Origin of the sequence: Kitasatospora phosalacinea, from assembly GCF_000717185.1 — a bacterium.
Taxonomy (GTDB): Bacteria; Actinomycetota; Actinomycetes; order Streptomycetales; family Streptomycetaceae; genus Kitasatospora; species Kitasatospora phosalacinea_A.
This window is the reverse complement of record NZ_JNYE01000018.1, coordinates 1-56,680: the sequence shown is the minus strand read 5'-3', so window position 1 is coordinate 56,680 and position 56,680 is coordinate 1. Positions and strand designations below refer to the sequence as shown.

At 73.8% G+C, this 56,680-nt stretch carries 56 protein-coding genes and 1 riboswitch (1 of these 57 cut by a window edge); of the genes, 49 read left to right on the top strand and 7 right to left on the bottom strand.

Annotated elements, in window-relative coordinates; genetic code table 11:
* From OO57_RS10400 to OO57_RS10385, 4 genes are all read left to right on the top strand, one after another.
* Positions 1-299, top strand: the final stretch of a protein-coding gene (locus OO57_RS10400; RefSeq protein ID WP_033252064.1) for an MBL fold metallo-hydrolase. Its footprint begins 409 nt before the window's first position; the window shows 299 of its 708 coding nt (coding positions 410-708); its start codon lies beyond the left edge, outside the window; the stop codon is at positions 297-299.
* Between the two features lie 11 nt (positions 300-310).
* Positions 311-1,582 carry a histidine--tRNA ligase gene (hisS, locus tag OO57_RS10395; protein WP_033252063.1) on the top strand — a complete coding sequence of 424 codons (1,272 nt, stop codon included), beginning with the start codon at positions 311-313 and terminating at the stop codon, positions 1,580-1,582.
* Positions 1,579-3,369 (top strand): aspartate--tRNA ligase, encoded by a 1,791-nt coding sequence (aspS, locus tag OO57_RS10390; protein ID WP_033252062.1) that lies wholly within the window; start codon positions 1,579-1,581, stop codon positions 3,367-3,369. The genes hisS and aspS overlap by 4 nt, the downstream gene beginning before the upstream one ends.
* A 154-nt stretch (positions 3,370-3,523) precedes the next feature.
* The gene (locus tag OO57_RS10385) at positions 3,524-4,030 is read left to right on the top strand and encodes a GNAT family N-acetyltransferase (protein WP_033252061.1); all 507 of its coding nucleotides are present in this window, start codon (positions 3,524-3,526) and stop codon (positions 4,028-4,030) included.
* On the opposite strand, the gene OO57_RS10380 is transcribed toward OO57_RS10385, so the two are convergent.
* On the bottom strand, positions 4,003-4,968 hold the full coding sequence (locus OO57_RS10380; protein ID WP_081973584.1) for a LysR family transcriptional regulator: 966 nt from the start codon (positions 4,966-4,968) through the stop codon (positions 4,003-4,005). The two genes, OO57_RS10385 and OO57_RS10380, sit on opposite strands and share 28 nt — an antisense overlap.
* A 250-nt stretch (positions 4,969-5,218) precedes the next feature.
* Between OO57_RS10380 and ppk2 the strand changes: the two genes are divergently transcribed.
* The 4 genes from ppk2 (at position 5,219) to rpsD (ending at position 8,967) form a co-directional block, all read left to right on the top strand.
* A complete protein-coding gene (gene ppk2, locus OO57_RS10375) occupies positions 5,219-6,016 on the top strand; it encodes a polyphosphate kinase 2 (RefSeq protein WP_033252100.1) in 798 nt (265 codons plus the stop codon).
* 9 nt (positions 6,017-6,025) lie between these two features.
* Positions 6,026-6,646, top strand: coding sequence for an L-threonylcarbamoyladenylate synthase (locus tag OO57_RS10370; RefSeq protein WP_033252060.1), 621 nt, complete (start codon positions 6,026-6,028; stop codon positions 6,644-6,646).
* 49 nt (positions 6,647-6,695) lie between these two features.
* The gene (locus tag OO57_RS10365; RefSeq protein ID WP_033252059.1) at positions 6,696-8,045 is read left to right on the top strand and encodes a replication-associated recombination protein A; all 1,350 of its coding nucleotides are present in this window, start codon (positions 6,696-6,698) and stop codon (positions 8,043-8,045) included.
* Positions 8,046-8,352: 307 nt separating this feature from the next.
* A complete protein-coding gene (rpsD, locus tag OO57_RS10360; RefSeq protein ID WP_033211599.1) occupies positions 8,353-8,967 on the top strand; it encodes a 30S ribosomal protein S4 in 615 nt (204 codons plus the stop codon).
* Here rpsD and OO57_RS10355 read toward each other — a convergent pair.
* Positions 8,955-11,123, bottom strand: coding sequence for an ATP-binding protein (locus tag OO57_RS10355; protein WP_033252058.1), 2,169 nt, complete (start codon positions 11,121-11,123; stop codon positions 8,955-8,957). The genes rpsD and OO57_RS10355 overlap by 13 nt on opposite strands.
* 228 nt (positions 11,124-11,351) lie before the next feature.
* Here OO57_RS10355 and OO57_RS10350 point away from each other — a divergent pair, with 228 nt between their 5' ends.
* The 14 genes from OO57_RS10350 (at position 11,352) to OO57_RS10285 (ending at position 25,282) form a co-directional block, all read left to right on the top strand.
* Complete coding sequence (locus OO57_RS10350; RefSeq protein WP_033252057.1) at positions 11,352-11,831, top strand: DUF948 domain-containing protein; 480 nt, start codon at positions 11,352-11,354, stop codon at positions 11,829-11,831.
* Positions 11,832-11,836: 5 nt separating this feature from the next.
* Complete coding sequence (locus tag OO57_RS39295) at positions 11,837-12,274, top strand: DUF6167 family protein (RefSeq protein ID WP_158715076.1); 438 nt, start codon at positions 11,837-11,839, stop codon at positions 12,272-12,274.
* On the top strand, positions 12,274-14,940 hold the full coding sequence (alaS, locus tag OO57_RS10340) for an alanine--tRNA ligase (RefSeq protein WP_033252056.1): 2,667 nt from the start codon (positions 12,274-12,276) through the stop codon (positions 14,938-14,940). Before OO57_RS39295 ends, alaS begins: the two co-directional genes overlap by 1 nt.
* Positions 14,937-15,431, top strand: a complete 495-nt coding sequence (ruvX, locus tag OO57_RS10335) for a Holliday junction resolvase RuvX (RefSeq protein WP_234337295.1) — start codon at positions 14,937-14,939, stop codon at positions 15,429-15,431. Before alaS ends, ruvX begins: the two co-directional genes overlap by 4 nt.
* Positions 15,432-15,522: 91 nt before the next feature.
* The gene (gene mltG, locus OO57_RS10330; RefSeq protein ID WP_234337294.1) at positions 15,523-16,710 is read left to right on the top strand and encodes an endolytic transglycosylase MltG; all 1,188 of its coding nucleotides are present in this window, start codon (positions 15,523-15,525) and stop codon (positions 16,708-16,710) included.
* A 118-nt stretch (positions 16,711-16,828) separates the two neighbouring features.
* Positions 16,829-18,676, top strand: coding sequence for an endolytic transglycosylase MltG (gene mltG, locus OO57_RS10325; protein ID WP_051777093.1), 1,848 nt, complete (start codon positions 16,829-16,831; stop codon positions 18,674-18,676).
* A 78-nt stretch (positions 18,677-18,754) separates the two neighbouring features.
* Positions 18,755-19,579, top strand: coding sequence for an ABC transporter ATP-binding protein (locus OO57_RS10320; RefSeq protein WP_033252095.1), 825 nt, complete (start codon positions 18,755-18,757; stop codon positions 19,577-19,579).
* Positions 19,576-20,070 (top strand): GNAT family N-acetyltransferase, encoded by a 495-nt coding sequence (locus OO57_RS10315; protein ID WP_033252055.1) that lies wholly within the window; start codon positions 19,576-19,578, stop codon positions 20,068-20,070. Before OO57_RS10320 ends, OO57_RS10315 begins: the two co-directional genes overlap by 4 nt.
* A complete protein-coding gene (locus OO57_RS10310) occupies positions 20,067-20,894 on the top strand; it encodes a shikimate dehydrogenase (protein ID WP_033252054.1) in 828 nt (275 codons plus the stop codon). The genes OO57_RS10315 and OO57_RS10310 overlap by 4 nt, the downstream gene beginning before the upstream one ends.
* Before the next feature lie 214 nt (positions 20,895-21,108).
* Positions 21,109-22,293 (top strand): chorismate synthase, encoded by a 1,185-nt coding sequence (aroC, locus tag OO57_RS10305; RefSeq protein ID WP_081973586.1) that lies wholly within the window; start codon positions 21,109-21,111, stop codon positions 22,291-22,293.
* The gene (locus OO57_RS10300) at positions 22,290-22,820 is read left to right on the top strand and encodes a shikimate kinase (RefSeq protein ID WP_033252052.1); all 531 of its coding nucleotides are present in this window, start codon (positions 22,290-22,292) and stop codon (positions 22,818-22,820) included. Before aroC ends, OO57_RS10300 begins: the two co-directional genes overlap by 4 nt.
* Positions 22,813-23,919: a 3-dehydroquinate synthase gene (aroB, locus tag OO57_RS10295; RefSeq protein WP_033252051.1), complete on the top strand. Its 1,107-nt coding sequence runs from the start codon at positions 22,813-22,815 to the stop codon at positions 23,917-23,919. Before OO57_RS10300 ends, aroB begins: the two co-directional genes overlap by 8 nt.
* Positions 23,916-24,359 (top strand): type II 3-dehydroquinate dehydratase, encoded by a 444-nt coding sequence (gene aroQ, locus OO57_RS10290; protein WP_033252050.1) that lies wholly within the window; start codon positions 23,916-23,918, stop codon positions 24,357-24,359. The genes aroB and aroQ overlap by 4 nt, the downstream gene beginning before the upstream one ends.
* Positions 24,360-24,433: 74 nt before the next feature.
* Positions 24,434-25,282 (top strand): AAA family ATPase, encoded by an 849-nt coding sequence (locus tag OO57_RS10285; RefSeq protein WP_418909876.1) that lies wholly within the window; start codon positions 24,434-24,436, stop codon positions 25,280-25,282.
* 199 nt (positions 25,283-25,481) lie between these two features.
* On the opposite strand, the gene OO57_RS10280 is transcribed toward OO57_RS10285, so the two are convergent.
* Positions 25,482-26,384: an SDR family oxidoreductase gene (locus tag OO57_RS10280; protein WP_033252049.1), complete on the bottom strand. Its 903-nt coding sequence runs from the start codon at positions 26,382-26,384 to the stop codon at positions 25,482-25,484.
* Positions 26,385-26,478: 94 nt separating this feature from the next.
* Here OO57_RS10280 and OO57_RS10275 point away from each other — a divergent pair, with 94 nt between their 5' ends.
* The 5 genes from OO57_RS10275 to OO57_RS10255 all read left to right on the top strand — a co-directional run bounded on the left by OO57_RS10275 (position 26,479) and on the right by OO57_RS10255 (position 30,601).
* Positions 26,479-27,096, top strand: a complete 618-nt coding sequence (locus OO57_RS10275; protein WP_051777089.1) for a helix-turn-helix domain-containing protein — start codon at positions 26,479-26,481, stop codon at positions 27,094-27,096.
* Positions 27,054-27,509, top strand: coding sequence for a DUF6924 domain-containing protein (locus tag OO57_RS10270; protein ID WP_081973583.1), 456 nt, complete (start codon positions 27,054-27,056; stop codon positions 27,507-27,509). Before OO57_RS10275 ends, OO57_RS10270 begins: the two co-directional genes overlap by 43 nt.
* A 67-nt stretch (positions 27,510-27,576) precedes the next feature.
* Complete coding sequence (locus OO57_RS10265; protein ID WP_033252091.1) at positions 27,577-28,383, top strand: Fpg/Nei family DNA glycosylase; 807 nt, start codon at positions 27,577-27,579, stop codon at positions 28,381-28,383.
* 84 nt (positions 28,384-28,467) lie between these two features.
* Entirely contained in the window at positions 28,468-29,160 is a 693-nt protein-coding gene (locus OO57_RS10260; protein WP_033252048.1) for a DUF6445 family protein, read from the top strand.
* A gap of 83 nt (positions 29,161-29,243) precedes the next feature.
* Positions 29,244-29,456, top strand: a riboswitch (cobalamin riboswitch).
* 29 nt (positions 29,457-29,485) lie between these two features.
* Entirely contained in the window at positions 29,486-30,601 is a 1,116-nt protein-coding gene (locus tag OO57_RS10255) for a HoxN/HupN/NixA family nickel/cobalt transporter (protein ID WP_033252047.1), read from the top strand.
* Between the two features lie 49 nt (positions 30,602-30,650).
* Here OO57_RS10255 and OO57_RS10250 read toward each other — a convergent pair whose 3' ends face one another.
* Entirely contained in the window at positions 30,651-31,496 is an 846-nt protein-coding gene (locus OO57_RS10250; protein WP_033252046.1) for a DMT family transporter, read from the bottom strand.
* Between the two features lie 119 nt (positions 31,497-31,615).
* Between OO57_RS10250 and OO57_RS10245 the strand changes: the two genes are divergently transcribed.
* The gene (locus OO57_RS10245) at positions 31,616-32,191 is read left to right on the top strand and encodes a helix-turn-helix domain-containing protein (RefSeq protein ID WP_033252045.1); all 576 of its coding nucleotides are present in this window, start codon (positions 31,616-31,618) and stop codon (positions 32,189-32,191) included.
* A gap of 43 nt (positions 32,192-32,234) precedes the next feature.
* Here OO57_RS10245 and OO57_RS10240 read toward each other — a convergent pair whose 3' ends face one another.
* Positions 32,235-32,477, bottom strand: a complete 243-nt coding sequence (locus OO57_RS10240; RefSeq protein ID WP_033252044.1) for a type B 50S ribosomal protein L31 — start codon at positions 32,475-32,477, stop codon at positions 32,235-32,237.
* A gap of 57 nt (positions 32,478-32,534) precedes the next feature.
* Positions 32,535-32,699, bottom strand: a complete 165-nt coding sequence (gene rpmG / locus OO57_RS10235) for a 50S ribosomal protein L33 (RefSeq protein ID WP_033252043.1) — start codon at positions 32,697-32,699, stop codon at positions 32,535-32,537.
* Positions 32,700-32,831: 132 nt separating this feature from the next.
* Here rpmG and OO57_RS10230 point away from each other — a divergent pair, with 132 nt between their 5' ends.
* The 5 genes from OO57_RS10230 (at position 32,832) to OO57_RS10210 (ending at position 36,924) form a co-directional block, all read left to right on the top strand.
* The gene (locus OO57_RS10230; protein ID WP_033252042.1) at positions 32,832-33,938 is read left to right on the top strand and encodes an aminopeptidase P family protein; all 1,107 of its coding nucleotides are present in this window, start codon (positions 32,832-32,834) and stop codon (positions 33,936-33,938) included.
* Between the two features lie 75 nt (positions 33,939-34,013).
* Positions 34,014-34,577 (top strand): elongation factor P, encoded by a 564-nt coding sequence (gene efp / locus OO57_RS10225; RefSeq protein ID WP_033252041.1) that lies wholly within the window; start codon positions 34,014-34,016, stop codon positions 34,575-34,577.
* A gap of 2 nt (positions 34,578-34,579) precedes the next feature.
* Positions 34,580-35,017, top strand: coding sequence for a transcription antitermination factor NusB (gene nusB, locus OO57_RS10220; protein WP_033252040.1), 438 nt, complete (start codon positions 34,580-34,582; stop codon positions 35,015-35,017).
* A 106-nt stretch (positions 35,018-35,123) separates the two neighbouring features.
* Positions 35,124-35,951 (top strand): thioesterase family protein, encoded by an 828-nt coding sequence (locus OO57_RS10215; RefSeq protein WP_033252039.1) that lies wholly within the window; start codon positions 35,124-35,126, stop codon positions 35,949-35,951.
* A 184-nt stretch (positions 35,952-36,135) separates the two neighbouring features.
* Positions 36,136-36,924 carry a hypothetical protein gene (locus OO57_RS10210; protein WP_033252038.1) on the top strand — a complete coding sequence of 263 codons (789 nt, stop codon included), beginning with the start codon at positions 36,136-36,138 and terminating at the stop codon, positions 36,922-36,924.
* Between the two features lie 84 nt (positions 36,925-37,008).
* Here the strand turns inward: OO57_RS10210 and OO57_RS10205 are convergent, their stop codons facing one another.
* A complete protein-coding gene (locus tag OO57_RS10205; RefSeq protein WP_033211647.1) occupies positions 37,009-37,512 on the bottom strand; it encodes a transcriptional regulator in 504 nt (167 codons plus the stop codon).
* Between the two features lie 262 nt (positions 37,513-37,774).
* Between OO57_RS10205 and pyrR the strand changes: the two genes are divergently transcribed.
* The 16 genes from pyrR (at position 37,775) to OO57_RS10125 (ending at position 56,629) form a co-directional block, all read left to right on the top strand.
* A complete protein-coding gene (gene pyrR / locus OO57_RS10200; protein WP_033252037.1) occupies positions 37,775-38,386 on the top strand; it encodes a bifunctional pyr operon transcriptional regulator/uracil phosphoribosyltransferase PyrR in 612 nt (203 codons plus the stop codon).
* Positions 38,387-38,392: 6 nt separating this feature from the next.
* Positions 38,393-39,385, top strand: a complete 993-nt coding sequence (locus tag OO57_RS10195) for an aspartate carbamoyltransferase catalytic subunit (protein WP_033252036.1) — start codon at positions 38,393-38,395, stop codon at positions 39,383-39,385.
* Entirely contained in the window at positions 39,382-40,674 is a 1,293-nt protein-coding gene (locus tag OO57_RS10190; protein ID WP_033252035.1) for a dihydroorotase, read from the top strand. The genes OO57_RS10195 and OO57_RS10190 overlap by 4 nt, the downstream gene beginning before the upstream one ends.
* Positions 40,674-41,228: a hypothetical protein gene (locus OO57_RS10185; protein ID WP_033252034.1), complete on the top strand. Its 555-nt coding sequence runs from the start codon at positions 40,674-40,676 to the stop codon at positions 41,226-41,228. The genes OO57_RS10190 and OO57_RS10185 overlap by 1 nt, the downstream gene beginning before the upstream one ends.
* Positions 41,225-42,382: a glutamine-hydrolyzing carbamoyl-phosphate synthase small subunit gene (gene carA, locus OO57_RS10180; RefSeq protein ID WP_033252033.1), complete on the top strand. Its 1,158-nt coding sequence runs from the start codon at positions 41,225-41,227 to the stop codon at positions 42,380-42,382. Before OO57_RS10185 ends, carA begins: the two co-directional genes overlap by 4 nt.
* The gene (gene carB / locus OO57_RS10175; RefSeq protein ID WP_033252032.1) at positions 42,375-45,683 is read left to right on the top strand and encodes a carbamoyl-phosphate synthase large subunit; all 3,309 of its coding nucleotides are present in this window, start codon (positions 42,375-42,377) and stop codon (positions 45,681-45,683) included. Before carA ends, carB begins: the two co-directional genes overlap by 8 nt.
* An 87-nt stretch (positions 45,684-45,770) precedes the next feature.
* Entirely contained in the window at positions 45,771-46,868 is a 1,098-nt protein-coding gene (locus OO57_RS10170) for a quinone-dependent dihydroorotate dehydrogenase (protein ID WP_033252031.1), read from the top strand.
* 216 nt (positions 46,869-47,084) lie between these two features.
* Positions 47,085-47,888 carry a hypothetical protein gene (locus OO57_RS10165; protein ID WP_033252030.1) on the top strand — a complete coding sequence of 268 codons (804 nt, stop codon included), beginning with the start codon at positions 47,085-47,087 and terminating at the stop codon, positions 47,886-47,888.
* Positions 47,889-48,273: 385 nt separating this feature from the next.
* Positions 48,274-49,245: a dihydroorotate dehydrogenase gene (locus OO57_RS10160; RefSeq protein ID WP_033252029.1), complete on the top strand. Its 972-nt coding sequence runs from the start codon at positions 48,274-48,276 to the stop codon at positions 49,243-49,245.
* Positions 49,246-50,085, top strand: a complete 840-nt coding sequence (gene pyrF, locus OO57_RS10155; RefSeq protein WP_033252028.1) for an orotidine-5'-phosphate decarboxylase — start codon at positions 49,246-49,248, stop codon at positions 50,083-50,085. It begins immediately after the preceding gene.
* 229 nt (positions 50,086-50,314) lie between these two features.
* The gene (gene mihF, locus OO57_RS10150) at positions 50,315-50,641 is read left to right on the top strand and encodes an integration host factor, actinobacterial type (RefSeq protein ID WP_030459182.1); all 327 of its coding nucleotides are present in this window, start codon (positions 50,315-50,317) and stop codon (positions 50,639-50,641) included.
* 48 nt (positions 50,642-50,689) lie between these two features.
* Positions 50,690-51,247: a guanylate kinase gene (gene gmk, locus OO57_RS10145; protein WP_081973581.1), complete on the top strand. Its 558-nt coding sequence runs from the start codon at positions 50,690-50,692 to the stop codon at positions 51,245-51,247.
* Between the two features lie 66 nt (positions 51,248-51,313).
* Entirely contained in the window at positions 51,314-51,580 is a 267-nt protein-coding gene (rpoZ, locus tag OO57_RS10140) for a DNA-directed RNA polymerase subunit omega (protein WP_030459184.1), read from the top strand.
* Positions 51,581-51,738: 158 nt separating this feature from the next.
* Positions 51,739-52,965 carry a bifunctional phosphopantothenoylcysteine decarboxylase/phosphopantothenate--cysteine ligase CoaBC gene (gene coaBC, locus OO57_RS10135; protein ID WP_033252026.1) on the top strand — a complete coding sequence of 409 codons (1,227 nt, stop codon included), beginning with the start codon at positions 51,739-51,741 and terminating at the stop codon, positions 52,963-52,965.
* A gap of 247 nt (positions 52,966-53,212) precedes the next feature.
* Positions 53,213-54,424 carry a methionine adenosyltransferase gene (gene metK / locus OO57_RS10130; protein WP_033252025.1) on the top strand — a complete coding sequence of 404 codons (1,212 nt, stop codon included), beginning with the start codon at positions 53,213-53,215 and terminating at the stop codon, positions 54,422-54,424.
* Between the two features lie 120 nt (positions 54,425-54,544).
* Positions 54,545-56,629, top strand: coding sequence for a primosomal protein N' (locus OO57_RS10125; protein ID WP_033252024.1), 2,085 nt, complete (start codon positions 54,545-54,547; stop codon positions 56,627-56,629).
* The last annotated feature ends 51 nt before the right edge of the window (positions 56,630-56,680 follow it).

Here is a 56,680-nt window from a genome sequence, read left to right as displayed (position 1 = left end):
GCCATACCGAGGGGTCGGTGACGTTCAGGACGCCCGCATCGGCAGAGGTTCCGCCGGTCCTGTTCTCGGGCGACCTGCTGTTCGCCGGCTCCATCGGGCGTACCGACCTCCCGGGCGGAGACAGCGCGGCGATCATGCGCTCGCTGGCCCGGGTGTGCCTGCCCCTCGACGACGCGACCGTGGTGCTCTCCGGCCACGGCTCCCAGACCACCATCGGCCGAGAGCGCGCCACCAACCCCTACCTCCAGCAGGCGGGCGGTGCGCAGGGCGCACCGGCCTTCCCGCGACGAGGAATGTGACGGAAGAGAAGTTGAGCACCTTCACCGCCCCCAAGGGCACCTACGACCTGCTCCCGACGGTCAACTCGGCCGCCTACCTGGCGGTCCGCGAGCGCCTCTCCGCGCCGCTGCGCCGGGCCGGCTACGGCTACGTCGAGACCCCGGTGTTCGAGGACGTCAAGCTGTTCTCCCGCGGCGTCGGCGAGTCCACCGACATCGTCACCAAGGAGATGTTCACCCTCGTCCAGCGCCCGGAGAGCAGCGAGTCGCTCGCGCTGCGCCCCGAGGGCACCGCCTCGGTGGTGCGCGCCGTGCTGGAGTCCAACCTGCACAAGCTCGGCAACCTGCCGGTCAAGCTCTGGTACTCCGGCAACTTCTACCGCTACGAGCGCCCGCAGAAGGGCCGCTACCGGCAGTTCTCGCAGGTCGGCGCCGAGGCGATCGGCGCCGAGGACCCGGCGCTGGACGCCGAGCTGATCATCCTGGCCGACGACGCCTTCCGCTCGCTCGGGCTGCGCGACTACCGCCTGCTGCTCAACTCGCTCGGCGACAAGCAGTGCCGCCCGGTCTACCGCGCCGCGCTGGTCGAGTTCCTGGCCGGCCTCGACCTGGACGAGGAGACCCGCCGCCGCGCGGAGATCAACCCGCTGCGCGTCCTGGACGACAAGCGCGAGGCCGTCCAGGCCCAGCTGGTGGACGCGCCCAAGCTGCGCGACCACCTCTGCGAGGAGTGCAAGGCGTACGACGAGAAGGTCCGCGAGCTGCTCACCGCCGCGGGCGTCGACTTCGTCGACGACCCCAAGCTGGTGCGCGGCCTGGACTACTACACCCGCACCACCTTCGAGTTCGTGCACGGCGGCCTGGGCGCGCAGTCCGCGATCGGCGGCGGCGGCCGCTACGACGGCCTGTCCGAGATGCTCGGCGGCCCGGCGCTGCCCTCGGTCGGCTGGGGCCTGGGCGTGGACCGCACCTTCCTCGCGCTGGAGGCCGAGGGCGTCGTCCTCGACCTGCCCGCCACCACCGAGGTGTACGCGGTGGCGCTCGGCGAGGAGGCCAAGAGCGTGCTGTTCGCCAAGGCCGTCGAGCTGCGCCGGGCCGGCGTCGCCACCGACCTGGCCTTCGGCGTGAAGAGCATCAAGAACGCCATGAAGTCCGCCAACCGGTCGGGTGCGCGCTACGCCCTGATCGCGGGCGACCGGGACCTCGCCGAGGGCGTGGTCCAGCTCAAGGACATGGAGTCCGGCGAGCAGACCCCCGTCGCCCTTGAGGCGCTCGTCACCACCCTGAAGGAGAAGCAGCTGTGATCCGCACGCACGACGCGGGCACGCTCCGCGCGGAGCACGCCGGCACCACCGTCACCCTGGCCGGCTGGGTGGCCCGCCGCCGCGACCACGGCGGCGTGGCCTTCATCGACCTGCGGGACGCCTCGGGCACCGTGCAGGTCGTGGTCCGCGACCTGGAGTCGGTGCACGGGCTGCGCTCCGAGTACTGCGTGAAGGTGGTCGGCGAGGTCCGGGTCCGTCCCGAGGGCAACGAGAACCCGGACATCCCGACCGGCTCGGTCGAGGTCGTCGTCGAGTCCATCGAGGTGCTGTCCGAGGCCGCGCCGCTGCCGTTCCAGGTCGCCGAGTACGAGCCCGGTTCGGTCAACGAGGAGGTGCGGCTGCGCTACCGCTACCTCGACCTGCGCCGCGAGGGCCCGGCCCGCGCGCTGCGGCTGCGCTCGAAGGTCAACCACATCATCCGCACGGTGATGGAGGAGAACGACTACCTCGACATCGAGACCCCGTACCTGACCCGCTCCACCCCCGAGGGCGCCCGCGACTTCCTCGTCCCGGTCCGCCTCCAGCCGGGCCACTGGTACGCGCTGCCGCAGTCCCCGCAGCTGTTCAAGCAGCTGCTGATGGTGGCCGGCATGGAGCGGTACTACCAGATCGCCCGCTGCTTCCGCGACGAGGACTTCCGCGCCGACCGTCAGCCGGAGTTCACCCAGCTCGACATCGAGGCGTCCTTCGTCGACCAGGAGGACGTCCTGGCCCTCGGCGAGAAGATCGTCGGCCGGATCTGGAAGGAGGTGCACGGGTACGAGATCCCCAACCCGCTGCCCCGCCTCTCCTACGCCGACGCCATGTCGCGCTACGGCTCCGACAAGCCGGACGTCCGCTTCGGGCAGGAGCTCACCGACCTCACCGAGTACTTCAAGGGCACCGAGTTCCGGGTCTTCCAGGCCCCGTACGTCGGCGCGGTCGTGATGCCCGGCGGCGCCTCGCAGCCCCGCAAGCAGCTCGACGCCTGGCAGGACTGGGCGAAGGCCCGCGGCGCCCGCGGCCTCGCGTACGTCCTGGTGGACGCCGAGACCGGCGAGCTGCGCGGCCCGGTGGCCAAGAACCTGTCCGAGGAGCACCTGTCCGGCCTGGCCGCCGCCGCGGGCGCCAAGCCCGGCGACGCGGTGTTCTTCGCCGCGGGCAAGAAGACCGCCTCGCAGGAGCTGCTGGGCGCCGCCCGCCTGGAGATCGGCCGCCGCTGCGAGCTGATCGACGAGTCCCAGTGGGCCTTCCTCTGGGTCGTGGACTTCCCGATGTTCGAGCCGATCGAGGACGACAAGGGCGAGTTCCAGGGCTGGCACGCCGTGCACCACCCCTTCACCGCGCCGACCGCCGAGTCGCTCGCCACCTTCGACACCGACCCGGGCAGCGCGCTCTCCAACGCGTACGACCTGGTGCTCAACGGCTCGGAGCTGGGCGGCGGTTCGATCCGCATCCACCAGCGCGAGGTGCAGAAGCGGGCGTTCGACGCGATCGGCCTGTCCGAGGAGGAGGCCGCCGCGCAGTTCGGCTTCCTGCTGGACGCCTTCAACTACGGCCCGCCGCCGCACGGCGGCATCGCGCTCGGCCTGGACCGCGTGGTCACCCTGCTGGGCGGCTACGACACCATCCGGGACGTCATCGCCTTCCCGAAGACCTCCACCGGCGGCGACCCGCTGACCGGCGCCCCCACCGCCATCACCCCGGCCCAGCGCCGCGAGGCGGGCGTGGACGCCCAGCCCAAGGCCAAGGAGAGCGCCAAGTCGGAGGCCGAGCCCACCGCCTGACGCCCCGTCAGGTGCCCCGTCGCAGTCTGACGGGGCATCCGGAAGATCACGATTTGTTCCGGCCCCGGCCGGTGCGCGCCCACCAGGAGTAGGCTGCCACCGCCCGGGGCCGGAATGCTGCACGACGGGGTGCGGCGCGCAAGAAGGGTCAAGGATGACCGTACGGACCAGAGTTGAACTCCCCGCCGACACCGCCGAGACCCGGCGGGTGCACATGGCGGCCTTCCCAGGCCCCGAAGAGGCGGACCTGGTGGACGCGCTGCGCCGCGACGCCGCCTGGCTGCCCGCCCTGTCCCTGGTCGCGGTGGACGAGCGCGAGGTCGTCATCGGCCACGCCCTGCTCACCCGGCTGCGGATCGGCAACGGCAAGGGCCTCGCGCTCGCGCCCGTCGCGGTCGCCCCCGAGTGGCAGCGCAAGGGCGTCGGCACCGCCGTGGTGCGGGCCGCCCTGGCGGCCGCCGACGAGGCCGGCGAGCGCGTCGTGGTGGTGCTCGGCGACCCGGGCTACTACGGCCGGTTCGGCTTCACCCCCGCCTCCGGGCACCGGATCACCGGGCCGTTCGACGTCCCCGACGGGTACTTCCAGGCCCTGCGGCTGCCCGGCGCCGACGGCGCCCCGCACGGGGTGTGCCGCTACCCCGCGCCGTTCGCCGAGGTCTGAGGCCCCGTTCCCGAGGGTGACCGGCCGCCACCGGTCGCCCGGAACTGCACCTCCAGGTGCAGCCGGCAGGACTCCGTGAACGCCGCCATGGCCGGCGTCGCCGCCCGCCCCGGCAGCCGGAACAGCCCCACCAGGCTCGGGCTCAGCCCGCGCACCGGCAGGCAGCGCACGTCCGGACGGCCCGCCCAGCGGCCCACCGAGCGCGGTGCGAACCCCACGCCCTGCCCGCAGGCCACCGCGGCCATCCACTCGTCCGAGTTGTGCGCCACCGCCCCGATCCGGGCCGGCCGCCCGTCGCGGTCCGGCGCGCCCAGCCAGTAGTCCCGCCACACCCCGGCCTGCTCCGGGACGGCCACGAACGGCTCGTCCCACAGCTCCGCCGCGTCCACCGCGGACCGGGCCGCCAGCCGGTGGTCGGCCGCCAGCACCACCCAGCGCTCCTCGGTGCCCAGCAGCACGTGCGCGTACCGCTCGGTCATCGACGCCGGGGCGTGCCACAGCGCCAGGTCCAGCTCGCCCGAGGCCAGGCCGGACGACTCGTCGAACCAGTTGTTCTGCCGCATCCGCACCCGCCAGCCCGGCATCCGGCGGGCGAAGTCCTCCACCGCGGCCCGGCCCAGCAGGTTGATCGTCGACCCCTCGAAACCGACCCGCAGCTCCCCGCCCGCCTCGGCCGCCGCCCGCCGGGTCGCCCGCAGCGCCTCCTCCCAGCCCGCCAGCAGCGGTGCGGCGTGCGCCAGCAGCTCCGCGCCCGCCGCCGTCGGCGCCACCCCCGCCCGCGAGCGCCGGAACAGCTCCACCCCCAACTCCCGCTCCAGCGCCCGCACCTGCTTGGTCAGCGTCGGCTGGCTCACCCCCAGCCGGGACGCCGCCGCGGTCAGCTGGCCCTCCTCGCCGACCACCGCCAGGTAACGCAACATCCGGGTGTCCACATCCATGCCACCAGGTTATGGACCAATGCATTGGACCCGGCCCCCGGGGGTGTCGCACAGTTGTCCGGCCTTCCCCGGCGCGACCGGCACCGGCGGTACGGGGGACCGCCGGTGCCGGTCGGGGAAGGCGCTCGACCTGCGCGGACACCCACCGCGGCCTAGCCTGGGGGATCGTCGACGGCGCGGTGAGCGGAGGCACGCAGTGACGGGAACCAAGGGCGGGAAGACGGGGAAGAAGCCCGGCCGGGCCGAGCGGATGCCCAAGAAGCTCTACGAGGACGAACTGCTCCGCCTCCAGGGCGAACTGGTCAAGCTGCAGGAGTGGGTCCGCACCGAGGGCGTCCGGATGGTCGTCGTCTTCGAGGGCCGCGACGCGGCGGGCAAGGGCGGCGCCATCAAGCGCGTCACCGAGTACCTCAACCCCCGCGTCGCCCGGATCGCCGCCCTCCCCGCCCCCACCGAACGCCAGCGCGGCCAGTGGTACTTCCAGCGCTACGTCGAGCAGCTCCCGGCGGCCGGCGAGATGGTCCTGTTCGACCGCTCCTGGTACAACCGGGCCGGCGTCGAGAAGGTCATGGGCTTCTGCACCGACGAGGAGTACTGGCAGTTCCTGCACCAGTGCCCCACCTTCGAGCGGATGCTGGTCGAAGCGGGCATCCTGCTGCGCAAGTACTGGTTCTCGGTCAGCGACGTCGAGCAGGAGCGCCGCTTCCGCGGCCGGCTCGACGACCCGATGCGGCAGTGGAAGCTCTCCCCGATGGACGTCGAGTCCCTCACCCGTTGGGAGGACTACTCGCGCGCCAAGGACGAGATGTTCGTCTACACCGACATCCCCGACTCGCCCTGGAACGTCGTCGAGAGCGACGACAAGCGCCGCGCCCGGATCAACATGATCGCCCACCTGCTCTCCACCGTCCCGTACCGCGAGGTGGTCAAGCCCGCCGTCGCCCTGCCGCCCCGCCCCGGGCCCCGCGGCTACCAGCGGCCCCCGCGCGACCTCCAGAAGTACGTCTTCGACCACGCCGCGGCGGTGCTGGCGCAGGCGGGGCAGTAGGGTCGAGCAATGGCGAAGTACTTCGACGTGCACCCCGAGACGCCCCAGCCGCGCACCATCTCCACCGTGGTCGCGAGCATCCGGGACGGCGCCCTCATCGCGTACCCCACCGACTCCTGTTTCGCCCTCGGCTGCCGCCTGGACAACCGCGAGGCACTGGACCGGATCCGCACCATCCGGCGGCTCGACGAGCGCCACCACTTCACCCTGATGTGCGAGGACTTCGCCCAGCTCGGGAAGTTCGTCCAGCTCGACAACAACGTCTTCCGCGCGGTCAAGGCCGCCACCCCCGGCAGCTACACCTTCATCCTCCCCGCGACCAAGGAGGTGCCGCGCCGGCTCCTCCACCCCAAGAAGAAGACCGTCGGCGTCCGCATCCCCGACCACCCCGTCACCCGGGCCCTGCTCGCCGAGCTCGGCGAACCCCTGGTCTCCAGCACGCTGCTGCTGCCCGGCGAGGAGGAGCCGATGACCCAGGGGTGGGAGATCAAGGAGAGCCTCGACCACGTGCTCGACGCGGTCGTCGACTCCGGCGACTGCGGGACGGTGCCGACCACGGTCGTCGACTTCTCGGACGGCACGGCGGAGATCGTCCGCTACGGCGCCGGGGACCCGGAGCGCTTCGAGTAGGCCGCACCTCCTGCGGAGGGCTGTCAGCGCCGTCGCATACGCTCGTGGCGTGGACGAGCCCGACCTTTTCACGCACGCTGCCGAGGAACGCCAGAGCGCCGAGCCGGGGCGCGCCCCGCTCGCGGTGCGGATGCGGCCGCGGACGCTGGAGGAGGTGGCCGGGCAGCAGCAGCTGCTGCGGGACGGCTCCCCGCTGCGGCGGCTGGTCGCCGGGGCGAAGGGGCCCGCGGCGACCAGCTCGGTGATCCTGTGGGGGCCGCCGGGGACGGGCAAGACCACGCTGGCGCACGTGATCAGCCAGGCGGTGGAGGGCCGCTTCGTCGAGCTCTCCGCGATCACGCACGGCGTCAAGGAGGTCCGGGCCGTGATCGACGGGGCCCGGCGGGCGGTCGGGATGAGCGGCCGGGAGACGGTGCTGTTCCTGGACGAGATCCACCGCTTCTCCAAGGCCCAGCAGGACTCGCTGCTGCCCGCCGTGGAGAACCGCTGGGTCACCCTGATCGCCGCGACCACCGAGAACCCGTACTTCTCGGTCATCTCGCCGCTGCTCTCGCGCAGCCTGCTGCTGACCCTGGAGTCCCTCACCGACGAGGACGTCCGCACCCTGCTGCGCCGCGCCACCGCGGACGAGCGGGGCCTGGGCGGCAGCGTGGAGCTGAGCCCGGAGGCGGAGGACCACCTGGTGCGCCTCGCCGGGGGCGACGCCCGGCGGGCGCTGACCACGCTGGAGGCGGCGGCGGGGGCGGCGCTGGAGCAGGGCGAGAAGGTGCTGACCCTGGCGGCGACCGAGACGGCGGTGAACCAGGCCGCGGTGCGCTACGACCGGGACGGCGACCAGCACTACGACGTGGCGAGCGCGCTGATCAAGTCGATCCGCGGCAGCGACGTGGACGCCACGCTGCACTACCTGGCCCGGATGATCGAGGCCGGGGAGGACCCGCGCTTCATCGCCCGCCGCCTGATGATCTCCGCCAGCGAGGACGTCGGCCTGGCCGACCCGACCGCGCTGCCCACCGCCGTCGCCGCCGCCCAGGCGGTCGCGCTGATCGGCTTCCCGGAGGCGCGGATCATCCTGTCCCAGGCGGCGATCGCGCTGGCCCTGGCGCCCAAGTCGAACGCCGCGTACCTGGCCATCGACGCCGCCCTGGCGGACGTCCGGCAGGGCCTGGCCGGGGCGGTGCCGCCGCACCTGCGGGACGCGCACTACGGCGGGGCGAAGAAGCTCGGGCACGGCAAGGGGTACCAGTACCCGCACGACCTGCCGGAGGGCATCGCCGCGCAGCAGTACGCGCCGGACGAGGTGCACGGCAAGGAGTACTACCGGCCGACCAGGCGGGGCGGCGAGGCCCGGTACGCGGAGATCGCCGAGTGGACCAGGGCCCGGCTCAAGGGGGAGTAGGCCGTCCCGTATAGTAGGGGGGTGTGTCCCGGGTCCGGGGTTCCGCGAGGAGCGACCGGCCGCACCAGCGGGGCACCGAACCGGGGCCTCCCGCAAGGGAGCTCCCCCAGGAGCGGCGCGCACCGGCCTTCGGTGTCGCGGGCAGCCCACCACCCTTCCCGGTCGGTGGGCCACTCGTGTGCAAGCACATAGTGCCCGGTCGCGGAGAGCGGCTGACCGTCCGGCAACGGGCGGTTTTTCTCCGGACCGCGAGGAGCGTCCTCCGTCAACACCTGGTGACAGCCGTATCTGAACAGGAAAAGGAAACATGGCGAACCAGAAGCGCCCCAAGGTCAAGATCGCCCGTGCTCTCGGCGTTCCGCTGACCCCGAAGTCCGTCAAGTACTTCGAGGCCCGCCCGTACCCGCCCGGCCAGCACGGCCGCGGCCGCAAGCAGAACTCTGACTACAAGGTCCGTCTGACCGAGAAGCAGCGTCTGCGCGCGCAGTACGACCTCAGCGAGAAGCAGATGGCGCGTGCCTTCGAGGCCGCCAAGAAGGTCGAGGGCAAGACCGGTGAGGCGCTCGTCGCCCTGCTGGAGGTCCGCCTCGACTCCCTGGTCCTGCGTTCGGGCATCGCCCGCACCATCTACCAGGCCCGCCAGATGGTCGTGCACGGTCACATCGAGGTCAACGGCTCGAAGGTCAACAAGCCGTCGTTCCAGATGAAGCCGGGCTACGTCGTCACGGTGAAGGAAAAGTCCAAGGAGAAGGTCCCCTTCCAGGTGGCTCGCGAGGGCGGCAACGCCGGCGAGGGCCAGACCCCGAAGTACCTCGAGGTCAACCTGAAGGCCCTGGCCTTCCGCCTGGACCGCGCGCCGCAGCGCCGCGAGGTTCCGGTCGTCTGCGACGAGCAGCTCGTCGTCGAGTACTACTCGCGCTGACCCGCGAGCGGAACGCCCCCACGGTCCTCGGACCGCGGGGGCGTTTCCCGTTCCCGGCGGGGGGCGCCGCCGAGGGCGCGGCGGACGGCGGCGTCCAGGTCGAGCCGGGAGCCCAGCCGGAAGGCGGTCGCGTGCTCCTGCTCGGTCAGGCCGTCGCGGGCGCGCTGCTCGCACTCCAGGTGCGGGCCGTTGAAGGAGCGGGAGCCGAAGAACGGGGTGCCGACGGCCCGCCAGAGCCGGTGCGCGGCGCCCTGCAGCACCCGGGCCTCGTGCAGGTCGGCGTCCGGGCCCTCGGTGGCCAGCAGCGCCAGCAGGTCCATCGCCAGCACGATGCCCAGCAGGTCGCGGAACAGGTGGTTGAGCCGCATCGACTCGCGGGCGAAGGCCCGGGCCAGGCGCAGGTCGCCGGCCTGCCGCCGGGCGAAGGCCATCGCGTACAGGCAGTACCCGTACGCCCACTGCTCGCCGTGCTCCTCGCAGGTCTCGCGGACCCGCTCGACCCAGGCCCGCCCCTTCTCCTCGTCGCCCTGGAAGAGGTGGGCGAGGGCCAGCTCGAACATGGCCATCAGGACGTTCGAGTTGAGCTCGCCGAGCGCCTCGTAGTGCCACAGCGCCTCCTCGAACAGCTCGGCGGCGCGGGCCGGCTCGTCGCCGATCAGGGCGGCGCAGCCCTGCCGGTGGACGGCGTAGGCCAGGGCCCGGTCGTCGCCGGTCTCCAGGGCCTGGCGGCGGCACTCCTCCAGGGCGGGGCGGGCCCGGTTCAGGTCGCCCTGGAGGGTGGCGAGGTAGCCGGTGACCCAGAGCGCCTTGGCCCGGGCGTCGGTGGGTTCGGGGGCGAGCGCGAGGGCGCGGTCGAGCCAGTGCCGGCCCTCGCCGAGGTGGCCGGTGCCGACCCAGAAGTACCAGAGCGTCCCGGCCAGGACGAGGGCGAACTGCTCCTCGCCGGGCTCGGCGAGCGAGAACTCCAGGGCGGCGCGGAGGTTGGCGTGGGCGAGCCGGGTGCGTTCGGCGGTCTCGGCCTGCCGGGGGCCGAACCACTCGACCTCGCCCCAGGTGGCGACGCCCAGGTACCAGTCGCGGTGGCGGCGCAGCAGCCGCTGCTCGTCGCCGCCCGCCCGCAGCCAGTGGGTGCCGTACTCGCGCAGGGTGTCGAGCATCCGGAAGCGGACGGCGCCGTCGTCGTCGAGGCGGTCCAGGACGGACTTGTCGACCAGCGAGTCGACGAGCTCCAGGACGTCGTCGGCGTCCAGGCCGCGGCCCGCGCAGACGTACTCGGCGGCGTCCAGGTCGAAGCCGCCCGCGAAGACCGAGAGGCGGGCCCAGAGTAAACGTTCCTGCATGGTGCAGAGTTCGTGGCTCCAGCCGATCGCGGTGCGCAGCGTCCGGTGCCGGTCCGGGGCCGTCCGGTCGCCGCCGGTGAGCAGCCGGAAGCGGTCCTCCAGGCGGGCCGCCAACTGCTCGACGGAGAGCGCCCGCAGCCGGCCGGCCGCCAGCTCCAGGGCCAGCGGGATGCCGTCCAGCCGACGGCACAGCAGCGCCACGCCGTCCCGGTTGCCGGGCTCCAGCCGGAAGCCGGGCCGGACGGCGGCGGCCCGGTCGGCGAACAGCAGCACCGCCTCGGCCTCCGCGCCGTCCCGGTCGCCGGCCGGTTCGCAGGGCAGCGGGGCGAGCGGCAGCAGGTGCTCGCCCGCGGTGCGCAGCGACTGCCGGGAGGTGGCGAGCACCCGCAGGCCGGGGGCGGCGCGCAGCAGTGCGTCCACCAGCTCGGCGCAGGCGTCGACCAGGTGCTCGCAGCCGTCCAGCACCAGCAGGGCCTCGCGGTCGGCGAGTTGCTCGACCAGCACGTCCAGCGGCGGGCGGGCGGTGTGGTCGGTCAGCCGCAGCGCCTCCAGCACGGCGTGGCCCAGCAGCAGCGGGTCCTGCACGGCGGCGACCTCGGCCAGGTGCGCGCCGTCCGGGAAGCCGTCGGCGAGCTGCGCGGCGGCGCGCAGGGCGAGCCGGGACTTGCCGACGCCGCCCGGGCCGGTCACCGTGACCAGCCGGGACCTGCCCACCAGGGCGGTCAGCGCGGCGAGTTCGGCGCCCCGGCCGACGAAGCTGGTGACCTCGGCGGGGAGCCGCCCCGGGCCCCCGGGCGCCGCCGACCTGCTGACCATGGACGCCCCCGTGGCGTAGGAAACCCGGAACCTGCCGACCCGCGCTCCGCGAGCCAAACCCCCAACGAGGTGACCTGACGGTAGGTTACGCGCGGTGTCCGCGCCCCCGGCCGGTCCGGGGGCGGGCCCACCGGCGGATATACCGGTCGGGGAACGGGCCGCCGGCGCGATAGGGTTTAGCGGAAGTTGTCTAATTTCCGCTAACACAGCCGTAGGGAGCGCGCGAAGGTGTCCGTGGGAGAGCTGGCCGGGCTGCTGGTCGCCGTCTTCTGGGCGGTCCTGGTCACCCTGCTCGCGGTGGTGCTGGTGCGGCTGTCCAAGGTGCTGCGGGAGGCGACCGTGCTGGTCGCCGCCGTCACCGAGCAGGCCGTGCCGCTGCTGCAGGACGCGAACGCCGCCGTCCGCAGCGCGCACGAGCAGCTGGAGCGGGTCGACGAGATCACCGCCAACGTGCAGGACGCGGCGGCCGACGCCAAGGCGCTGTCCTCCACCGTGGCCGCGACGCTGGGCGGCCCGCTGGTGAAGGTGGCCGCGTTCAGCTACGGGGTGCGCAAGGCCGTCGCCCGGCAGCGGGACGGCTCGCTCGCGGTGCCCCAGCAGGCCGGTGAGCGCGAGGAGTTGGCCCGGATGATCCGGGCCGAGGTGCGGGCCCAGGCGGCCCCGCGCGGCGGGCTGCTGGCCCGGGTCCGCCGGGCCGTGAGGGGCTGACGGCGATGGTGCGCAGGATCTTCTGGATGGCCGTCGGCGCGGGCGCCACGGTCTGGGCGATGAACAAGGCCAACGAGGCGGTGCACCGCCTCACCCCGGACTCGCTGTCCGGCACCGCGGCCCGCGGCGCCCTGCAGCTCGGCGACGCCGCCAGGCGCTTCGCCCGGGACGTCCGCTCCGGCATGGACGAGCGCGAGCGCGAGCTGCGCGCCGACCTCGGCCTGGACGGCACCGCGGTCGTCGAGCCGCCGCGCCGCCGGGCGCTGGGCGGCGCGGCCGCGGACGACGGGGCCCGAGCTATCTCGGCGGCCCCGGGCTCCCCGGCCGCCGCCCTGCCCCCGTCCCCGCGCGCCCCGCGCCGCACCACCCCCCAGACCATCGTTGCCAAGCCCCGACAGCGCGAGCTGCCGGGCCGCACGACCGACCGGAAGGACCCCCACTGATGGAGTCGGCAGAGATCCGCCGCCGCTGGCTGCGCTTCTTCGAGGAGCGCGGCCACACCGTCGTACCGTCGGCCTCGCTGGTCGCCGACGACCCCACCCTGCTGCTGGTCAACGCCGGCATGGTGCCCTTCAAGCCGTACTTCCTGGGCGAGATCAAGCCGCAGTTCTCGCGCGCCACCAGCGTGCAGAAGTGCGTGCGCACCCTGGACATCGAGGAGGTCGGGAAGACCACCCGGCACGGCTCCTTCTTCCAGATGTGCGGCAACTTCTCGTTCGGCGACTACTTCAAGGAAGGCGCCATCACGTTCGCCTGGGAGCTGCTGACCGGCTCCGTCGCGGACGGCGGCTACGGCCTGGAGCCGGAGAAGCTCTGGATCACCGTCTACCAGGACGACGACGAGGCCGAGCAGATCTGGCGTGACAAGATCGGCGTCCCGGCCGAGCGGATCCAGCGCCTGGGCATGAAGGACAACTTCTGGTCGATGGGCGTCCCCGGCCCGTGCGGCCCGTGCTCGGAGATCAACTACGACCGCGGCCCCGCGTACGGCGAGGAGGGCGGCCCGGCGGTCAACGGCGAGCGCTACCTGGAGATCTGGAACCTGGTCTTCATGCAGTACGAGCGCGGCCACGGCGACGGCAAGGACGGGTTCGAGATCCTCGGCGACCTGCCGAGCAAGAACATCGACACCGGCCTCGGCCTGGAGCGCCTCGCCGCCGTCCTGCAGGGCGTCGACAACCTCTTCGAGATCGACACCTCGCGGATGATCCTCGACCGCGCCGCCGAGCTCACCGGCCACACCTACGGCGCCGACACCAGGTCGGACGTGTCGCTGCGGGTGGTCACCGACCACTTCCGCACCGCGCTGATGCTGGTCGGCGACGGCGTCACCCCGGGCAACGAGGGCCGCGGCTACGTGCTGCGCCGCATCCTGCGCCGGGCGATCCGCAACATGCGGCTGCTGGGCGCCACCGAGCCGGTCGCCAAGGACCTGATCGACGTCTCGATCAAGGCGATGGCCCCGCAGTACCCGGAGCTGGAGACCGACCGCAAGCGGATCGAGACGGTCGTCGTCGCCGAGGAGAACGCCTTCCTGCAGACGCTGCGCTCCGGCACCACCCTGCTGGACGCCGCGGTCACCGAGACCAAGCAGTCCGGCGGCGCGGTGCTCTCCGGCGAGCAGGCGTTCAAGCTGCACGACACCTTCGGCTTCCCGATCGACCTGACCCTGGAGATGGCCGAGGAGCAGGGCCTGCAGGTCGACGAGGCCGGGTTCCGCCGCCTGATGCAGCAGCAGCGCGACCGCGCCAAGGCCGACGCCAAGGCGAAGAAGACGGGCCACGCCGACGTCGCCGCGTACCGCGAGGTCGCCGACCGGGCCGGGGCGTCCGTCTTCACCGGCTACGCCCACACCGAGGGCGAGGCCACCGTGGTCGGCCTGCTGGTGGACGGCGTCCCGTCGCCCGCCGCGACCGAGGGCGACGAGGTCGAGCTGATCCTCGACCGCACCCCGTTCTACGCCGAGGGCGGCGGCCAGCTCGCCGACCACGGCCGGATCCGGCTGGACTCCGGCGCGGTCGTCGAGGTCCGGGACGTGCAGCAGCCGGTGCCGGGCGTGATCGTGCACTCCGGCGGGGTGCTGTTCGGCGAGGTGGTGCTCGGCGCGTCCGCGTACGCGACCATCGACACCGACCGCCGCCGGGCCGTCTCGCGCGCCCACTCGGCGACCCACCTGACCCACCAGGCGCTGCGCGACGCGCTCGGCCCGACCGCCGCCCAGGCCGGTTCGGAGAACGCGCCGGGCCGCTTCCGCTTCGACTTCGGCTCGCCCGCGGCCGTCCCCGGCTCGGTGCTGACCGACGTCGAGCAGAAGATCAACGAGGTGCTGGTCCGCGAGCTCGACGTCACCGCCGAGGTGATGACGATGGACCAGGCCCGCAAGCAGGGCGCCATCGCGATGTTCGGCGAGAAGTACGGCGACTCGGTGCGCGTGGTCACCATCGGCGACTTCTCCAAGGAGCTGTGCGGCGGCACGCACGTCGGCAACACCGCCCAGCTGGGCCTGGTGAAGCTGCTCGGCGAGTCCTCGATCGGCTCCGGCGTGCGCCGCGTGGAGGCGCTGGTCGGCGTCGACGCGTACAAGTTCCTGGCCCGCGAGCACACCGTGGTCTCCCAGCTGACCGAGCTGGTCAAGGGCCGCCCGGAGGAGCTGCCGGAGAAGATCTCCGGGATGCTCGCCAAGCTCAAGGACGCCGAGAAGGAGATCGAGAAGTTCCGCGCGGAGAAGGTCCTCGCGGCCGCCGCGGGCCTCGCCGAGGGCGCGGAGGACGTCCGGGGCGTGGCCCTGGTCGCCGCCCGGGTCGGTGACGGCACCGGCGCGGACGAGCTGCGCAAGCTGGTGCTGGACGTCCGGGCCCGGCTCGGCTCCCGCCCGGCCGTGGTCGCCGCGTTCACCGTCGCGAACGACCGCCCGCTGACCGTGATCGCCACCAACGAGGACGCCCGCGGGCGCGGCATCAAGGCGGGCGAGCTGGTCCGCGCCGCGGCCAAGACCCTCGGCGGCGGCGGTGGCGGCAAGGACGACGTGGCGCAGGGCGGCGGCACCAACCCCGCGGCCGTCGCGGACGCCGTCGAGGCCGTGCGGGCACTGGTGGCCGAGCGCGCGTGAGCGACGAGCACATCGAGGTTCCGGAGAAGGTCTTCCGGCGCGGTCGGCGGATCGCCGTCGACGTGGGTGACGCCCGGATCGGGGTCGCGGTCTGCGACCCCGACGGGCTGATCGCCACGCCGGTGGAGACCGTCCCCGCCGGGGGCCGCTCGCAGGCCCGGCTGAAGGCGATCGTCGAGGAGTACGAGGCGGTCGAGGTGGTGGTCGGCCTGCCGCGCTCGCTGAACGGCAAGGAGGGCCCGGCCGCCGCCAAGGTCCGCGAGTACGCGGGCCGGCTGGCCGGACTGCTGTACCCCGTCGGCGTGCGGCTGGTGGACGAGCGGATGACCACCGTCACCGCCGCCGCCGGGCTGCGGGCCTCCGGCCGGTCGTCGAAGAAGGGCCGCTCGGTGATCGACCAGGCCGCCGCCGTGGTGATCCTGCAGTCGGCCCTTGAGACCGAACGGGTGAGCGGTCGGGCGCCCGGCGAGAGTGTCGAACCGGTCGTCTGATCGGCGCGGGCTAGCTTCCCGGTAGAGGGGCCCGTGCGGACGCGCGTCCGCACGGGCCCCTCTCTCCCTGCCCGCCGCCGGAAGGGCCCCCGTGACCGACCCGTACACCGCGCCCGGACTCACCCCCGGCCACCTCGGCGCCCCCGTGGTCGAGCCCGAGGGCGCCCCGCCCGGCCTGCCGTACGGCGTCGAACCGCCCGACCCGGAGCAGTTGCGCACCCGGGCCGCGTGCTGCCTGAGCGTGGCCGGGCTGCTGGGCGTGGTGATGGCGGTGGTGCTCACGGCGGTCGTGCTCTGGCCCGAGGGGAAGAAGCCCGCCCCCGACTTCGCGGGCGGCGGCAGCGGCCAGGTGCAGGTGTCGGTGGCGCAGGGCGCCAGCCTCACCCAGATCGGCAAGACCCTGACCGCCAAGCACGTGGTCGCCTCCACCCGGGCGTTCACCGAGGCCGCGGCGAAGAGCCCGGCGGGCAGCAACATCCACCCCGGCACGTACACCCTCAAGGAGCGGATGTCGGCGGTCTCGGCGCTGAACGTGCTGCTCGACCCGTCCAACGCCAACGCCCTGACCATCCCCGAGGGCTGGCGCTCCACCCAGGTCCTCGCCGCGATCGACACCCGGCTCGGCCTCGACCCGGGCACCGCGAAGGCCACCGCGGAGCAGCACCTCGCCGACCTGGGCCTGCCCGCCGACGCCGCCGGGCACCTGGAGGGCTACCTCTACCCCGCCACCTACCCCGTCACCGGTGACAGCACCGTCCTCACCCTCCTCCAGGACATGGTCAAGGAGGCCGAGGGCGCCCTCACCGGCCCCGCCGTCGCCGACGCCGCCACCGCCCACGGCGTCTCCCCGTACGGGCTGCTGGCCGTCGCGAGCCTGGCCCAGGCCGAGGCGGACAACCCCGAGGACATGGCCAAGGTCGCCCGGGTCGTCTACAACCGGCTCGCCAAGAACATGCCGCTCCAGCTCGACTCCACCATCAACTACGCCCTCGGCCGCTCCACCCTCACCACCACCCAGGACGACACCAGGCTCGACTCCCCGTTCAACACCTACGCCCACCCCGGCCTGCCGCCGACCCCGATCGGCAACCCCGGCCGGGACGCGCTGCGGGCCGCGATCAACCCCGCCGACGGTGACTGGCTGTACTTCGTCACCGTCCAGCCCGGGGACACCCGCTTCACCGACAGCGAGGAGCAGCAGCGGCGGAACGTCGAGGAGTTCAACGCCCACCGGGCCCAGCAGGCCTCGCCCCAGACCTCCGGTTCCCCGTCCCCCTGACCGGTGAGCCCCCTCGGTCGGGCAGTTTGGCTACGCTGCGGTACGGTAACGTCTCCCACCACGTGCTGCGGATAGCACGCCGGTTCGACGGGGCACCCTGGACGCTGTAAGGGGATCGATGACTGATCAGAGCGGGCGCTACGGCTCCCAGGGCGACCAGCCGTGGTACCCCGGCGAACAGCCCCAGCCCCAGGGCCCGTACGGGCAGCAGGACTACGGCCAGCAGTACCCCCAGGGGTACCAGCAGCAGCCGCAGGGCGGCACCTACGGCGGGCAGCAGCAGTTCGTGCAGCAGCAGCCGGGGATGCAGCAGCAGGGCTACCCGCAGCAGCCGCAGCCGCAGCAGCCGCAGGGCGGCTCGTACGGCGGCCAGCAGCAGTTCGCGCCGCAGCAGGGGTACCCGCAGCAGCCGCAGGGCGGCACCTACGGCGGCCAGCAGCAGTTCGTGCAGCAGCAGCCCGGGATGCAGCAGCAGGGCTACCCGCAGCCGCAGCAGCCGCAGCAGCCGCAGGGCGGCTCGTACGGCGGCCAGCAGCAGTTCGCGCCGCCGCAGCAGCAACAGCAGGGCGGGCAGCTGCAGTTCGTGCAGCAGCCCGGGATGCAGCAGCAGGCCCAGCCGCCGCAGCGGGCCCGTCAGCAGCGCCCCGTGCCGGAGCCGGTGGGCGGGCCCGGGCCGGACGGGATCGACTGGGAGGCGGAGGCCGCGGCCCTCGACGGCCCGGCCGCGTCCGCGTCCGCCTCCGCTCCCGCCGGGCGGGTGGCGGAGCCCGAGGAGTGGGCCGACGAGGAGGAGTACCTGGACGAGGAGGACGAGGACGGCTCGTTCTTCTCCGAGCAGGACAACTCCCGCGAGGCCGAGCGCAAGCGCAAGGAGAAGGGCAAGAAGTCGGGCCGCCGCAACGGCGGCGCCTGCCTGCTGGTCGCCCTGGTGCTGCTCGGCGGCATGGGCGGCGCGGGCTGGTGGGGCTACGGCTTCTACCAGAAGAACTTCGGCCCGCCGCCGGACTACAAGGGCGCCGGCACCGGCTCGGTCAACATCACCGTCAAGGACGGCGCCGGCGGCGACGCGATCGGCAAGGCGCTGCTGGACGCGGGCGTGGTCAAGAGCGTCAAGGCGTTCAGCGCCGAGTACGAGAAGGACCCCCGCGGCCGCAGCATCCAGCCCGGCGTCTACACCATGAAGCACCAGATGTCCGCCGCCGAGGCGTTCAAGGAGCTGGTGGAGTCCAACGGCGGCAACGCGCTGATCATCCCCGAGGGGTTGAAGGCCGTCGACATCTACAAGCGGATCGACGAGAAGCTCAAGCTCCAGGCGGGCACCACCGCCCAGGTCGCCAAGGACCAGGTGGGCACCCTGGGCCTGCCCGCGTACGCCAACAACAACCCGGAGGGCTTCCTCTGGCCGACCCGCTACTCGGTCGCGGACGGCATGAAGCCCGAGGAACTGCTCAAGCAGATGGTGGCCAACGCCGTCCAGCGCTACGGCGACCTCAAGCTGGACGACGCGGCGCAGAAGCTGGGCCTGAAGAACGCGTACGAGGTGGTCACCGAGGCCAGCATCCTGCAGGCCGAGGGCAACAACTCCGAGGACTTCGGCAAGATGGCCCGCGCCATCTCCAACCGCCTCACCACCAACGTCACCCAGCACAAGCTGGGCCTGGACACCACGCTGCAGTACTCGCTGGGCCGCACCAAGCTGACCGAGGGCGAGATCAACGACGGCTCCAACAAGTACAACTCGTACGTCAACCCGGGCCTGCCGCCGACCCCGATCGGCAACCCCGGCGAGGAGGCGCTCGACGCCGTCCTCAACCCGACGCCGGGCAACTGGGCCTACTGGCTGGCCGTCTCGCCGCAGGAGACCAAGTTCGCGGCGACCGGCGAGGAGCACGCCAAGAACACCCAGGAGTGGTGCATCGGCAAGGGCATGAAGTACGACGCCAAGCACGTCGCCTGCACGTCCTGACCGGGGCGCGGGCGGCGGACGTCCGGTGGGCGGTACGGCTTTGCGGGGCGGCCGGGGGGTGCGGGTAGCGTGATCCGGATGGAGACACCGCAGAGCACCCCGCACCCGTCCGAGCCCGCGCTGCTGGAGGCCGCCCGCGTCGACGTGGTGCGGGGCGGGCAGTACCTGTTGCGGGACGTGTCGCTGACCGTCCGGGCCGGGGAGCACTGGGCGGTGCTCGGGGCCAACGGGGCGGGCAAGAGCACCCTGCTGTCGCTGCTCGGCGCGGTCGAGCACCCCACCGCGGGTGCCGTGAAGGTGCTCGGGCGGCAGCTCGGGAGGGTCGACGTCCGGGAGCTGCGCGCCCACCTCGGGCACGTCAACCCGCGGCACCCGCTGCGCTCCCCGCTGACGGTGCGCCAGGTGGTGCTGACCGGCACCACGCAGACCATCGAGCCCGACCTGTGGCACAAGCCCACCGCCGAACAGCTCGACCACGCCGAGGAGTTGATCGAGACCCTGGGCATCGCGCACCGCGCCGAGAGCCCCTGGACCACGCTCTCCCAGGGCGAGCGCGGCCGCGTCCTGATCGCCCGCGCGCTGATGCCCGAACCCCGGCTGCTGCTGCTCGACGAACCCGCCACCGGGCTCGACCTGACCGCCCGCGAACAGCTCCTGGAGAGCCTGGACGAACTGCGCGCCCGCTACCCCGAGGTGGCGTCCGTGCTGGTCACCCACCACCTGGAGGAGCTCCCCGAGACCACCAGCCACGCCCTGCTGCTGCGCGACGGCCTGGTCACCGCGGCCGGGCCCGCCACCGAGGTGCTGACCACCGAGCTGGTCTCCGAGTGCTTCCGGCACCCGATCCGGATCGCCCACAGCGAGGGCCGCTGGTCCGCCCGCACCCGCCGGGGCACCGAGTGAGCACCGCCGCCCCGGCGTGGGCGCTGCGCCCCGCCACCGCCGCCGACCTGGAGGCGCTGGTCGAGCTGCGGGCCGCGGCGATGCGTCCCGACCTGGAGCGGCTCGGTCGCTACGACGGGCACCGGGTCCGGCAGCGGATGCGCGACGCGTACCGGCCCGAGCACACCTCGGTGGTCGAACTGCCGGGCACGGCCGAGCCGTTGGCCGGCTGCCTGGCGCTCGCCCCCGACGAGCGGCCCGCCACCCTGCTGCTGGAGCACTTCTACCTCCGCCCGGCGCTGCACGGCCGCGGCCTGGGCACCGCCGTGCTGCGCGCGGCGCTGGAGCGGGCCGACGCCGCGGGCCTGGCCGTCCGGCTGAACGTGCTGCAGGGCAGCCCCGCCCGGCGGCTGTACGAGCGGCACGGCTTCGCGCCGGAGTCCGAGGACCCGGTCGACGTCTTCCTGCACCGCCCCGCCCGTCCCGTTGATCCTGGAAAGGCCGTTTCGTGACCACCCCGCACCGGGCCGCCGTGCTCGGCTCGCCGATCGCCCACTCGCTCTCCCCGGCCCTGCACAACGCCGGGTACGCCGCACTCGGGCTCACCGACTGGCAGTACGGCCGCCACGAGGTCGACGAATCGACACTGGCGGACTTCGTCACCGGGCTCGACCCCGCCGAGTGGGCCGGCCTGTCGCTGACCATGCCGCTCAAGCGGGCGATCCGCCCGCTGCTGGACACCGTCAGCGACACCGCCCGCGCGGTGGACGCCGTCAACACCGTGGTGTTCGACCGCGACGGGCGGCGGCACGGCGACAACACCGACGTCCCCGGCCTGGTCAACGCGCTGCGCGAGCGCGGCGTCGAACGGGTCGGCTCGGCCGCGGTGCTGGGCGCCGGGGCCACCGCCTCCTCCGCGCTGGCTGCGCTGGCCCAGGTCTGCGACGGCGAGGTGACCGCGTACGTGCGCAGCGCCGAGCGGGCCGCCGAGATGCGTGCGCTCGGGGAGCGGCTCGGGGTGCCGGTGCGCACCGCCGACTGGGCGGACGGCGCGCGGGCGCTGGACGGGCCGCTGACCGTCTCCACCACGCCGGCCGGGGCGACCGACGGCTTCGCGGCGCAGCTGACGGCGGCGCCGGGCGTGCTGTTCGACGTGCTCTACCACCCGTGGCCGACGAAGCTGGCCGCGGCCTGCCAGGAGCGCGGCGGCACCGTGCTGGGCGGGCTCGACCTGCTGGTGCACCAGGCCGTGCTGCAGTTCGAGCGGTTCACCGGCGTGCGGCCCGCCCCGCTGGCCGCGATGCGGGCGGCGGGGGAGGCGGCGCTCGCGGGGTGACGCGGTGCGGGGGCGGCGGCGCTCGCGGGGTGACGGGTGCGGGGCGGCGCCCGTCGGCTTCCGGACGCTCGCTGTCCGCCACGCGGACCGTGGCCCCGGTGACCTGCGGGACGTGAAAGGATCGGAGTCGCCCCGTCGTGTTCCGCGGCCGGGCAGGACGAGACGCCGGGCCGGCCGCCGTTCACGGCGCGGGCCGCTGACGAAGGAGCTTTCGGTGGGTAGCTTGCGCTGGCTCACGGCGGGGGAGTCGCACGGCCCCGCTCTGGTCGCGACGCTGGAGGGCCTGCCGGCCGGGGTGCCGGTCACCACCGCCGTGGTGGCCGACGCGCTGGCCCGCCGGCGGCTCGGGTACGGCCGCGGCGCGCGGATGAAGTTCGAGCAGGACGAGGTGACCTTCCTCGGTGGCGTCCGGCACGGCGAGACCATGGGCTCCCCGGTCGCGATCATGGTCGGCAACACCGAGTGGCCGAAGTGGGAGCAGGTCATGTCGGCCGACCCGGTCGACGATGAGATCCTGGCCGGCCTGGCCCGCAACGAGGCGCTGACCCGCCCCCGCCCCGGCCACGCCGACCTGGCGGGCATGCAGAAGTACTCGATCGACGAGGCCCGCCCGATCCTGGAGCGCGCCAGCGCCCGGGAGACCGCGGCCCGGGTCGCGCTCGGCGCGGTCGCCCGCTCCTACCTCAAGGAGACCTGCGGCATCGAGATCGTCAGCCACGTCGTGGAGCTGGCCGGCGCCAAGGCCCCGGCCGGGGTGCTGCCGCTGCCCTCCGACGAGGCCCGCCTGGACGAGGACCCGGTGCGCTGCCTGGACGCCGACGCGTCCAAGGCGATGGTCGCCGAGATCGACCAGGCCCACAAGGACGGCGACACCCTCGGCGGCGTCGTCGAGGTGCTGGCGTACGGCGTGCCGGTCGGCCTCGGCTCGCACGTGCACTGGGACCGCCGCCTGGACGCCCGGCTCGCCGCCGCGCTGATGGGCATCCAGGCGATCAAGGGCGTCGAGGTCGGCGACGGCTTCGACCTGGCCCGCGTCCCCGGCTCGCAGGCGCACGACGAGATCGTCCCGACCCCCGAGGGCGCCAAGCGCACCTCCGGCCGCTCCGGCGGCACCGAGGGCGGCCTGTCCACCGGCGAGCTGCTGCGCGTCCGGGCCGCGATGAAGCCGATCGCGACCGTCCCGCGCGCCCTGCAGACCCTGGACGTGCGCACCGGCGAGCCCGCCAAGGCGCACCACCAGCGCTCCGACGTGTGCGCCGTCCCGGCGGCCGGCATCGTCGCCGAGGCGATGGTGGCGCTGGTCCTGGCGGACGCGGTGGCGGAGAAGTTCGGCGGCGACAACGTCTCCGAGACCCGCCGCAACGTCCAGTCCTACCTCGACAACCTGATCGTCCGATGAGCACACCGGCCGGGCCCGCCGTGGTGCTGGTCGGCCCACCCGGCAGTGGCAAGTCCACCGTCGGGCGGGTCCTCGCCGAACGCCTCGGCCTGCCGTTCCGCGACACCGACACCGACGTCGAGCAGACCGCGGGCAAGCCCATCCCGGAGATCTTCGTCGACGAGGGCGAGCCGCACTTCCGGCAGCTGGAGCGCGACGCCGTCCGGGCCGCCACCACCGGGTACGCGGGCGTGCTCGCGCTCGGCGGCGGCGCCGTCATGGACGGGGAGACCCGCGCGCTGCTCGCCCCGCTGCCCGTGGTGTTCCTGGAGGTGGCACTCGGCGACGCGGTCAAGCGGGTCGGCCTGGACGCCCCCCGCCCGCTGCTCGCGGTCAACCCCCGGGCCCGCTGGCGCGAGCTGATGGAAGCCCGCCGCCCGCTCTACCTGGAGGTCGCCACCACCGTGGTCGACACCCAGGACCGCACGCCCGAGCAGGTCGCCGATGCCGTACTCGAAGCACTGGAGTTGAAGGTCCCCCATGTCTGACCCCACGCCCGACCCGGACATCGTCAGGATCCAGGTCGCGGGCAGCGACGGCCACGCGCCCTACGAGGTGCTGATCGGCCACCGGCTGCTCGGCGAACTCGCCCCGCTGATCGGCCCGAAGGCCAAGCGGGTCGCGATCATCCACCCGGAGGCCCTGGAGGCCACCGGCGAGGCGATCCGCGAGGACCTCGCCGCGCAGGGCTACGAGGCGATCGCCCTCCAGGTCCCGAACGCCGAGGACGCCAAGAGCGCCGAGGTCGCCGCGTACTGCTGGTCGGTGCTCGGCCAGACCGGCTTCACCCGCAGCGACGTGGTCGTCGGCCTCGGCGGCGGCTCCACCACCGACCTGGCGGGCTTCGTCGCGGCCACCTGGCTGCGCGGGGTGCGCTGGATCTCGGTGCCCACCACGCTGCTCGGCATGGTCGACGCGGCCGTCGGCGGCAAGACCGGCATCAACATCGCCGAGGGCAAGAACATGGTCGGCGCCTTCCACCCGCCCGCGGGCGTGCTGGCCGACCTCGGCACCCTGGAGACCCTCGGCAAGCACGACTACGTCTCCGGCCTGGCCGAGGTGATCAAGGCCGGTTTCATCGCCGACCCGGTCATCCTCGACCTGGTCGAGGCCGACCCCGAGGCCGCCACCACCCCGGCCGGACCGCACACCCTGGAGCTGATCCGCCGCGCCATCCAGGTCAAGGCCGACGTGGTCTCCGGCGACCTCAAGGAGTCCGGCCGCCGCGAGATCCTCAACTACGGCCACACCCTGGGCCACGCCATCGAGCGCAACGAGCGCTACAAGTGGCGGCACGGCGCGGCGATCTCCATCGGCATGGTATTCGCCGCCGAACTCGGCCGCCTGGCCGGGCGGTTGGACGACGCCACGGCCGACCGGCACCGGGCCGTGCTGGCCTCCGTCGGCCTGCCGCTGACCTACCGCGCGGACGCCTGGCCGAAGCTGCTCGACGCCATGAAGATCGACAAGAAGTCGCGCGGCGACCTGCTGCGCTTCGTCGTCCTGGACGGCCTGGCCAAGACCTCCATCCTGGAGGGCCCCGACCCGTCCGTGCTGGTCGCGGCCTACGGGGAGGTCTCCGGATGAGCACCCGCGTCCTCGTCCTGAACGGCCCCAACCTGGGCCGGCTCGGCTCCCGCGAACCCGACGTGTACGGCTCCACCTCGTACGCCGGACTGGTCTCGCGGTGCGCGGAGCTCGGCGCCGAACTCGGCCTGTCGGTGGAGGTCCGCGAGACCAACTCCGAAGCGGAGATGGTCGGTTGGCTGCACGAAGCGGCGGACGCCAAGACCCCCGTGGTGATCAACCCCGGCGCGTTCACGCACTATTCGTACGCGATGCGCGACGCCGCCGCCCAGCGCACCGCGCCGCTCGTCGAGGTGCACATCTCCAACCCGTACACCCGCGAGACCTTCCGCCACACCTCGGTCATCGCCGCCGTCGCCTCCGGCACCATCGCCGGCTTCGGCCTCGGCTCGTACGAACTCGCCCTGCGCGCCCTCGCGGAGCAGCTGACCAGCCGCTGACGCGACCCCCGGCCCGGTGGCGGACTTGTGCCCGCCACCGGGCCCACGTGTACATTCGGCGCAGGGAGGTGACGGTGAGCCAGTACGCGCAGAACCAGCACGCGGGGGGCCAGGTGCCACCCCGGCCGGCGGCGTCCCCGCAGCCCGTGGCGCCCCAGCCGCCGTACCACGCACCGGCCCTGCCGCCCGGCTCCACCCAGCCGATCCCCGTCCTCGGGCCCACCGCGCCCCGGACCGACCGGCCGACCGTCCCGCTCAAGGCCGTCGCCCCGGTCGCCCCCGGCGGCACCGGACACTTCCTGCTCCCGACCGGAGGGACCGTCCAACTGCCCGCCCAGCCGCCCCAGTTGCCCGCGCACCCGGCACCGCCGCCGATCGGGCCGATCGCCGTCCTGCTTATCGGCGCGGCCGGCGCGGGCAAGACCACCGTCGCCCGCTACTGGGCCGAACGCCGCCCCACCCCCACCGCGCACATCAGCCTCGACGACGTCCGCGAATGGGTCCAGGCCGGCTTCGCCAACCCCCAGTCCGGCTGGAACACCGCCTCCGAGGCCCAGTACCGCCTCGCCCGCCGCACCTGCGGCTTCGCCTGCCGCAACTACCTCGCCAACGGCATCTCCTGCATCATCGACGACGCGGTCTTCCCCGACCGCCCCGCGATCGGCCTCGGCGGCTGGAAGCGCCACATCGGCCCCGGCATGATCCCCGTCGTCCTCCTCCCCGGCCTCGACCGCGTCCTCGCCCGCAACGCCGAACGCTCCGGCAACCGCCGCCTCTCCGACGACGAGGTCGCCCGCATCCACGGCCGGATGGCCGGCTGGCGCACCTCGGGGCTGCCGATCATCGACAACTCCAACCTGAGCGTGCCGGAGACGGCGGCGGCGCTGGACCACGCGATCCTGAGCCGGTTGCACGCGCGCTGAGGGGTTCCGCTGCGCGGTGGGGGGTTCCGCTGCGCGGCGAGGTGGGTGGGGAGGGGGTCGGCGGCGGCGCTGGACCACGCGATCCTGAGCCGGTTGCACGCGCGCCGAGGCGGGTGCACGCGCGCCGAGGGGTTCCGCTGCGCGGTGGGGTGGGGCGTTGTGCTGGGCGAGGGGTGTCGGGGTCGGGCGTTCCGCGGGGTCAGTCCTCGGTGAAGTAGTGGTCCTGGTCGAGGTCGTCGAGCAGGCCCGGGTGGGTGGGGTGCCAGTCGAGGAGGGTGCGGGTGGCTTCGGCGGAGGCGGGGAGGTCGAGGGGGACGAGGAGGGAGAGGAAGCTGAAGTGGGCGGGGGCGTCGGCTTCGGGGACGGGGGCGGTGGGGAGGCCGAGGCGGATGCCGATGCGTTCGGCGATCTCGCGGAAGGGGACGCCCTCGTCGTCGACGGCGTGCAGGCGGGTGCCCGCGGGGGCGTGTTCGAGGGCGAGGCGGTAGAGGCGGGCGGCGTCGAGGGTGTGGACGGCGGGCCAGCGGTTGGTGCCGTCGCCGAGGTAGCCGGAGGTGCCGGTGGCGCGGGCGGTGCGGATCAGGGTGGGGACGAAGCCGTGCCGGTCGAGCGGGCTGTGGACGACCGGGGGGAGCCGGACGACGCTGGTGCGCACGCCGTCGGCGGCGGCGGCGACCAGGGCCTGTTCGGCCTCGGTGCGCGGGGCGCCGGGGGCGACCCGGGTTTCGAGGGAGAGCTGTCCGGGGGCGGCGCCGCCGCCCGTGCCGCCGGTGCCGACCAGGGGCTTGTCGGTGCCCGCGAGCGCTTCGACGAGGGCCCGGACGGCCTTGAGGTCGTCGGCCATCGCGCCGGCGTAGTCGCCGCCGAGCATCGCCTCGTGCTTGAAGGCGAGGTGCACCACGCCGTCGGCGGCCGCGGCGGCGGCCCGCAGGCCGTCGAGGTCGTCGAGGTCGCCGCGGCGGACGTCGGCGCCGATGGCGGTGAGCGCGGCGGCGGAGGCGTCGGAGCGGGCGAGGCCGGTGACGCGGTGGCCGGCGGCGAGCAGGTCGGGGACGAGGGCGGAGCCGAGGTGGCCGCTGGCTCCGGTGACGAAGACGTGCATGGGGAGGGACCTCCGAGTGATAAGACCTTGTCCCGTCACCATAGCTCGCCGGGCCCAGTGATGCGACCACGTCCCGTCACGTAGAATCCGGATCATGGCCAGATGGGACCCGAACGCCCGCGAGCGGCTGGAGCGCGCCGCGCTGGAGCTCTTCGTCCGGCAGGGCTACGACCGCACCACCGTCGCCGAGATCGCCGAGCGCGCGGGCCTGGCCAAGAGCACCTTCTTCCGGCACTTCGCGGACAAGCGCGAGGTGCTCTCCGGCGGGGACACCCTGGCCCGCCTGCTCACCGACGCGGTCGCCGCCGCCCCACCCGCGGCGGGCCCGCGGCAGGCCGCCGAGGCCGCCCTGGCCGCCGTCGGCGCGCGGGCCTTCACCGCCGAGCGCCACGAAACCGTCCGGGAGCGCCAGCAGGTGGTCGCCGCCAACCCGGAGCTGACCGAGCGCGAACTGCTCAAGCGCGAGGCCCTCGCCGCCGCCCTCACCGCCGCCCTGCGCGAGCGCGGCGTGCCCGACCCGGCGGCCGGCCTCACCGCCGAGCTGACCCTGCTGGCCCTGCGCACCGCCCTGGCCCGCTGGGCCGCCCGCCCCGGCCAGGACTTCACCGCCCTGGCGCTGGCCGAACTGACCGGCCTGTGCGAAGCCGCCGCCGCCCTCCGAGGAGACCCGTGCGCACCCCCATCGCCGACGTCGGCGAACACGACGCCCTGATCGTCCGCACCGACTACGCCGACGACGCGTCCTGGCGGGCCCTGCTCGCCGCGCTCGGCGAGGACGTCCACCCGGTCGACGACCCCGCCTGGGCGGACGCCGCCCCCGCCGAGGCGGTGGCCGCCGCCCGGGCCACCGCCGACGGCGGTCCGAACGTGCTCTTCCTGGCCGACCGCACCGCCCTGACCGGCCCCGGCCACCCGCTGCTCGCCGTCACCACGCTGCTCCCGGAGGACTGCGCGGAGCCCGAGTGGTACGCCCAGGAGACCGAGTTCGGCACCGAGTTCCGCGCCCTGGCGGCGGCCGTCGCGGAGATCAACGCCAACCTGTCGATCGGCAACCTCGGCTTCGAGGAGTTCGCCGCCGCCGCCCGCCGCGACCCCGAGGGCCGCTACCGGCCCGGAGCCGACTGACCGGGCTGTCCGTGCGGCCTGGGAGGATGGACCCCTCGCCGCCACCACGACAGAGGAGATGACGCCGGTGCCCGAGGGGCATGTGATCCACCGCCTGGCCAGGGAGAACGACGCGCTGTTCGGCGGGCGCCCGGTGCGGGTGTCCAGTCCGCAGGGGCGCTTCGCGGAGGGGGCCGCGCTGATCGACGGGCGGGTGCTGGACGAGGCGGAGGCGCACGGCAAGCACCTGTTCCTCGGCTTCGGCGAGCACTGGCTGCACGTGCACCTGGGGCTGTACGGCACGTACGGGTTCGGCGCGGGCGAGCCCCCGGAGCCGGTCGGCCAGGTCCGGCTGCGGATGGTGAACGACAGCGGCTACGCCGACCTGCGCGGCCCGACCGCCTGCGAACTGCTCACCCCCGCGGAGAAGGCCGCCGTCCACCGCCGCCTGGGGCCGGACCCGCTGCGTCCGGGGGAGGCGGGCGACGAGGCGTGGCGGCGGATCTCCCGCAGCGGCAGCACGGTCGCCGCCCTGCTGATGGACCAGAAGGTGCTGGCGGGCGTCGGCAACGTCTACCGCGCCGAGGTGCTGTTCCGCCTCGGCATCAGCCCGCACCGCCCCGGCCGCGACCTGTCCCGCACCGAGTGGGACGCGATCTGGGCCGACCTGGTCGCCCTGATGCACGACGGCGTGGCCGCGGGCCGGATCGACACCGTCCGCCCCGAGCACACCCCGGAGGCGATGGGCCGCCCGCCGCGGGTGGACGACCACGGCGGCGAGGTGTACGTCTACCGGCGGCACGACCAGCCCTGCCTGGTGTGCGAAACGCCGGTCCGCACCGAGGAGTTGGCCGCCCGGAACCTGTTCTGGTGCCCGCGCTGCCAGCAGCGCTGACGCACCGTCACCACGGGAAGCCTTGACGGAAGGTTGACCGGCGCTTGGGCGAGGCCCCGGAACGGCGCTCCTATTGTCGGGGCCATGCCCGTACAACCGTTCCAGGGCCCGCGCCCCACCCCGGCGCTCCCGGTCCTGCCGTACCGCAAGCCCACCCGGGGCCGTGACTACTGGGTGCTGGACGACGTCCTGCCGGATCCGGACGCGGTGCGGGCCCGGCACCTGGCGCGCACGGACTGGGACGAGGGCTACCCGCACCGGCCGGAGTCCTGGCCGGGGCTGCGGGCGATGCCCGGGCTGGAGCCGGCGGAGCTGGCGCACGTCGAGGAGCTGGTCCGGCGGGCCACCGGGGCCGGGCGGATCTGGGCGCTGGACGGGGCCGAGGGCGGCACGTTCAACCACAACTGCGTGCAGGTGGTCGGCGCGGGGGAGTGCGAGCCGCGCCCGCACACCGACTCGCGCTCGCTGTGCCGCTACGCGGCCGTGCTGTACCTGAACCCGGCCGTCCCCAAGCACTGCGGCACCAGCTTCCACCGGCAGAGCTTCCCCGGCGGGCGGCTCGGCGGCAACAGCGTGGTCGCCCCGCACGACAACCTGGTGGACGCGCTGGGCACCCGCTTCGTCCCGCCGGACTCCTTCACCGAGGACCTGGCCGTCCCGCACCGCTACAACCGGCTGCTGCTCTACACCGCCAACCTGATCCACACCGCGACCGGCTACCACGGCGCGACGCTGGAGGAGAAGCGGATGACCTGCGTCTTCTTCTGGATGGCCTGATCCGCCGTCAGGACCGCGCTGATCAGGCGTGATCTGCGCCACCAGGGCGGGGGTGCGCTCTTGCCGCCGCCCCCGCGGCGGGCCTACGGTGGGCGGGCCGTGGTGCTCGGGAAGCCGGTGCACTGTGTCCTTCGCGCGAGCGCGGGGCGCAGGAGTCCGGAGCGGCCCTCGCCACTGTGATCGGGGAGTCGTCGGCTCCCACCCCGTGCCACTGGCCGCTCCGCGGCCGGGAAGGCCGGGAGCCGGCGCGCAACACCCCGTCAGCCAGGAGACCGGCCACGGCATCTCACGAAGTGATCCACGAGGTGCTGGAGCGTGAACGCGGATGACCGCGCCCGAATTGACCCTGCCCGGGAACGAACCCGGCTCCCCCCTGCCCTCCTTCCGCTGGCGGCGGGAGGACACCCTGCGCACGGCCGGCCTGATGGCGGTGATCCTGGCCATGCACGTGGCGGCCTTCGGGACGCTGCTGTTCCTGGTGGCGCCGCACGAGTACAAGGTCGGCACCCAGGTGTTCGGCGTCGGCCTGGGCATCACCGCGTACACCCTGGGCATGCGGCACGCCTTCGACGCCGACCACATCGCGGTGATCGACAACACCACCCGCAAGCTGATGGCGGACGGCCGCCGCCCGGTCTCGGTGGGCTTCTGGTTCGCCCTCGGCCACTCCTCGATGGTGGTGATCATGGCCGGCCTGGTGGCCGGCGGCGCGGCGCTGGCGGGCACCCTGATGGACGAGGACTCCACCACCCACCGGGTGCTCGGCACCGTCGGCACCACCGCGTCCGGCGCCTTCCTCTACCTGATCGCGGCGCTCAACCTGGTGGCCCTGCTGGGCATCTGGCGGGTGTTCCGGGCGATGCGGGCCGGGGAGTACGACGAGGCCGAGCTGGAGAAGCACCTGGACGCCCGCGGCTTCCTGGCCCGGGTGCTGAACCGGGCCACCCGCTCGATCAGCCGGCCCGGCCAGATGTTCCCGGTCGGGATGGTGCTCGGCCTGGGGTTCGACACCGCGACCGAGGTGACCCTGATGGTGATGGCCGGGTCCGGTGCGGCCTCCGGGCTGCCCTGGTACGCGGTGGTCTGCCTGCCGCTGCTGTTCGCCGCCGGGATGAGCCTGTTCGACACCCTGGACGGCACGTTCATGAACTTCGCCTACCAGTGGGCGTTCTCCAACCCGGTCCGCAAGGTGTACTACAACCTGACCGTCACCGGGCTGTCGATCGCGGTGGCCTTCGTGATCGGCACCATCGAGCTGGTCGCGGTGCTGCACGACAAGTTCGACCTGGCCGACCCCGTCACCAGCTGGATCGCCGGGCTCAGCCTGGACAACGTCGGCTTCGTGATCGTCGGCCTGTTCGTGGTGGTCTGGGCCGCCGCGATCGGCTACTGGCGGATCGCCAAGCGCTCCCGGGCGTTCGCGGGGCTGGGGGCTCCGTGACGGGGGCCGGGAGCTCCGTGACGGGGGCCGGGGTCCCCGTGACGGGGCGTCAACCGGCGGCCAGGATCAGCGTCCCGGCCACCGCGAGGCCCGCGCCCACCACCTGCACCCGCAGCAGCTGCTCCTTCAGCAGGCCGCGCGCCATCAGCGCGGTGACCACGGGGTAGAGCGAGGCCAGCACGGCCGCCACCGCCACCGAACCCAGGTGCGAGGCGGCCGCGTACAGGCCGTTCGCGGCCACGTCGGCGACCCCGACGGCGGTCAGCGCGGGCAGCGACCGCGCGCCCGCCCGCAGCCCGAGGGGCTGTCGGCGGGCCGCGGCGGCCAGCATCCCGGCCCCGACCACCGCGTTGGTCAGCCGCTGCACGCACAGCGTCAGCAGCAGGGCGCCGCCCGCGCTGGCGTGCGCGACCAGGGCCAGCACCGCGCCGAAGGCGAAGGCCGCGCCCAGGGTCAGCAGCAGCACCCTCCGCTGCAGCGCGGGCCCGCCGCGCTGCGGGCCGCCCGCCAGGGCGACCCCGGCGACGGCCACCGCGATGCCCAACCCCTGGACGGCGCCCGGCCGTTCGCCGAGGAACAGGCCGACCCCGATCGGCACCAGCACGCCGACGGTGGCCAGCGGCGACACCACGCCCATCGGCCCGAGCGCCAGCGCCCGGTAGAAGGCCAGCAGCGCGAACGGCCCGATCACGCCCGCCGCCACCGCGTACCAGAGCGCCGGGGAGGCCCCCGGCCAGCCGCCGGTGGCGGTCACCGCGAGCGCGAGCACCGCGGCGGCGGCCGACTGGGAGAGCACCACCACCGTCAGCGCGGGCGTCCGCCGGGTGATCGCCCCGCCGCCGTAGTCGGCGACGCCCCACAGCAGGCTGGCGAGCAGGGCGAGGGCGGCGCTCATGAGGCGGGGAGGCGGGCGGACAGCATGGTGGACTCCGCAGTACAGTCGGTGGACCTGGCGATGCCGCCGCAGCATAGTTCAACTCAGTGCACTGCCCCAACCAGAATATTGGACTGCCCGTGCCGGACGCCGATCTCGTCACCCAGGCCCTCGCCCGCAACCTCAAGCGCCTGCGCCTCGACCGCGGCCACACCCTGGACGCCCTGGCCGCCCGCTCCGGGGTCAGCCGCGGCATGGTCGTCCAGATCGAGCAGGCCCGCACCAACCCCAGCATCGGCACCGTGGTCCGGCTCGCCGACGCGCTCGGCGTCTCGATCGCCCGGCTGCTCGACTACGACGCCGCCTCGGAGGTCAGGGTCGTCCCCGCCGAGGACGCCGTCCGGCTGTGGAACGGACCCGCCGGCGGCAGCGGCACCCTGCTCGGCGGCACCGAGGCCCCCGGCCCGCTGGAGCTGTGGGCCTGGCACCTGCACCCCGGCGAGGGGCACGCCTCCGACCCGCACCCGTCCGGCACCGTCGAGATCGCCCGGGTCGACGAGGGCGTCCTCACCCTCGTCCTGGACGGCCGCGAGCACCGCGTCCCGGCCGGGTCCACCGCCTCCTACGAGGCCGGTGCCGCCCACGGCTACCGCAACGACGGCGACGTGCCGTGCCGGGTCACCATGGTGGTCTCCGTCCCCCCGCCCGGCGCATGACGAAGGGCCCCGGGAAGCCCCGGGGCCCTTCCGCCGCCCGCCGTCAGCCGCCGTACCGGCGCCGGTACAGCGCGACCCGGCCCTCGGTGTCCGTCAGGCGGGCCCGGCCGGTGTAGAACGGGTGGCTCGCCGAGGACGTCTCGACGTCGACCACCGGGTACGCCCGCCCGTCGGCCCACTCCACCGTCCGGTCGCCGGAGGCGGTCGACCCGGTCAGGAACGACAGGCCCCCCGCCTTGTCCCGGAACACCACCGGACGGTACTCGGGGTGGATTCCCTGCTGCATGGCTGCTCCTCCTTCTCGGAACGGTCGGACTTCTCGGAACGGTCGGATCGCCCGCGGTCAGCGGGCCTCGCGGAACTCCACGTGCCGCCCGGCCACCGGATCGAACTTCCGCAGCACCATCCGGTCCGGGTCGTTGCGGCGGTTCTTCCGGGTGACGTACGTGAAACCCGTCCCCGCCGCGGACCGGAGCGTGACCACCGGTCGCAGTTCGCTGCGCGCCATCGTCCTGTCTCCTTCTCCCGGCAACGATTGCCGTTTTCACCACGCCACAACACGGGCGCCGCCCCGGGCATTCCCCACCCGCCCAGCCGGTCCCGACGGGCGGCCCACCCGCCCCGTTCGTACGCTCGGACCATGTCCGACGCGCACTCCGCCCGACGCGAACGCCTCCGCGAGTACTGCAGCGCCTCCGGTGCCGACGCCGCGCTGGTCACCCGCCCCGCCAACGTCCGCTACCTCACCGGCTGCCCGCCGGTCGGCGCGGCGCTGCTGCTCACCCGCGAGCGCGCCGTGCTCGCGCTGCCCGAGGGGGTGGAGGAGGCCGGGGCCGGCGAGCCGCAGACCGACCCGGAGGTCACCCGGCTGCCGGTGCCCGCCGAGGCCGACGCCGCGTTCGCCGCCGCCGAGGCCGCCGCCCGGCTGCGGGTGCGCGACCTCGCGGTCGAGGAGCACGACCTCACCGTCACCCGGCACCGCACCGTCGCCCGGTCGGCCGGGGAGGCCCGGCTGACCGACCTGGACCGGGCCGTGGAGCGGCTGCGGGTGGTCAAGGACGAGTACGAGATCGCCGACCTGCGGGTCGCCGCCGAGATCGCCGACCAGGCCCTCGGCGAGCTGCTCGAATCCATCCTGGTCGGCCGCACCGAGCGCCACCTGGCGATGGAGCTGGAGCGCCGGATGGTCGACCACGGCGCCGACCGGGCCGCCTTCCCGGTCTCGGTCGGCACCGGCAGCCACTCCGGCCTGGAGCACCACCAGCCCACCGACCGCCGGGTCGAGGAGGGCGACTTCCTCACCGTCGCGCTCGGCGCCCGCTACCGCGGCTACGGCATCTCCACCGCCCGCACCTTCGTGATCGGCGCCGCCCCCGCCGCCTGGCAGGTCGAGCTGCACCGGCTGGTCTTCCGCGCCCAGCGGGCCGGCCGGGAGGCCCTCGGGCCCGGCGTCGAGCAGCACGTGCCGGACGACGCGGCCCGCTCGATCCTCCAGGCCGCGGGCCACGCCGAGCGGTCCGTCCACGCCCTGGGACACGGCATCGGGCTGGAGATCCGGGAGGCTCCGCGACTGGGGCCCGCCGACATGGGTAAACTGGACAATCGCGTGCCGGTCACCGTCGGCCCCGGGGTCCATCTCCCGGGTCGTGGCGGCGTCCGGATCGAGGACACGCTCGTGGTGCGGCCTCCCGAGGAGGGCGGGCCCGAGCTGCTCACCATCACCACCAAGGAGCTCCTCGCGCTGTAGCCCGCTCGCGCGGGCACCGGCGGCGCGCCTGCTTGGTGCTCTTTGACAGCGGACATATCAGGAGTAAGTGCGCCCGTGGCTACCACGAACGATCTCAAGAACGGCATGGTCCTCAAGCTGGACGGCGGCAAGCTCTGGACCGTCGTCGAGTTCCAGCACGTCAAGCCCGGCAAGGGCCCGGCCTTCGTGCGCACCAAGCTGAAGGAGGTCCTCTCCGGCAAGGTCGTCGAGAAGACCTTCAACGCGGGCATCAAGGTCGAGACCGCCAACGTCGACAAGCGGACCATGCAGTACTCGTACCGTGACGGCGACGCGTTCATCTTCATGGACATGGACACCTACGACCAGGTCCCGGTCGACTCCGCCACCGTCGGCGACGCCGCCAAGTACCTGCTGGAGGGCTTCGAGGCCCTGGTCGCGCAGAACGAGGGCGCCCCGCTGTACGTCGAGCTCCCCGCCGCGGTCGAGCTGGTCATCGCCGAGACCGAGCCGGGCGTCCAGGGCGACCGCTCCACCGGCGGCACCAAGCCCGCCACCCTGGAGACCGGTGCCGAGATCCAGGTGCCGCTGTTCGTCACCACCGGCGAGAAGGTCAAGGTCGACACCCGCGACGGCAGCTACCTCGGCCGGGTCAAGTAACCGTGGCCGCTGCTCGTAGCAAGGCCCGCACCCGGGCCTTCCAGATCCTGTTCGAGGCGGACCACCGCGGTGTCTCCCCCGAACGGGTGCTCGCCGACTGGATCGCGCGGGCGCGCGACCCCCGTCCGGACGAGGGCATCCCGCAGGTCGCGGAGTACACGATGCAGCTGGTCGAGGGGTACGCGCAGCACGCGCGCACCATCGACGACCTGATCTCCACCTACGCGGTGGGCTGGACGCTCGACCGGATGCCGATCGCCGACCGCAACGTGATCCGGCTCGGTGCGTACGAGCTGATCTGGGAGGACGGGACGCCCGACGCGGTGGTCCTGGACGAGTCCGTGGAGATCGCCAAGGAGTTCTCCACCGACGAGTCGCCGGCCTTCGTGAACGGCCTGCTCGCCCGGTTCATGGAGCTCAAGCCGAGCATCCGGCGCTGAGCCCGCACGCCCCGGGAGGCCGCCGGACCTGTCGGTCCGGCGGCCTCCGCGCGTAAGCTACCGGCAAGTAATCTCTTTGCCCGCCGCGCAGAAGGGCCGCGAAGCCATGCCGGAGACCACTCCCGCCTTCGAGTTCGACCAGGCGGTCGCACTCACCCCGCACCCCGCCGAGCCCGGCCGCTACGACGGCGAGCTCGGCGAGGGCTGGCAGATCGGCGGCGGCGTCAACGGCGGCCTGCTGCTCGCCTTCGCCGCGCACGCGCTCGCCCTGGAGGCCGGGGCCGGCCACCCGCACCCGCTCACCGTCAGCGGCACCTACATATCGGCCTCCCGCCCCGGGCCCGCCACCGTCCGCACCGAGATCGTCCGGCGCGGCCGCAGCCTGGCCACCGGCAGCGCCGTCCTCTCCCAGGGCGGCGAGGAGCGGCTGCGGGTCACCGCCGCCCTCACCGACCTCGCCGCGCTCGACGGGGAGGTCGCCACCACCGCGCTCCCGCCGCAACTGCCCGCGCCCGAGCAGTGCGTGGGCGTCGAGCACGCCCCGCGCGAACTCCTCGACCAGGCCGCCCTGCTGGAGCGCCTCGACCTGCGCCTGGACCCGGCCTCCATCGGCTGGGCGCTCGGGCAGCCCGCGAAGCAGGGCCGCATCCAGGGCTGGTTCCGGCTCGCCGACAAGCGCCCCGCCGACGCGCTCTCCCTGCTGCTCACCGCCGACGCCCTCCCCCCGGTCACCTTCGACCTGGGCCGCCCCGGCTGGGCCCCCACCATCGACCTCACCGTCCACGTCCGCGCCCTGCCCACCGACGGCTGGCTGCGCGTCTCGCACGCCACCCGCAACCTGGCGGGCGGGTACTTCGAGGAGGACTGCGAGGTCTGGGACGAGGCCGGCCGACTGGTCGCGCAGTCCCGGCAGCTGGCCAAGACCCCCCGGTAGCACGCCGGGTGATGCACGGTCAGTTGCAGAGTTGTGACAGGCCGTGCGTGTGGGACGGGTGTGGACGGGGAGGACTCGGTCAGCAGTTGCTAGAGCGAGACCCCGGGAGCCACCGATGTCCAGGAACAGCCGCCGGCCGCGCCGTTGCAGTGCGGAGCCCACGCGCCGGAGCGAGGAGGCGTTCGTGACGGGCATCCTGACCAGCGAGGCGGACTTCGAGCGGGTGCGCGCCTGGCGGGTGACGGACGCCGCGGACTACCCCGGCTACCTGCGGGAGGCCGGGCGGCTGCTGGCCGAGGCGGTGGAGGAGTACGGGACGGTCCGGGCCCGGATGTTCCACCCGGAGGACTTCGCCGACTACTGCCTGCTCCACGGGCTGGACGTGCGCGAGCAGGCCGCCCGCGACGGCTACCTGGTCAACCCGCCGCTGCGGACCCAGCTGGTGACCTACCGCGGCGAGGACCTCGCCGACTTCCTGCCGCGGCTGGTCCGGGCCCGGGAGGGCGGCCTCGCGATGCGCCACGCCGACCTGCTGATGGACGGCGCGCTGTGCGGCACCGAGGCGGCCGCCTCGGCCGACCCGCGGGTGCGGTGGACGTACCAGCAGGCGTCCGAGGTGTTCCGCCGGGTGCTGGTCGGCGCCGGGTGCGGGGCCTACGAGTTCCGGGCCGTGGTGGACGCGCCGGGCGGGCCGCTGGAGGCGCGGGCCCGGGTGCTGCACTGGGAGGACGGCGCGGTCCGGATCAACGACGAGGACCTGGACCTGGTCACCGCGGTGCTGTGCGCCGGGCTGTACTGCGAGCTGCCGGGCGCCGCGGTGCTGCACGGCACGCAGGGCTCCGGCGCGCTGTGCGGGGAGTACCGGCAGGTCGCCTGGGCCTGGCGGAGCACCGGCTACGAGTGGTCGCCGGCCGAGCTGGCGGTGGCCGGGGTGGCGGCGCTCCCCGGGTTCAGCCTGGGCACCGTGGTCTGAGCGGACACGCCGACGGGGCGGGAACCGGGCCACCGGTTCCCGCCCCGCTGTGACGTTTCTTCAAACGGGGGAGCCGACCGCAGGTCAGCTCGCGTCCTCCTCGCGGACGGCACGGCGCGCGTCCGGGTTCAGCACGCCCCAGCTGATCAGCTGCTCGGTGAGGATCGAGGGGGACTGGTCGTAGATGACGGCCAGCGTGCGCAGGTCGTCCTGGCGGATGGAGAGGATCTTGCCGTTGTAGTCGCCGCGCTGCGACTGGATGGTCGCGGCGTAGCGCTGCAGCGGGCCGGCCTTCTCGGACGGGACCTGGGTCAGGCGCTCCAGGTCGAGCACCAGGCGCGGCGGCGGCTCGGCGGCGCCGCCCGGGGTGCCGCCGGGCAGCAGCTCCTGGACCGGCACGCCGTAGAACTCGGCCAGCTCGGCGAGGCGCTGGACGGTGACCGCACGGTCGCCGCGCTCGTAGGAGCCGACGACCACAGCCTTCCAGCGACCCTGGGACTTCTCCTCCACACCGTGCAGGGAGAGATTCTGCTGAGTGCGGATCGCCCGGAGCTTGGCCCCGAGCTGCTTTGCGTAGTCGCTGGACATGGATCTCCCCGGACGAGATTGCTTCGCGTGCGCTGAAATGTGAGCGACGACGGTCTCTGCGGAGCACCTTCGTAACTCACTGTGAGGTTACGTAGAGTGAGGGTTGCGCGTCAAGCCGAATGGGGCACTCGTGCGAACGGGCGGCGAACGGGCCGGGATCAGCACGCTGCTACCATGGGCGAGGCTCCGGCTGCGGCCGGGAACCATTCCAGACATCCTTTAAGACCCGTCCCGTGAGGCGGGGAAGGAGGTCCGCTTCGGCATGACCACACCCAGTTCCGCCCCCCGCGCCCCGCACCAGGTGCTGGACGCCACCGACATCGCCCGGGTCATCACCCGGATCGCCCACGAGATCGTGGAACGCGCCAAGGGCGCGGAGGACGTGGTGCTGCTCGGCATCCACACCCGCGGTGTCCACCTGGCCCGCCGGCTGCAGGCCAGGCTCACCCAGATCACCGGCCGGGACATCCCGTTCGGGACGCTGGACATCACCATGTACCGGGACGACCTGCGGCTGAAGCCCGCCCGGGCCCTGGAGCACACCGAGATCCCCGCCGAGGGCATCGACGGCAAGCTGGTGATCCTGGTCGACGACGTGCTGTTCTCCGGCCGCACCATCCGCGCCGCGCTCGACGCGCTCAGCGACATCGGCCGCCCGCGCGCCGTCCGCCTCGCCGTGCTGGTCGACCGCGGCCACCGCGAACTCCCCATCCGCGCCGACTACGTCGGCAAGAACCTGCCCACCTCGCTGCGCGAGGCCGTGCAGGTCCGGCTGGCCGAGTCCGACGGGCTGGACGCCGTCCTGCTGGGCGACCGCGACTACGCCGCCCGCTCCTCCCAGGCCCTGGCCGCCGACCCCGAACTCCCGGAGTAGAACCGCGTGAAGCGCCACCTCGTCTCCACCGCCGACCTCGGCCGCGACGACGCCCTGCTGATCCTGGACACCGCCGAGGAGCTCTCCCAGTTCTCCGGGCGGGCCGTCAAGAAGCTGCCCACGCTGCGCGGCCGCACCGTGGTCAACCTGTTCTTCGAGGACTCCACCCGCACCAAGACCTCCTTCGAGGTCGCCGAGAAGCGGCTCTCCGCCGACGTCATCAACTTCTCCGCCAAGGGCTCCTCGGTCTCCAAGGGCGAGAGCCTCAAGGACACCGCGCTGACCCTGCAGGCGATGGGCGCCGACGCCGTGGTCATCCGGCACCACGCCTCCGGCGCGCCCGCCCGGCTCGCCGACTCGGACTGGCTGCACGGCTCGGTGATCAACGCCGGTGACGGCACCCACGAGCACCCCACCCAGGCCCTGCTGGACGCCTTCACCCTGCGCCGCCACCTCAACCCCGGCACGGGCCGCGACCTGGCGGGCCGCAAGGTCGCCATCGTCGGCGACATCCTGCACAGCCGGGTCGCCCGCTCCAACGTGCACCTGCTGACCACGCTCGGTGCGCAGGTCGTCTTCGTCGCCCCGCCGACCCTGCTGCCGATCGGCATCGAGACCTGGCCCTGCGAGGTCTCCTACGACCTCGACAGCGTGCTGCCCAAGGTCGACGCCGTGATGATGCTGCGCGTCCAGCGCGAGCGGATGAACGCCGCGTTCTTCCCCACCGAGCGCGAGTACTCCCGCCGCTACGGACTGGACGGCGCCCGGCTGGCCAGGCTGCCCGAGCACGCCGTCGTCCTGCACCCCGGCCCGATGGTCCGCGGCATGGAGATCACCGCCGAGGTCGCCGACTCCCCGCGCTGCACCGTGGTCGAGCAGGTCGCCAACGGCGTCTCCGTCCGGATGGCCGTGCTCTACCTGCTGCTCGGCGGCGCGGTCTTCGCCGACGGCCCCGCCGACGCCCCCCGCACCACCGAACTCCAGGAGGCCGCCCAGTGACCACCTACCTGATCCGCAACGCCCAGATCCTCGGCGGCGCCCCCCGGGACATCCACATCGTCGACGGCGTCTTCGCGGCGATCGGCGAGGGCCTGGACGTCCGGGCCGACATCGACATCGACGCGCACGGCCTGATCGCCCTGCCCGGCCTGGTCGACCTGCACACCCACCTGCGCGAGCCCGGCCGCGAGGACGCCGAGACCGTGCTCACCGGCACGCAGGCCGCCGCCATGGGCGGCTACACCGCGGTGCACGCGATGGCCAACACCTTCCCGGTCGCCGACAGCGCGGGCGTGGTCGAGCAGGTCTGGCGGCTGGGCCGCGAGTCCGGCTACTGCGACGTGCAGCCGGTCGGCGCCGTCACCGTCGGCCTGGAGGGCAAGCAGCTCGCCGAGCTCGGCGCGATGCACGACTCCGCCGCCGGCGTCCGGGTCTTCTCCGACGACGGCAAGTGCGTGGACGACGCGGTGATCATGCGCCGCGCGCTGGAGTACGTGAAGGCCTTCGACGGCGTCGTCGCCCAGCACGCCCAGGAGCCGCGGCTGACCGCGGGCGCCCAGATGAACGAGGGCCTGGTCTCCGGCGAGCTCGGCCTGGGCGGCTGGCCCGCCGTCGCCGAGGAGTCGATCATCGCCCGGGACGTGCTGCTCGCCGCGCACGTCGGCTCCCGGGTGCACATCTGCCACCTGTCCACCGCCGGGTCGGTCGAGATCGTCCGCTGGGCCAAGGCCAAGGGCTGGGACGTCACCGCCGAGGTCACCCCGCACCACCTGCTGCTCACCGACGAGCTGGTGCGCTCCTACGACCCGGTCTACAAGGTCAACCCGCCGCTGCGCACCGCCGAGGACGTCGAGGCGCTGCGCGAGGCGCTGGCCGACGGCACCATCGACGCCGTCGCCACCGACCACGCCCCGCACCCCGCGGAGGACAAGGACTGCGAGTGGGCGGTCGCCGCGATGGGCATGGTCGGCCTGGAGACCGCGCTGTCGGTCGTGCAGCAGACCATGGTCGACACCGGCCTGCTGAACTGGGAGGGCGTCGCGGACCGGATGTCGCACCGCCCGGCCCGGATCGGCCGGCTCGCCGGGCACGGACGCCCGGTCTCGGTGGGCGAGCCTGCCAACCTGGTGCTGTTCGATCCCGCGTACCGTGGAGTCGTGAACCCCGACACCTTCGCGACCCGCTCCCGCAACAGCCCGTACAAGGGCATGGACCTGCCCGGACGGGTGCACGCCACCTTCCTGCGCGGCGAGGCCACCGTGCTCGCCGGCGAACTGGTCGAGCGCTGATGCTCGCCACCGAGAAGGGCCAGGTCACCGACTGGCCCGGGTACATCGGCGCGACGGTGGGGCTGCTGGTCCTGGTCGCGCTGGTGTACTGGCTGATGCGGCAGGGCTGGAACTGGCGGCGCACCCTCCAGTCCGACCTGCCGGAACTGCCCGCGGTGCCGCAGGACCCGGGCCCGGCGCTGCTCGCGGCGCCCGGCCGCTACCACGGCTCCACCACCGCCGGGAACTGGCTGGACCGGGTCGTCGCGCACGGCCTGGGAACGCGCAGCCTCGCCGGACTGACCCTCACCGAGCGGGGCCTGCTGGCCCGCCGCCCCGGTGACGCCGACCTGTGGATCCCCGCCGCGGCGCTCACCGGCGCCCGCACCGACTCCGGCATCGCCGGGAAGGTCGTGCCCAGCGGACTGCTGGTGGTCGGCTGGACGCACGGCGACCGCGCGCTGGAGAGCGGCTTCCGCCTGGACGCCGCCGCCGCGCACGAGGACTGGGTCGAGGCCGTCGAGGCACTAGTGACACGTACGAAGACGATGAAGACGGAAGAGGCCGCCACATGACCGCACCTGCCCCCACCACGCAGCGCACCAGGCGGGAGCGTGTGCCTGCCGTGCTCGTCCTGGAGGACGGCCGGACCTTCCGCGGCCAGGCGTACGGCGCGGTCGGCGAGACCTTCGGCGAGGCGGTCTTCAACACCGGCATGTCCGGCTACCAGGAGACCCTGACCGACCCGTCGTACCACCGCCAGGTGGTCGTGATGACCGCCCCGCAGATCGGCAACACCGGCTGGAACGACGAGGACGACGAGTCGCAGCAGATCTGGGTCTCCGGCTACGTGGTCCGCGACCCCTCCCGGGTCGCCTCCAACTGGCGCTCGAAGCGCTCGCTGGACGAGGAGCTGGAGCGCCAGGGCGTCGTCGGCATCAGCGGCATCGACACCCGCGCGCTCACCCGCCACCTGCGCGAGCGCGGCGCGATGCGGGTCGGCATCTTCTCCGGCCCGGCCGTCGCCGACCAGGCCGAGCTGCTGGCCAAGGTGCAGCAGGCGCCCGAGATGAAGGGCGCCGACCTGTGCGCCGAGGTCGCCACCAAGGAGGCCTACGTCGTCCCGGCGATCGGCGAGAAGAAGTTCACCGTCGCCGCCCTCGACCTCGGCATCAAGGGCATGACCCCGCAGCGGATGGCCGAGCGCGGCATCGAGGTGCACGTGCTGCCCGCGAACAGCTCGGTGGAGGACATCTACGCCGTGCAGCCCGACGGCGTGTTCTTCTCCAACGGCCCCGGCGACCCGGCCACCGCCGACCGGCAGGTCGAGGTGCTGCGCGGCGTGCTGGCGAAGAAGACCCCGTTCTTCGGCATCTGCTTCGGCAACCAGCTGCTGGGCCGGGCCCTCGGCTTCGGCACCTACAAGCTCAAGTACGGCCACCGCGGCATCAACCAGCCGGTGCAGGACCGCACCACCGGCAAGGTCGAGGTGACCGCCCACAACCACGGCTTCGCCGTGAACGCGCCGCTGGACAAGGTGAGCGACACCCCCTTCGGGCGGGTCGAGGTCTCCCACGTCTGCCTCAACGACGACGTGGTCGAGGGCCTCCAGGCGCTCGACACCCCCGCCTTCAGCGTGCAGTACCACCCCGAAGCGGCAGCCGGCCCGCACGACGCCGCCTACCTCTTCGACCGCTTCGTACAGCTCATGGAGGGCCAGCGTGCCTAAGCGCACCGACATCAAGTCCGTCCTGGTGATCGGCTCCGGTCCGATCGTCATCGGCCAGGCGGCGGAGTTCGACTACTCGGGTACGCAGGCCTGCCGGGTGCTCAAGGCCGAGGGGCTGCGGGTCATCCTGGTCAACTCCAACCCGGCGACCATCATGACCGACCCGGAGATTGCCGACGCCACGTACGTCGAGCCGATCACCCCGGCGTTCGTCGAGAAGATCATCGCCAAGGAGCGCCCCGACGCGCTGCTGCCGACCCTGGGCGGCCAGACCGCGCTGAACACCGCGATCTCCCTGCACGAGGCCGGCACGCTGGAGAAGTACGACGTCGAGCTGATCGGCGCCGACGTCGAGGCGATCAACAAGGGCGAGGACCGCGAGCTCTTCAAGGGCGTCGTCGAGGCCGTCAACGCCAAGATCGGCCACGGCGAGTCCGCCCGCTCGGTGATCTGCCACTCGATGGAGGACGTCCTCGCGGGCGTCGACACCCTCGGCGGCTACCCGGTCGTGGTCCGCCCCTCCTTCACCATGGGCGGCGCCGGCTCCGGCTTCGCGCACGACGAGGAGGACCTGCGCCGCATCGCCGGGCAGGGCCTGGCCCTCTCGCCGACCACCGAGGTGCTCCTGGAGGAGTCCATCCTCGGCTGGAAGGAGTACGAGCTGGAGCTGATGCGCGACAAGCACGACAACGTCGTGGTCGTCTGCTCCATCGAGAACTTCGACCCGATGGGCGTGCACACCGGCGACTCGATCACCGTCGCCCCGGCGATGACGCTCACCGACCGCGAGTACCAGATCCTGCGCGACATCGGCATCGCCGTGATCCGCGAGGTCGGCGTCGACACCGGCGGCTGCAACATCCAGTTCGCGGTGAACCCCGAGGACGGCCGGGTCATCGTCATCGAGATGAACCCGCGCGTCTCGCGCTCCTCCGCGCTGGCGTCCAAGGCCACCGGCTTCCCGATCGCCAAGATCGCCGCGAAGCTCGCCGTCGGCTACACGCTGGACGAGATCCCCAACGACATCACCGAGCAGACCCCGGCCTCCTTCGAGCCGACCCTCGACTACGTCGTCGTCAAGGTGCCGCGGTTCGCGTTCGAGAAGTTCCCGTCCGCCGACGCCACGCTGACCACCACCATGAAGTCGGTCGGCGAGGCCATGGCGATGGGCCGCAACTTCCCCGAGGCGCTGAACAAGGCGCTGCGCTCGCTGGAGAAGAAGGGCTCCCAGTTCAGCTGGGTCGGGGAGACGGGGGAGAAGGCCGAGCTGCTGGCGAAGGCCGTCGTCCCGACCGACGGCCGGATCAACACCGTCATGCAGGCGATCCGGGCCGGCGCCACCCCCGAGGAGGTGTTCGACGCGACCAGGATCGACCCGTGGTTCGTCGACCAGCTCTTCCTGATCAACGAGATCGCGGTCGAGCTGGGCGAGGGCGACAAGCTCGACCCCGAGCTGCTGCTGCACGCCAAGCGGCACGGCTTCTCCGACCAGCAGATCGGCGAGATCCGCGGCCTGAGGGCCGACGTGGTCCGCGAGGTGCGGCACGCGCTGGGCATCCGCCCGGTCTTCAAGACCGTCGACACCTGCGCCGCCGAGTTCGCCGCCAAGACCCCGTACTTCTACTCGTCCTACGACGAGGAGAGCGAGGTCGCGCCGCGCACCAAGCCCGCCGTGATCATCCTGGGCTCCGGCCCGAACCGGATCGGCCAGGGCATCGAGTTCGACTACTCCTGCGTGCACGCGTCCTTCGCGCTCGCCGACGCCGGGTACGAGACCGTGATGGTCAACTGCAACCCGGAGACCGTCTCCACCGACTACGACACCTCCGACCGGCTCTACTTCGAGCCGCTCACCCTGGAGGACGTGCTGGAGATCGTCCACGCCGAGCAGCAGGCCGGGCCGCTGGCCGGCGTCATCGTGCAGCTCGGCGGCCAGACCCCGCTGGGCCTGGCGCAGGCGCTCAAGGACAACGGCGTGCCGATCGTCGGCACCCCGCCGGAGGCGATCCACCTCGCCGAGGAGCGCGGCGCGTTCGGCCGCGTCCTGAAGGAGGCGGGCCTGCCCGCGCCCAAGCACGGCACCGCGTTCTCCTTCGAGGAGGCCAAGGCGATCGCCGACGAGATCGGCTACCCCGTGCTCGCCCGCCCGTCCTACGTGCTCGGCGGCCGCGGCATGGAGATCGTCTACGACGAGCCCTCGCTCGCCTCCTACCTGGAGCGGCACGCCGGCCTGATCTCCGAGCACCCCGTGCTGATCGACCGCTTCCTCGACGACGCCGTCGAGATCGACGTCGACGCGCTCTACGACGGCGAGGAGCTCTACCTCGGCGGCGTCATGGAGCACATCGAGGAGGCCGGCATCCACTCCGGCGACTCCGCCTGCGCGCTGCCCCCCATCACCCTCGGCGGGTACGACATCAAGCGGCTGCGCTCGGCCACCGAGGGCATCGCCAAGGGCGTCGGCGTGCGCGGCCTGATCAACATCCAGTTCGCGCTGTCCGGCGACATCCTGTACGTGCTGGAGGCCAACCCGCGCGCTTCCCGCACCGTGCCGTTCACCTCCAAGGCCACCGCCGTCCCGCTGGCCAAGGCCGCCGCCCGGATCTCGCTCGGCGCCACCGTCGCCGACCTGCGCGCCGAGGGCCTGCTGCCGCGCGAGGGCGACGGCGGCACCCTGCCCGCCGACGCGCCGATCTCCGTCAAGGAGGCCGTGATGCCGTGGTCGCGCTTCCGCGACGTGCACGGCCGCGGCGTGGACACCGTGCTCGGCCCCGAGATGCGCTCCACCGGCGAGGTCATGGGCATCGACCGGGTCTTCGGCACCGCGTACGCCAAGTCCCAGGCCGGCGCGTACGGCGCCCTGCCCACCAAGGGCAAGGTGTTCGTCTCGGTCGCCAACCGCGACAAGCGCAACCTGGTCTTCCCGGCCCGCGCGCTGGTCGAGCTCGGCTTCGAACTGCTCGCCACCACCGGCACCGCCGAGGTGCTGCAGCGCGGCGGCATCCCCGCCACCGTGGTGCGCAAGCACTCCGACGGCGAGGGCCCGGGCGGTGAGAAGACCATCGTCCAGCTGATCCACGAGGGCGAGGTCGACCTGATCATCAACACCCCGTACGGCACCGGCGGCCGCCTCGACGGCTACGAGATCCGCACCGCCGCGGTCTCCCGGGGCGTGCCCTGCCTGACCACCGTGCAGGCGATGGGCGCGGCCGTGCAGGGCATCGACGCGCTGCTGCGCGGCGAGGTCGGCGTGATGTCGCTGCAGGAGCACGCGACGCTGATCAACTCCGGCCGCAACTAGGTCGAAACCGTGGGGGGCACACCGGTCCGGTTGCCGGGTGCCCCCCACGTCCATGTCCCGACCCGGCAGACGGAGGTCCGGCCCGCGATGTACAAGCTCCTGTTCAACCTGGTGTTCAAGAAGATGGACCCGGAGAAGGCCCACCACCTGGCGTTCTTCTGGATCCGGCTGGCCTGCTCGGTGCCCGGCCTGCGCTCGCTGGTGCGCGCCGTGCTCGCCCCGCGCGACCCCCGGCTGCGCACCACCGCGCTCGGCCTCGACCTGCCCGGGCCGTTCGGCCTCGGCGCGGGCTTCGACAAGAACGGCATCGGCATCGACGGCCTGTCGATGCTCGGCTTCGACTACGTCGAGATCGGCACCGTCACCGGCGAACCGCAGCCCGGCAACCCCGCGCCGCGACTGTTCCGCCTGGTCGAGGACCGGGCGCTGATCAACCGGATGGGCTTCAACAACCAGGGCTCCGCCCGGGTCGCCGCCCGCCTCGCCGCCCGCCCGCACACCAGCAGCACCCCCGTCATCGGCGTCAACATCGGCAAGACCAAGGTCGTGCCGGAGGACGAGGCGACGGCCGACTACCTGAAGAGCGCCAAGGCGCTGGCCCCCTACGCCGACTACCTGGTCGTCAACGTCTCCTCGCCGAACACCCCCGGCCTGCGCAACCTCCAGGCCGTGCAGGTGCTCGGACCGCTGCTGTGGGACGTCCGCAAGGCCGCCGACGAGGTCACCAACCACCACGTGCCGCTGCTGGTGAAGATCGCCCCCGACCTCGCCGACGAGGACATCGACGAGATCGCCGACATGGCCCTGCACCTCGGCCTCGACGGCATCATCGCCACCAACACCACCATCGGGCGGGAGGGCCTGGCGACCCCCGCCGCCCGGATCGAGGAGATCGGCATGGGCGGCCTCTCCGGCGCCCCCCTCAAGGAGCGCTCGCTGCAGGTGCTGGAACGGCTCCGCAAGCGCACCGACGGCCGGCTCGCCATCGTCTCCGTCGGCGGCATCGAGACCGCCGAGGACGCCTGGCAGCGCATCCTGGCCGGCGCCGACCTCGTCCAGGGCTACTCCGCGTTCATCTACGAGGGGCCGTTCTGGATGCGCAAGGTCCACAAGGGCCTGTCGGCGCGGCTGCGCGCCGCCGGGTACGCGACGATCGGCGAAGCGGTGGGCAAGGGCAACCGCTAGACGCTGGGCGCTGGCCGCTGAGGCGGTGGGGCGTGGGCGTGGGCGGGGCTCGTTCTGGAGGGGCGAGGTCCACAAGCGCCTGTCGGCGCGGCGGTGGGGAAGGGCAACCGCTAGGCGTTAGGCGCTGAGGCGGTGGGGGTGGGCGTGGGCATGGGTAACTGCTGGCGGGCCGGGAGGTTCGGCAGGTAGGTGTGAGAGAGCGGAAGGGACGGCGGGATGGCGAATCCGGTGGTGGTCCGGGCCGAAGTGGTCGGGACCCGGGCCGACGGGCCCGCCCGGCGGGTCACCGTGCGCTGCGCCACGGCCGCGGCCCGGTTCCGCCCCGGGCACTTCGCCGCCCTCACCGCACCCGCGGGCAGCGTCGACGTCCTGCGCCACGCCGTACCCGTCCTGCGCGCCGACGGCGACACGCTCGACCTGCTGCTGCCCGCCGACCCCCCGCCGCTGCTCGACCTGATCGCCCCGCTCGGCACCCCCTACCCGCAGCCCGACGCCCCCGGCTGCGCCCTGCTGCTCGGCGAGGACACCCAGGCCGGACCGCTGCTCGCCCTCGCCGAACAGCTCCTCGCCGCGGGCAGCCAGGTCGCCTTCGTGCTCGCCGCGGAGAGCGCCGGGCGGCTGTACGGGGTCGAGGCCGCCCGCGAGCTCACCGCGGACGTCCTGCTGCTCACCGCCGACGGCAGCGCCGGACTCCCGATCGGCGACGACCCCGCCGCCCTGTTCGACCAGGCCCTCGGCGCGCTCGACGCCGACCTGCTCTACGCCGCCGCCAGCCCCGAGCTCACCGCCGCCGCGGTCGCCGCCGCGACGGCCCGCGGGGCGCGCAGCTGGACGGCGGTCGCCACCGAACTGCCCTGCGGCACCGGCCTGTGCCTGGGCTGCGTGCTGCCGGTGCGCGACGCAGACGGCGTCAGCCGCCTGGTGCGCGCCTGCACCGAGGGGCCGGTGTTCGACGGCGCCCGGGTCCGCTGGGGCGGGCTGGACACCGTACCGGCGGACGTGGAAGGAGCGGGGGAGTGAAGGGGCGGACGGCCGGGGGGACGGGCGGGCGGGACCGCGGGCGCTGCGCGCGGCGGGCCGCGGCCGGATGGACGGGACGGGGACGGGGACGGGAGCGTTGCGCGGGCGCGGGCGCGGGCGCGGTGGCTGCCGCTGCCGCTGCGCGGGGCTGCGATGGTCCGGGTGCGGTGCGTGGGGACGGCCCGGGTGCGGTGGCTGCCGCTGTGCGGGGCTGCGGTGTCGCGGGTGCGACCGCGGGCGCGGTGGCTGTGCGGGGTCGCGGCGGCGCTGGGGCGGTGCGGGGGCGCGGCGGTGCGGGTGCGGTGGCGGTGCGGGGCTGGGGCGGTGCGGGTGCGGTGGGTGCTGTGCAGGGTGGTCGGGGTGGCGTGGGAGTCGGGGTGGGGGAGTGACGGGGCGTCAGGAGGTCGACCTCACGGCGCCGTTGGGGGGCGGGACGGTGCCGAACCCGTTGTCGACGGCGGCGGGGTGTGCCGGGTTCGGGCGGGAGTTGGCGCGGTTCACGCCGTTGGACCAGTTGGGGACGCTGACCACGCGGACGGTGCTGCCGCGGGCCGGGGCGGGGGCGGCGGGGCCGCGGGTGGTGCCGGTGCCGGCCGGGGTGCTGAACGCGGTCGGCGGGCAGAACCCGGGGGTGGAGGGCTTCCTGCGGCGGGAGCTGCCCTGGCTGGCGGAGCGCGGGGTGCGCACCGTGGTGTCGATCGGCGGGCACCGGCTGGAGGACTTCGCCGAACTGGCGGCCCGGCTGGCCGGGCGGGACGGGGTCCGCGGCCTGGAGCTGAACCTGTCCGCGCCGGGCGCCGACCGGGGGGCGCCGTTCGCGGCCAACCCGGCGGTCAGCTACGACGTGGTCGCCGCGGTGAAGGCCGTCGCGCCCGGCCTGCCGGTCTACGCCAAGCTCGCCCCCGACACCGGGACGGTCACCGAGGTCGCGGCCGCCTGCGTGGCGGCCGGGGCCGACGGCCTGTCGATGGTCAACACCGCCCGCGCGATGGCCATCGACCTGGACGCCCGCCGCCCCGCCCTGGCGGCCGGGGCGGGCGGCTTGTCCGGGCCCGCGCTGCGCCCGATCGCGGTGCACTGCGTGTTCCAGGTGCACGCCGCGATGCGGGCCGGGCGGATGCCCGCGGTGCCGATCCTCGCGATGGGCGGGGTGCGCACCGGCCGGGACGCCCTGGAGTTCACCCTGGCCGGGGCGTCCGGCGTCGCGGTCGGCTCGGAGCTGCTGCGCGACCCGACCGCCCCGCTGCGGATCCTCGACGAACTGCGCGCGGAGCTCACCACCAGGGGCTTCGCCGCCTACACCGACGCGGTGGGGCTGGCCCACCGCACCACCACGACGGAAGACGGAAGACAGTAGATGACTGACAGCACGCCCTTCGGCACCCGCCTGCGGACCGCCCTCGACACCCGGGGCCAGCTCTGCGTCGGCATCGACCCGCACGCCTCGCTGCTCACCGCCTGGGGGTTGGACGACGACCTGGCGGGCCTGGAGACCTTCTCGCGCACCGTGGTCGAGGCGCTGGCGGACCGGGTCGCGGTGCTCAAGCCGCAGGCCGCGTTCTTCGAGCGCTTCGGCAGCCGCGGCGTCGCCGTCCTGGAGCGCTCGGTGGCCGAGGCCCGGGCGGCCGGGGCGCTGGTGGTGATGGACGCCAAGCGCGGCGACATCGGTTCGACCATGGCGGCGTACGCGGAGGCGTTCCTGTCGCCGGACAGCCCGCTGTTCTCCGACGCGCTGACCGTCAGCCCGTACCTGGGCTTCGGTTCGCTGCAGCCGGCCGTCGACCTGGCGCGCGCCAACGGCTGCGGGCTGTTCGCGCTGGCGCTGACCTCGAACCCGGAGGGGCACGAGGTGCAGCGGGCGGTCGGGGCGGACGGGCGGAGCGTGGCGCAGGCGGTGCTGGCGCGGCTGGCGGCGGAGAACGCGGGCGCCGAGCCGCTGGGCTCGTTCGGCGCGGTGGTCGGTGCGACGCTCGCCGACGCGGGCGCGGATCTGGCGATCAACGGCCCGCTGCTGGCGCCCGGGGTGGGCGCGCAGGGCGCCACCGCGGCCGACCTGCCGCGGGTCTTCGGCGACCAGGTGCGCAACGTGGTGCCCTCGGTGAGCCGCGACGTGCTCAGGCACGGGCCGTCGGTGGAGGCGCTCCGGCGGGCCGCGCAGACGTTCGTCGATGATGTGAGGGCCGTCACAAACCGATGAGTATTGGGCCGTCAACTCGGTTGATTTGACCGGAAAACTCCCAGGTCGGCCCCTGCTGACCTGGACTTTTCGTGTTCTTTTCCTGACGCGGCGGCCCAAGTTGGGTAGTGTCCGGCGGTAGGACGCCAGTTGGCGGTGGTCACGGCCACCTCCGCAGGTCAGAGCCTGTGGCGTCCGGGCACCACCAAGTCATGGCTCATCCCTTCCATCCACACCTGAGGTGAACGGCGTGGCTCTTCCGCCCCTTACTCCCGAACAGCGCACCGCCGCGCTCGCCAAGGCCGCCGAGGCTCGCCGGAAGCGCGCTGACGTCAAGAACCGGCTGAAGCACTCGGGCGCCTCGCTGCACGACGTCATCAAGGCCGGCAAGTCCGACGACGAGGTCATCGGCAAGATGAAGGTCTCCGCCCTGCTGGAGTCCCTGCCGGGCGTCGGCAAGGTGCGCGCCAAGCAGATCATGGAGCGCCTGGGCATCTCCGAGAGCCGTCGCGTGCGCGGCCTCGGTACGAACCAGATCGCCTCCCTGGAGCGCGAGTTCGGCGGCGCCGCCTCCTGAACGGAGGCCGGTGTCAGCGGAACGTCCGCGATCCGGGATAATCGGTACATGAGTGAGCGTCCGCGGCTGACCGTGCTCTCCGGCCCCTCAGGGGTCGGCAAGAGCACGGTCGTCGCTCATATGAGGAAGCAGTTCCCCGAGGTCTGGCTGTCGGTGTCGGCGACGACCCGGCACCCGCGCCCGGGGGAGCGCGACGGCGTGCAGTACCACTTCGTCGACCACGAGCAGTTCGACAAGCTGGTGGCCAACGGCGAGCTGCTGGAGTGGGCGGTGTTCGCCGGGAACCGGTACGGGACGCCGCGGCAGGCGGTGCTCGACAAGCTCGACAAGGGCGAGCCGGTGCTGCTGGAGATCGACCTCCAGGGCGCCCGGCAGGTCAAGGAGTCGATGCCCGAGGCCCAGCTGGTGTTCCTGGCCCCGCCGAGCTGGGAGGAGCTGGTGCGCCGGCTCACCGGCCGCGGCACCGAGCCGCAGGACGTGATCGACGAGCGGCTGGCCGTCGCGAAGGTCGAGCTGGCGGCCGAGGCGGAGTTCGACACGACGCTCGTCAACACCTCCGTCGAGCAGGTGGCGGCCGAACTGCTAGCCTTGCTCGGTGTAGCCTGACCGGATCGGCTGCATCCAGCCGGTCCGGGACACAGGTCCTGACAAAACCACTTCGGAAGGTTCAGCGTGTCCTCTTCGATGACCGCGCCCGAGGGCATCATCAACCCGCCGATCGACGAGCTGCTCGAGGCCACCGACTCCAAGTACAGCCTGGTGATCTACGCGGCCAAGCGCGCCCGCCAGATCAACGCGTACTACTCGCAGCTGGGCGAGGGCCTGCTGGAGTACGTCGGCCCGCTGGTCGACACCCACGTGCACGAGAAGCCGCTGTCGATCGCGCTGCGCGAGATCAACGCCGGCCTGCTCACCGCCGAGGCGGTCGAGGGCGCCTGAGCCCCTGGAGCCACCGCAGGGCCCGTTCCGCTGCCGTCGTCCGGCAGCGGGGCGGGCCCTCGCCGTGTGCGCCCCGACACGTCGCAGGCGCGCGCCGGGGGGTCGTAAGGTGGGCCCGAGCCCGTCGCAGCGAGTCGTAGCAAGGAGAGCCGACCGTCATGAACGCGTCCCGTGTGGTCCTCGGGGTGAGCGGCGGGATCGCCGCCTACAAGGCCTGTGAGCTGCTGCGGAGGTTCAGCGAGTCCGGGCACGAGGTGACGGTGGTGCCGACCGCGGCGGCGCTGCACTTCGTCGGGGAGGCGACCTGGGCGGCGCTGTCCGGGCGGCCCGCGGCGACCGAGACCTGGGAGCGGGTGCACGAGGTCCCGCACGTGCGGATCGGGCAGCAGGCGGACCTGGTGGTGGTCGCCCCGGCGACCGCGGACCTGCTGGCGAAGGCCGCCCACGGCCTGGCCGACGACCTGCTGACCAACACCCTGCTGACGGCGCGCTGCCCGGTGGTGTTCGCGCCCGCGATGCACACCGAGATGTGGGAGCACCCCGCGACCCAGGAGAACGTCGCCATGCTGCGGCGGCGCGGCGCGATCGTGATCGAGCCCGCGGTGGGCCGGCTCACCGGCGTCGACACCGGCAAGGGGCGGCTGCCCGACCCGGGCGAGATCTTCGCGGTCTGCCGCCGGGTGCTGGTGCGCGGCGCCCTGGAGCAGGACCTGGCGGGCCGTCACGTGGTGGTCTCGGCGGGCGGCACCCGCGAGCCGCTCGACCCGGTGCGCTTCCTCGGCAACCGCTCCTCCGGCAAGCAGGGCTACGCGCTGGCCGCCACCGCGGTGGCCCGCGGCGCCCGGGTCACCCTGGTCGCGGCGAACACCGCGCTGCCCGACCCGGCCGGGGCGGACGTGGTCCGGGTCGGCACCGCGATGCAGCTGCGCGAGGCGGTGCTGAAGGCCGCCGAGGACGCCGACGTGGTGGTGATGGCCGCGGCCGTCGCCGACTTCCGGCCCGCCGAGTACGCCACCGGCAAGATCAAGAAGGTGGACGGGGTCGAGCCCGCGCCGGTCGCGCTGGTCCGCAACCCCGACGTGCTGGCCGAGGTGTCGGCCGAGCGGGCCCACGACGGGCAGCTGGTGGTCGGCTTCGCCGCCGAGACCGACGACGTGCTGGCGCACGGCCGGGCCAAGCTGGCCCGCAAGGGCTGCGACCTGCTGGTGGTCAACGAGGTCGGCGACGGCAAGGCCTTCGGCCAGGAGACCAACAGCGCGGTGCTGCTGGGCGCCGACGGCTCCGAGGTCCACATCGCGGACAGCCCGAAGGAGGTCCTGGCCGACGCGGTCTGGGACCAGGTCGTCGTCCGGCTGCCCGCCGCCGACCCGGAGGGCGGCCGCTAGCCGCGGCAACGCCCCTGGTCGCCCCGGCAGTTGGATCCCCTCCGGCCGGAAGGTTCGGCCGCGACCCGTCCTGACCGGCGCAGATCCTTCCGCTTCCGTTCGGGCCGCGGACACGACAGACCTTCGCAGGGAGTGTCCGCGATCGGTAGCCGACCGTTACACTCCACACCAGGAATCAAGTCTTTCCGGATGCCGCGGGACTTCCGCGCGCATTCAGTCAGCAGCCGCTGCAACCCCAGGGAGCGCTGTGTCTCGCCGCCTGTTCACGTCGGAGTCCGTCACCGAAGGCCACCCCGACAAGATCGCTGACCAGATCAGCGACACCATCCTGGACGCCCTCCTCAAGGAGGACCCGACCTCCCGCGTCGCCGTGGAGACCCTGATCACCACCGGCCTGGTGCACATCGCCGGCGAGGTCACCACCAAGGCGTACGCGCCGATCGCGCAGCTCGTCCGGGACAAGATCCTGGAGATCGGCTACGACTCGTCCAAGAAGGGCTTCGACGGCGCCTCCTGCGGCGTGTCGGTGTCGATCGGCGCGCAGTCCCCGGACATCGCGCAGGGCGTGGACACCGCGCACGAGCACCGGGTCGAGGGCGACGTCGAGGACGAGCTGGACCGCCAGGGCGCCGGCGACCAGGGCCTGATGTTCGGCTACGCCAGCGACGACACCCCCGAGCTGATGCCGCTGCCGATCACGCTGGCGCACCGGCTCTCGCACCGCCTCACCGAGGTCCGCAAGAACGGCACCATCCCCTACCTGCGCCCCGACGGCAAGACCCAGGTCACCATCGAGTACGACGGCGACCGCGCCGTGCGCCTGGACACCGTGGTGGTCTCCTCGCAGCACGCCAGCGACATCGACCTGGAGTCGCTGCTGACCCCGGACATCCGGGAGTTCGTGGTCGAGCCGGAGCTCAAGGCGCTGGCCGAGCAGGGCATCAAGCTGGTCACCGAGGGCTACCGCCTGCTGGTCAACCCGACCGGGCGCTTCGAGATCGGCGGCCCGATGGGCGACGCCGGCCTCACCGGCCGCAAGATCATCATCGACACCTACGGCGGCATGGCCCGCCACGGTGGCGGCGCGTTCTCCGGCAAGGACCCGTCCAAGGTCGACCGCTCCGCCGCGTACGCGATGCGCTGGGTCGCCAAGAACATCGTCGCCGCGGGCCTGGCCCGCCGCGCCGAGGTCCAGGTCGCGTACGCGATCGGCAAGGCCGAGCCGGTCGGCCTGTTCGTGGAGACCTTCGGCACCGAGACCGTCCCCGTGCTGAAGATCCAGGAGGCCGTGACCCGGGTCTTCGACCTGCGCCCGGCCGCGATCATCCGCGACCTGGACCTGCTGCGGCCGATCTACGCCCAGACCGCCGCGTACGGCCACTTCGGCCGTGAGCTGCCGGACTTCACCTGGGAGCGCACCGACCGCGTCGACGCGCTGAAGGCCGCCGTCGCGGGCTGAGCGTTCTGAGCCGAACGGAGCCGTCCGTCGGGGATTCCCTCCCCGGCGGGCGGCTCCGTCGTGCTGCCGGGGTTGTCGGGGCTGCCGGGGCTGTCGGTGGGTTCCGCTAGGTTGGGGGGCGTGAGCAGCGCGGACGGCACCGGGGAGCAGTTGGCGTTCATCCGGGAGACGGTGCGCCGGGCGAAGCCGCGGGCCGCGCGCGGGGTGGTGCTCGCCGAACGGCGGCCGGTGGCGCGGGTGCTGGTCGACAAGGGCGTGCTGAGCCTCGACCAGTACTTCGACTACGCGGTGCCGGAGGCGATGTCCGAGGACGCCCAGCCCGGCGTCCGGGTCCGGGTGCGGTTCGGCGGCCGGGTCGGCGCGCACGGGCGGCGCGAGGGCGGGGCGCTGCACGACGGGTTCGTCGTCGAGCGGCGCGACGACTCCGACTACGCGGGCCCGCTGGCGCCGCTGGCCCGCGTCCTGTCGCCCGAGCGGGTGCTGACGCCGAAGCTGCTGCGGCTGTGCCGGGCCGTCGCCGACCGCTACGCCGGGACGCTCGCCGACGTGCTGCAACTCGCCGTCCCGCCGCGGCACGCCGGGGCGGAGGGCGAGCCCTCGCCGCGCCCGCTGCCGCCGCCGCCGGCCCCGGCGCCGGGCAGCTGGGAGCGGTACGCGCACGGGCCGGAGTTCCTGGCCTCGCTGGCGGGCGGGCACGCGCCGCGCGCGGTGTGGACGGCGCTGCCCGGCCCCGAGTGGCCCGCCGAGATCGCCCGGGCCGTCGCGGCGACCCTGGCGGGCGGGCGCGGCGCGCTGGTGGTGCTGCCGGACGGGCGCGCGGTCGCCCGGGTCGACGCGGCGCTGCGCGGCCTGCTCGGGGAGGGGCGGCACGCGGTGCTGGCCGCCGACGCGGGGCCGCAGGAGCGCTACCGGCGCTGGCTGTCGGTCAGCCGCGGCTCGGTGCACGCCGCGGTCGGGACGCGGGCGGCGGTCTTCGCGCCGGTGCGCGACCTCGGGCTGGTGGCGGTCTGGTCGGACGGCGACAGCAGCCACGGCGACCCGAACGCGCCCTACCCGCACGTGCGGGAGGTGGCGCTGCTGCGCGCCGCCGAGGAGGGCGCGGCGGTGCTGCTCGGCGGCGTCTCGATGACCGTCGAGGCCGCGCAGCTGCTGCGCTCCGGCTGGGCGCGCCCGCTGGCGGCCGCGCGGGAGACGGTCCGTCAGGTCGCGCCCCGGGTGCGCACCGTCACCGAGCACGACCAGGCGCGGGACGGCGCGGCCCGGGCGGCCCGGCTGCCGTCCGTCGCCTGGGAGACCGCCCGGGAGGCGCTGGCCCGCGGGCCGGTGCTGGTCCAGGTCCCGCGCCGGGGCTACGCGCCCCGGCTGGCCTGCGGGCACTGCCGGGAGACGGCCCGCTGCCGGGCCTGCGGCGGGCCGCTGGAGTCGCCCGCGGCGGACAGCGCGCTGGTGTGCGCCTGGTGCGGCACCGAGGAGCGGGACTGGCACTGCGCGGAGTGCGGGTCGTTCCGGCTGCGGGCTTCGGTGGTGGGCGTGCGGCGGACGGCCGAGGAGCTGGGGAAGGCGTTCCCGAGCGTCCCGGTGCGGACGTCCGGGCGGGACGCGGTGCTCGCGACGGTGCCGGGCACGCCCGCGCTGGTGCTCGCCACGCCGGGTGCGGAACCGGTCGCCGAGGGCCCCGGCTACGCGGCGGCGCTGCTGCTGGACGGCTGGGCCCTGCTCAACCGGCCCGACCTGCGGGCGGGCGAGGAGGCGGTGCGGCGCTGGCTGACGGCCGCCGCGCTGGTCCGCCCGGCGGGCGAGGGCGGCACCGTGGTGGTCGTCGCGGAGGCGGCGGCGCGGCCGGTGCAGGCCCTGGTGCGGTGGGATCCCGCCGGGCACGCGGGCGTCGAACTCGACGAGCGGGAGGAGCTGCGGTTCCCGCCGGTCTCGCGGATGGCCTCGGTGACGGGGTCGCCGCGGGCGGTCGCGGACCTGCTGGGGCTGCTGCGGCTCCCCGCGGGGGCGGACGTGCTGGGGCCGGTGCCGGTGGCGCCCTTCGGCGCGGGGGGAGCGCGGGAGGACGCGGCGGAGCGCGCGCTGGTACGGGTCGCGCCGGGGCAGGGGGCGGCGCTGGCGGCCGCGCTGAAGGCGGCGCAGATCGCGCGGTTGGCGCTGCGGGGGGCGGAGACGGTACGGATCCGGGTGGATCCGACGGACATCGGGTAGGGCGGGAACGGGTGGGGCGGGAACGGGTAGGGCGGGAACGGGTAGGGCGGG

What these genes read in the sequence shown, in the direction of transcription:
- OO57_RS10385 (WP_033252061.1), top strand. Translation starts at nt 3,524, where the DNA reads ATGACCGTACGGACCAGAGTTGAACTCCCCGCCGACACCGCCGAGACC.
- OO57_RS10380 (WP_081973584.1), bottom strand. Translation starts at nt 4,968, where the DNA reads ATGGATGTGGACACCCGGATGTTGCGTTACCTGGCGGTGGTCGGCGAG.
- ppk2 (WP_033252100.1), top strand. Translation starts at nt 5,219, where the DNA reads ATGCCCAAGAAGCTCTACGAGGACGAACTGCTCCGCCTCCAGGGCGAA.
- OO57_RS10370 (WP_033252060.1), top strand. Translation starts at nt 6,026, where the DNA reads ATGGCGAAGTACTTCGACGTGCACCCCGAGACGCCCCAGCCGCGCACC.
- rpsD (WP_033211599.1), top strand. Translation starts at nt 8,353, where the DNA reads ATGGCGAACCAGAAGCGCCCCAAGGTCAAGATCGCCCGTGCTCTCGGC.
- OO57_RS10355 (WP_033252058.1), bottom strand. Translation starts at nt 11,123, where the DNA reads ATGGTCAGCAGGTCGGCGGCGCCCGGGGGCCCGGGGCGGCTCCCCGCC.
- OO57_RS39295 (WP_158715076.1), top strand. Translation starts at nt 11,837, where the DNA reads ATGGTGCGCAGGATCTTCTGGATGGCCGTCGGCGCGGGCGCCACGGTC.
- alaS (WP_033252056.1), top strand. Translation starts at nt 12,274, where the DNA reads ATGGAGTCGGCAGAGATCCGCCGCCGCTGGCTGCGCTTCTTCGAGGAG.
- mltG (WP_051777093.1), top strand. Translation starts at nt 16,829, where the DNA reads ATGACTGATCAGAGCGGGCGCTACGGCTCCCAGGGCGACCAGCCGTGG.
- OO57_RS10320 (WP_033252095.1), top strand. Translation starts at nt 18,755, where the DNA reads ATGGAGACACCGCAGAGCACCCCGCACCCGTCCGAGCCCGCGCTGCTG.
- OO57_RS10300 (WP_033252052.1), top strand. Translation starts at nt 22,290, where the DNA reads ATGAGCACACCGGCCGGGCCCGCCGTGGTGCTGGTCGGCCCACCCGGC.
- aroB (WP_033252051.1), top strand. Translation starts at nt 22,813, where the DNA reads ATGTCTGACCCCACGCCCGACCCGGACATCGTCAGGATCCAGGTCGCG.
- aroQ (WP_033252050.1), top strand. Translation starts at nt 23,916, where the DNA reads ATGAGCACCCGCGTCCTCGTCCTGAACGGCCCCAACCTGGGCCGGCTC.
- OO57_RS10280 (WP_033252049.1), bottom strand. Translation starts at nt 26,384, where the DNA reads ATGCACGTCTTCGTCACCGGAGCCAGCGGCCACCTCGGCTCCGCCCTC.
- OO57_RS10275 (WP_051777089.1), top strand. Translation starts at nt 26,479, where the DNA reads ATGGCCAGATGGGACCCGAACGCCCGCGAGCGGCTGGAGCGCGCCGCG.
- OO57_RS10260 (WP_033252048.1), top strand. Translation starts at nt 28,468, where the DNA reads ATGCCCGTACAACCGTTCCAGGGCCCGCGCCCCACCCCGGCGCTCCCG.
- OO57_RS10255 (WP_033252047.1), top strand. Translation starts at nt 29,486, where the DNA reads ATGACCGCGCCCGAATTGACCCTGCCCGGGAACGAACCCGGCTCCCCC.
- OO57_RS10250 (WP_033252046.1), bottom strand. Translation starts at nt 31,496, where the DNA reads ATGAGCGCCGCCCTCGCCCTGCTCGCCAGCCTGCTGTGGGGCGTCGCC.
- OO57_RS10240 (WP_033252044.1), bottom strand. Translation starts at nt 32,477, where the DNA reads ATGCAGCAGGGAATCCACCCCGAGTACCGTCCGGTGGTGTTCCGGGAC.
- rpmG (WP_033252043.1), bottom strand. Translation starts at nt 32,699, where the DNA reads ATGGCGCGCAGCGAACTGCGACCGGTGGTCACGCTCCGGTCCGCGGCG.
- OO57_RS10230 (WP_033252042.1), top strand. Translation starts at nt 32,832, where the DNA reads ATGTCCGACGCGCACTCCGCCCGACGCGAACGCCTCCGCGAGTACTGC.
- OO57_RS10215 (WP_033252039.1), top strand. Translation starts at nt 35,124, where the DNA reads ATGCCGGAGACCACTCCCGCCTTCGAGTTCGACCAGGCGGTCGCACTC.
- OO57_RS10205 (WP_033211647.1), bottom strand. Translation starts at nt 37,512, where the DNA reads ATGTCCAGCGACTACGCAAAGCAGCTCGGGGCCAAGCTCCGGGCGATC.
- pyrR (WP_033252037.1), top strand. Translation starts at nt 37,775, where the DNA reads ATGACCACACCCAGTTCCGCCCCCCGCGCCCCGCACCAGGTGCTGGAC.
- OO57_RS10185 (WP_033252034.1), top strand. Translation starts at nt 40,674, where the DNA reads ATGCTCGCCACCGAGAAGGGCCAGGTCACCGACTGGCCCGGGTACATC.
- carA (WP_033252033.1), top strand. Translation starts at nt 41,225, where the DNA reads ATGACCGCACCTGCCCCCACCACGCAGCGCACCAGGCGGGAGCGTGTG.
- OO57_RS10170 (WP_033252031.1), top strand. Translation starts at nt 45,771, where the DNA reads ATGTACAAGCTCCTGTTCAACCTGGTGTTCAAGAAGATGGACCCGGAG.
- OO57_RS10165 (WP_033252030.1), top strand. Translation starts at nt 47,085, where the DNA reads ATGGCGAATCCGGTGGTGGTCCGGGCCGAAGTGGTCGGGACCCGGGCC.
- pyrF (WP_033252028.1), top strand. Translation starts at nt 49,246, where the DNA reads ATGACTGACAGCACGCCCTTCGGCACCCGCCTGCGGACCGCCCTCGAC.
- gmk (WP_081973581.1), top strand. Translation starts at nt 50,690, where the DNA reads ATGAGTGAGCGTCCGCGGCTGACCGTGCTCTCCGGCCCCTCAGGGGTC.
- coaBC (WP_033252026.1), top strand. Translation starts at nt 51,739, where the DNA reads ATGAACGCGTCCCGTGTGGTCCTCGGGGTGAGCGGCGGGATCGCCGCC.